Raw genomic sequence first — 56,446 nt, 5'->3', positions numbered from 1 at the left:
TGGGCCGTTTTTCTTCGCGCCGCCCATGTAATAGTTCTTCGAACAGAACTCGTTACTGCCGATCATGTGGGTGAAGCTCAGGTTGGCGTAGACGCGGCCCATGTCGTAGTTGAGCTGGTACTCAAGCCCACGGAAACGCGTGGGGTTGGTGTTGTTGACGTAGGCCATGGTCCCGAGAAAACCACCCGATGTGGTTTCCGGAAGGCTGACGCTGGTGTTGAGAAAGGAGAAGTTTTCGATCTTGGTATCAAAGTAGGCCACCTTGATGCCCAAGCGATCATCACCGAACAACAGCCCTTCCTTGAACACGTTCACGCCTACTTCCCAATCCTTCGACTCCTCTGGCTTGAGATAGGGGTTGGGGAACACGCGCTCACCCGAGCCGCCGCCATGGGGGCGGCCCGTCATGAAGGTTTCGGTCACTGCCGGCGGGCGCCAGCCTTTGCCCCAGCGCGTATAAAGCTGCAGCCAGTCCAGGCCAGGTTTGACGGCGATGCCGAAGGTGGGGGAGAACTGCCCCTCCTCGCGATCGACATCGTAGACTTCCACGACCCGCTTGGCCCCCACCAGGCTGCTGTAGAAGCGATCACGGCGGTACAGCGTCATGCCCGTTTCGCCTTCGAGCCGATAACGGTCGTAACGCAAACCGCCATCCAGGGTCAGCCAATCGCCATACTCGTATTGCAGGTTATTAAACAGGCTCGCGATGGTGCGTTTGCCGCCCGGCGTTCCACCCTCGGCGTAGGGCAGCAAAGCGAGGTCGTTGGTGGCTTCGACTTTGTTGGTGCGTGGTTTGAACTCGTCCTGGTACAGCTCCCCACCGTAGTTCCAGCTCACATGGCCCAACTGACCGAAATCAAAGCGCGAGGTGTTGTCGCCTTGTAGTCCCCAGGTGTCCGTCTGGAAGTGGTCAGTGTAGGTCCCCACGTAGTTTCCGGTGCCTACCGTCGCGCCGTTCGGCGCATTGGTGCGATCAAGCTGGGTGGTGACGTAGTACGCCTTGGCCTTCAGATCGATCAGTGGGTTATCCGGGGTATAGCTGTAGTCCAACGCAAAATTCTTGGCGTTGAGGTTGTTTTTGCTGACTCGTTGGTAAAACACACTCTGGTTATCGTCGCTGGTGTAAGCCCAGGCATCGTTGCTGTCGCTGTCACTTTCCAGGTAGCTCAGTTGCACGCGCTGGTCATTGGGCAAGTTAAGGCCCAGCTTGACGATCTGTGATCGGGTCACGCTGCCCATGTAACCGACTTCGCTGTTCAACCAATCATCGAACGCACCCGGCATGGCCTTGCGGGCGCGCAGGTTGGTGCCCAATTTCTGATCATTGTGGTTACCCGAGCGGTAATCGCCGAAATGCCGTTCGCTGTACCCCACCAACACATCGCCGCGCTCATCACCAAAGGCAAACACACCGCTGCCATTAAAATTGGTGCCATTGCCCAGCTCACCAATGCCGTGGCCTGCGCGGATGCGTCCGCCGTATTCCTTGCCGTCTTTCAAAAACTCACTGGCATCCAACGTCTTGAACGAGGCAATCCCGCCCAACACTGCTGCGCCGCCCTGCCCCGACTGACTGCCCTTGTCGATCTCGATACTGGAGATGAACTCCGGGTCGATCAGCAGGGTGCCGTTGCGTTGCTGGTGGCCGTTGACGTTGAAGTTCTGGCGCATGCCGTCGATGTTCATGTTCACGCGGCCGTAGTCTTGCACCCCGCGAATGTTCACCGACAAACCAGGATCGCGCTGGTTGACGGCGGTGTAGACGCCTGCGGTTTCTTCGAGCATGTCGGCGGCGTGACGGGGCGGGCGTTTATCGATCATGTCACGGCTGATCACCGCCACGGACTTTGGGGTCTGGTACACCCAATCACTGGCCTGGCCATTGGTGTTGGCGGTGATGGTGGTGGTGCCTACGGTCATGGCGCCCGCGTGATCATCGCTGACGCGGTTGAGGGTCACTTGGCGTTCACTGGTGAAGCGATACTCCACCGGCGCAGCGCCGAGCAAACGGCCTAGGCCTTCCTGCACGCTGAAGCTGCCTTTGAGCGCGGTGCTGTTCAAGCCTTGCAGGCGCTGGCTGTCAAACAACACTTGCAAACCGGCCTGGTCGGCGAACGCCAACACGGCACTGCCCAAGGATTGCGCAGGGATATCGAACGTCAGCACGACGGGCTGGGCCGCTCCCGCTTGAGGCTGCGCCGCGTACACGGGAGCCGCTGCGGCGAACAGGCCCAAGTGAATGGCCAAGGCTAACCGGCTACCGGTGATACGCCCCTTGGTGAGTGCTGACATTTCTGGTTTTCCCTGCGCTGATCGTATTTTTGTTTATGCGAATGCTTCTCACCTAGCAAGACGTACGAGGCGCAGGAAGTCAGTAAGACTTTTTAAAAGTTTTTCGTGCGGGGGGTTTTAAGCGGGCGGGAGCAGACCTCCCGCCAGGTCATTAATAGATCAGGCTGAGGCCTGCCAGGTCCAAGCGTTGCACCTGGAGTTCCTGAGTCAGGGTGCCGAGCGCCGTGTCGAGCATGTCTAAGCGGAACACGCCGCTGACTTCACGTTCACCCAGGTCGGAATGGGTCAACACCACCTGACCGGGACGGTAGCGGTTGAGCTGCTCAATCACTTTGGCCAAGGGCTGGCGATCAAAAATCAACACGCCACGCCGCCAACTGGTGGCACGCTCTACATCAAACTGATCCAAGGGCTCTATGCCCTGCGCGGGGCTGTAGCGGGCGGCCTGGCCTTCCTTGAGCACGTGGTCGCTCGGGCCTTTTTTCGGTGTAGCGTGCAGGGAGACTTCGACGCTGTGCTGCAACACGCCGACCCAGCCCTGGCGGTCGTCCTCACGCTGCACCACAAACCGCGTGCCCAGCGCCCGCGTCTGCCCGCCGGCGCTCTGCACCACGAATGGCCGGGTTTCCTTACCCACCATCGGCGCCACGTCAAAAATCGCCGATCCCTGGATCAGGCTGATGCGCCGCTGCACGCCGTCGTAGTCCAGCCGGATGGCGCTGGCGGAATCCAGTTCTACCGTGCTGCCATCGGCCAAGTGCACGGTGCGCACTTCGCCCTTCTGGGTCACGTAATCGGCCTGCATGCGCAGCCAGGCATCCGGCCCGCGCACCCAACCCACGCCGGCGACCACCACCACCAGCGCCACCGCCGCCGCACGTTGCCACGGCCTGCGTCGCGGGGTTCGGCGCACCGGTAGCGTCGCCGCCGCCGGACGCTGACGGTGCACTGGCTCGTCCTTATGCACCTCGCCCAACGCTGCCCAGGTCTGCTCGGCAAAGCGCAGCGCCGCTTCATGGCGGCTGTCGCAGGCAATCCATTGGCGCAGCTCGGCCTGCTCCTGGTCGGTCAGGGCACCGGCGTGCAGGCGCACCGCCCAATCGGCGGCCGCCTCGGTAATGCTGTGCTGTTGTGGACCCTGGCTATTCACGTGTGAATCTCGAATTTTTTCGTTATGTAACGCTGTGACGTCTGAGCGGAGGTTTTTCCGTAACTCACTCGTCGGATGGCGCCACCTGACCGTCCTGCAAGCGCTGCATGACATACGCCAACGCCTTGGCCAGGTGCTTTTGTACGGAGCTGTCTGATATATCCAAGTGCCGCGCAACCTGGGCATGAGTCATGCCCTCTATCCGATTCAGACGGAAGATCTGCTGGGTTCGTTCCGGCAACTCCGCCAATGCCTGCTTCAATGCCTGCCGCTGTTGCTGCGCCATTGCCTGAGCCTCCAACCCGGCCACTTCATCTTCAATCTCGGCCAGCGCCTCATTAGGCACGGAATCGGTCTTGCGCCGTGCTTCCTGGCGGATATGGTCGATCAGCAGATTGCTCGCCGTTCGATAGAGATAGCCCTGGGAATTGTCGATGCGCTCGCCGGGTGGTTTTTCCGCCAGGCGCAGGAAGCTCTCCTGAACCAGGTCGGCCGCCAACTGCGGGTCCCGTACCTTGCGAGCCAGATACCCGCGCAGGGTATCGGCGTGCTTGAGAAACAGGCCCTTGAGATCCACGTCCGACAAACCGACTCCCTGGAATGAAAAGGAAACAGGCGGGCATATTAAGCGTTGTCGAGAATGACTTTCAATTGATATCTAATCCGATTCAGATAGGGGCACACCTGATTAAAAGTTCGGTAATCGAACACATCCGCCGCCATCAATTGACCAAATTAACTAACCAGTACATTTTATCTGCACAACGAACAAGAACTGTGGAGATACCCCCCAATGCCGCCTATCGTGCTGGTGCTCAACGGCCCCAACCTCAACCTGCTCGGCACCCGCGAGCCCGCCACCTACGGCCATGAAACCCTGGCCGACGTCGCCGCCCTGTGCGGGCGCAGTGCCGATAAGCTCGGGCTGAAAATCGAATTTCGCCAGACCAATCACGAAGGCGAACTGCTGGACTGGATCCACGGCGCCCGTGGCCGTTGCGCCGGTATCGTGATCAATCCGGCGGCCTGGACGCACACCTCGGTGGCGATTCGTGACGCTCTGGTGGCCAGTGAAGTGCCGGTGATCGAAGTGCATTTATCCAACGTGCATGCCCGCGAAGCATTTCGTCATCACTCCTTTGTATCGCCCATCGCCAAAGCGGTGCTCGCCGGTTTTGGCAGCCACGGCTACCACCTGGCCCTGGAACACTTCAGCCAATTGCTGAAGGGATCGGTTCAATGAAACAGCGCATCCTCGCCGGCCTGATCGGCGCCGGTATCCAGGCTTCCCGTACCCCCGATCTGCATGAACAGGAAGGCGACGCCCAAGGTTTGCGTTACCTGTATCGCCTGATTGATCTGGAGCCGCTGCACCTGGACACCAACGCCCTGCCCGACCTCCTGCGCGCAGCCGAGCAGATGCACTTCACCGGACTGAACATTACCTACCCGTGCAAACAGGCCATCCTCCCGCTGCTCGATGAACTGTCCGATGAAGCACGGGGTATCGGCGCGGTGAATACGGTGGTGTTCAAGGACGGCAAACGCATCGGCCACAACACCGACTGCCTGGGGTTCGCCGAAGGTTTCCGGCGCAACCTTAATGATGTGCCACGTCAGCGCGTGGTGCAGATGGGCGCCGGTGGTGCGGGCGCGGCGGTGGCCCATGCGCTGTTGGCTGAGGGTGTGGAGCACTTGAGCATTTTCGACGTGGACGCCAGCCGCGCCCGCGACCTTGTGGATAACCTCGCTCAGCGCTTCGGCAGCGGTCGTGCGCAAGTGGGTCTTGATTTAGACAACGCGATGGCCGAGGCCGATGGTCTGGTCAACACCACGCCAATGGGCATGGCCAAACTGCCGGGTATGCCGGTGCCGGCGACTCTGTTGCGGGCGCAATTGTGGGTCGCGGAAATCGTGTATTTCCCGCTGGAAACCGAACTGCTGCGCAACGCCCGCGCCTTGGGTTGCCGCACGTTGGATGGCGGCAATATGGCGGTGTTTCAGGCGGTAAAAGCGTTTGAATTGTTCAGTGGTCAAGTGGCGGATGCGCAGCGGATGTTGGCGCACTTCAAGAGCATGAATACCTGAAAAGTGGAGGGGGCAAGCCCCCTCCCACATTGGTTTAGGCGCTGTATTCAGGCCTGCAGGTAACGCAACACCGACTCGCAGATCATCTCGCGATGCCGCTGTTTAACCACTTCATCCGACAGCTCGATCTGAAAAAGCTCACTGAACGTATGGCGGTTGGACACGCGGTAAAAGCTGAATGAGTTGATCAGCAAGTGCACATCCAGCGGCTCCAGCCCTTCACGGAACACCCCCATCTCGGCGCCTCGGCGCAATGTCGCACCCAACCCTTCAAGGATCTTGCTGTTCATCGCCTTGATCGTGTCGGTGCGTTTCACGTACTCGGCATTGTGGATATTTTCGATGCTGACGATCCGCACAAAATCCACGTTCTGATCGTGGTGATCAAAGGTGAATTCCACCAGCCGCCGAATCGCCTCACGCGGCTCCAGCGCCGTAAGGTTCATGCGTGCTTCGGTGTTGCGGATATCGCCGTAGAGCTTTTCCAAAACCTCAACGTACAACTGCTCTTTACTGCCGAAGTAGTAATAGATCATGCGTTTTGAGGTGTGGATGCGCTCGGCAATGGCGTCCACGCGAGCGCCGGACAGGCCCTGTTGGACAAACTCCACAATGGCTTCCTGGAGGATGTTCTCGCGGGTCTTTTCCGGATTGTTCTTACGACTCTTGCGCGGTGCGTCTGGCACCTCGGGAAGTTCGGGACTTGAGGTCATGGTGCGCTCACGGCCATTTTTATTTTGCAGGCCGCGATTATGGGGCCCGGTGCTCCCCGAAGGAAGCACCCGACACCCTCTTATAAACGTGCCTGACGCACTGCACCGCTGCGGGATTTGGCCATCGCCGCCAGACGCACCGCCACGTTGGCCGCGCCGTAGCCGGCGTAACCGTTCTTGCGCTGGATGATCTCGAAGAAGAACCGCCCTTCAAACGGTTCGGTGTACACATGAAACAACTCACCGCCCTGGGCGTCGCGGTCGTACAACACGTTGTAGTACGCCAACTCGCTGAGGAACTCATCGTCAAAATCAAAGCGTGCAGCCAGGTCGTCGTAATAGTTGAGCGGGATATCCAACAGCGGCACGCCGGCCTCTTTCGCGCGGCGCACCTCGGCGAAAATGTCCGCGCAATCGAAGGCAATGTGGTGCACGCCCGAACCGCGATAGCTCGATAGCGCGTGGGAAATGGCAGTGTTGCGGTTTTCGGAGATGTTCAGCGGCAGGCGAATCGAGCTGCAACGGCTGCGCAATGCGCGGCTTTTCACCAGGCCGTAGGGGTCGGGCAACACCACTTCGTCATCAGCTTCAAAGTCCAGCAAGCTCTTATAGAACAGCACCCAACTGTCGAGGCTGTCGGCCGGCAAGGCCATGGCCATGTGGTCGATACGCAGCAAACCACCGGCGTCGGTCGCAGCGGATTGCAGATTGAAATCGGTGTCGTACAAACCACCCTCGCTCTGGTCCACCAGGTAAATCAAGCTGCCGTCCGGCGCGCGCACGGCCGCCAACTCCAGCTCGTTAGGCCCGACCAGTCCGCGATAGGGTTGGCCTTTATAGGCGACCGCTCGCTCCAGAGCCTTGGCGCTGTCCTTGACCCGGATCGCCGTGGCGCACAACGACGGTCCATGGGCTTCGAAAAAGTTATGGGCGAAGGAATAGGGTTCGCAGTTGAGGATCAGGTTGATATCGCCCTGGCGCAGTAGGCTCACACTCTTGGAGCGGTGCTGCCCGGCCTTGACGAAACCCAGGCGTTCCAGCCAGTTCGTCAGCTTGGCACCGAGGTTTTCATCGACCGCAAACTCAAGGAATTCAATGCCGTCGTATTCGCTGGCCGCCGGGGTTTCAAACAGGATATCGACCGGCGTGGCAGGCGCCTCTTCGGCCAGGCGCTGGCGGGTTTTCTCCTCCAGGTACAGCAGAGAACGCAGGCCATCGGCGGCATTGGCCCGAGTCGGCGCCGCACGGAAACCATCGTTGAAAATTTCCAGGGACAACGGCCCGGTGTAGCCGCTCTTGATGATCGGCGCCAAAAAGCCCGCCAGATCGAATTCGCCCTGACCGGGGAAGCAGCGGAAATGGCGGCTCCACTCCAGCACATCCATGGCCAGGATCGGCGCGTCGGCCATTTGCACAAAGAAGATCTTGTCGCCTGGGATCTCGGCGATGGCAGTTGGGTCGCCCTTGAGCGACAGGGTATGGAAGCTGTCGAGCAGCACGCCGAGACTTGGGTGATCAACCTGACGCACCAGATTCCACACCTGTTGCCAGGTGTTCACGTGCTTGCCCCAGGCCAGCGCTTCATAACCGATGCGCAAGCCGCGGCGCCCGGCATGTTCGGCCAGCAGGCTCAAGTCATCGAGGAGAATATGTTCATCGCCGACGCAATCGGCCGAGGCGTTGCTGCACACCAGCACCAGGTCCGTGCCCAGCTCCTGCATCAGGTCGAATTTGCGCTCGGCCCGTTCCAGGTTGCGTGCCAGACGGTCGCGTCGGCAGCCTTCAAAGTCGCGAAATGGCTGGAACAAGGTAATGGCGATGCCGAGGTCGGCGCACATCTGCCTAACTTCCCGTGGGCTGCCGTCGTAATACAACAGGTCGTTCTCGAAGATCTCAACCCCGTCAAACCCAGCGGCGGCGATGGCTTCAAGCTTTTCCGGCAGGGTGCCGCTCAAGGAAACAGTGGCAATGGAACGTTGCATAGCGCGACTCCCGGCATTTAAGGCTCGTCTTATTTACGGCAAATTATTGGCCGCTAAACTACTCACAGCAATTAAAATGTACGAACCGGTTAGTTTTTGGTGCGATTATCGAACACTAAGCCTCTTTGGCGAATTGACGATTTTTTAGCCGCTGCGCACCATCGATCCCGCACCAACGTTTAGAAAAGACCCAGAACACACCATAAAAATTTCAAAAAACGGGTACAACCACATGCCTTCGCAAAACTCCGCCCTGGCTTCGCGCCCCGGCACCCCGCACGCCGGCATCGGCGACAAGATCCGCGGCGCCATGGCCGTCGGTAAAACTCGCTGGGGCATGTTGGCCCTGGTGTTCTTCGCCACCACCCTCAACTACATCGACCGCGCTGCCTTGGGCGTGATGCAACCGATCCTCGCCAAAGAGATGAGCTGGACGGCGATGGACTACGCCAACATCAACTTCTGGTTCCAGGTGGGCTACGCGATTGGCTTTGTGCTGCAAGGCCGATTGATCGACAAGGTCGGCGTGAAACGCGTGTTCTTCTGCGCGGTGCTGCTGTGGAGCCTGGCCACCGGCGCCCACGGCCTGGCCACCTCGGCCGTCGGCTTTATGGTCTGTCGCTTTATCCTTGGGCTGACCGAAGCCGCCAACTACCCGGCCTGCGTCAAGACCACGCGCCTGTGGTTCCCCGCCGGTGAGCGCGCCGTGGCAACCGGGATTTTCAACGCCGGTACCAACGTTGGCGCGATGATGACGCCAATGCTGCTGCCGCTGATCCTGCATGTGTGGGGCTGGCAGGCTGCCTTCCTGTGCATGGCATCGCTGGGCGCGATCTGGTTGGTGTTCTGGGGGTTGAAGTACTACAACCCGGAAGATCATCCGAACGTTAAACAATCAGAATTGGATTACGTGCAACGGGAAGTCGAGCCGGAACAGCCTGGCGTACCGTTCAGCCGAATCCTGCGTATGCGCGGCACTTGGGCCTTTGCGATTGCCTACGCACTGACCGCGCCGGTGTTCTGGTTTTACCTGTATTGGCTGCCGCCGTTCCTGAACCAGCAATACAACCTGGGCATCAACGTGACCCAGATGGGCATCCCATTGATCATCATCTACCTGACCGCCGACTTCGGCAGCGTGGGTGGGGGCATCCTGTCGTCATTCCTGATCGGCCGTGGGATGAACTCGATCAAGGCGCGGCTGTTGTCGATGCTGCTGTTTGCCTGCTGCATCGTCGGCGTGATCATGGCGGCCGGTTCCAGCCAACTGTGGGTCGCGGTATTTGCCATCTCCCTGGCCATCGGCGCGCATCAGGCCTGGACCGCCAACATCTGGAGCCTGGTGATGGACTACACGCCCAAGCACATGATGAGCACCGTGTTCGGCTTCGGCGGCATGTGCGCAGCCATCGGCGGCATGTTCATGACCCAGATCGTCGGCCATATCCTCACCGTGACCAACAACAACTACACCGTGTTGTTCACCTTGATCCCGGCGATGTACTTCATAGCGCTGACGTGGATGTACTTCATGGCGCCGCGCAAGATTCCTACCGTCGACGCCTGATTTACCGACGCCGCTGCTGCCAGGCAGCGGCCAACCCGCTCATGCAGATCACCCCGATACCCACCACCGTGGTCATATCGGGGGTATGGCTGAACACCAGCCAACCCAACAACCCCGCAAACACAATCTGGCAATAGCCGAACGGCGCCAGCAAGGCCGGCGCCGCAAAGCGGAACGCCTGGGTCAGCATCAAGTGCGCGGTCATCCCGCACGTGCCCAGCGCCAGCATCATCACCCCATGCCACAGCGTGGGGATCTGCCAGAAGAACGGCACCATCGCGCTCATCACCAGGGTATTGCACAGCCCGGCGAAGAAATTGCTCGTGGTAGGCGTGTCGTACTGGCTGAGGATGCGTGTGAGCAACTGGTAGAAGCAGAAGAACAGCGCCGAGCACAGCGGCAGCAACACCGCCGGGGTGAAGAGTTCACCGCCGGGATGGATGATCACCAGCACGCCGACAAACCCGCAGATCACCGCCAGCCATTGGCCACGCGTGACGTGCTCACCCAGCAGCGGCACCGACAGCGCGGTCACCAGGATCGGCGCCAGGAAGTTCACCGCCGTGGCCTCCGCCAGCGGGATGTAATGCAGGGCCGAGGTAAAAAACAGGCTGGTGCCCAACAGGCACAACGCCCGCACCACCTGCATGCCTGGCCGTTTGCTGCGCAGCACGCGCAAGCCTGATTGCGGCAGGAAAATACCGGCCATCAACAAGGTGTGCACCAGGTAGCGCGCCCATACCACCATCACAATCGGGTAAAAACCGGCCAAGTATTTGGACAAGGCGTCGTGGCTGGAGAACAGGAACGTCGCCGCCACAATCAGCAAAATGCCTTTGAAGGGATGGTTGATGCCGGACAACGGGGTACTAAGGGTCATTGAATTCTCTTGCGTGGCGAGCGGAACGCTGAGCGCTGAACGAAGAAGCACTCAACCCGGTAATCTAGCAGCCGGGCCGAAGTCTGCCCAAAGAGCATAACCAAACACCGGGCGAACAGCGCACTAAATCACGGGAACCGAGTCCAACCCTGCACGTTCGCCCCCGTGCTGCACACTTTTTAACCAAGGCCTGCTGCTATGAAAAAAACCCTCTTTGTTCTGTCTACCCTTGCCCTGCTCAGCGCCTGCAACCAGGAGGCCAAGGAAACGCCCAAACCCGCGCCAGCCTCTGTGCAGGCCACCCTGGTGCCCGAGACCCCACCCACCGATAAATGGGTCGGCAAGTGGATCGGCGTCGAAGGCCTGAACCTGACTATCGCCAAGGACGACACCATCGGCCGTGGCCACTACGTTCTCACCATGCAATACGGCCTTGATGCGGACGATTCCGGCACCTTCAAGGGCGAAGCAGCTGAAGACGGTATCGCCTTCACCCGCCCGGACGGCCCGCAATTGCTGCGTGCCGGCGACGGCGAAGCCACTGGGCTGAAATGGCTGGCCGATAAAAAAGACTGCCTGATCGTCGCCACCGGAGAAGGGTATTGCCGCTAAGACCGGCCATACTCAAACCACATTTTTGTAGGACCGTTCATCAAGAGGATTGCCCCCATGCTATGGAAAAAAGGCCGACGCAGCGACAACGTGGTGGATGCCCGCGAGGACAGTGGCGGCGGCGGTGGCGGCATGCGTTTTGGCGGTGGCAAGGGTTTGAGCCTGACGGCGATTGTGCTGATCGTCGGCATTGGCTGGCTGACCGGCCAGGACCCGATGCAGATCCTCGGCCAATTGACCGGCCAAATGGAACAGGCGCCGTCCGTCAGCACGCAGTCGCGCCAAGCGCCGCCGGCAAATGATGAACACGCCGATTTCGTCCGCGCAGTGCTCGGCGATACCGAAGACACCTGGGCTCAGGTGTTTCAGGAAAACGGCCTGACATACAAGAACCCGAAACTGATCCTGTTCCGTGGCCGGGTCAATTCCGCCTGTGGTGGCGCCACCTCGGCCAGCGGTCCGTTCTATTGCCCGGCTGACCAGCAGGTCTACCTGGACCTGGATTTCTTCCGAGAAATGTCCCAACGCTTCCAGGCCTCCGGCGATTTCGCCCAGGCCTACGTGATCGCCCACGAAGTTGGGCACCATGTGCAGACGTTGCTCGGTATTTCCTCGAAGATCCAGAATGCGCGCCAACAGGGTCGGCAGATGCAAGGCGACGGCGGTCTACTGGTACGCCAGGAGCTGCAAGCCGACTGTTTTGCCGGCGTGTGGGCCAACCGTGCGCAAAAACGCCTGAACTGGCTGGAAGCCGGCGACATTGAAGAAGCCCTGAACGCAGCCAACGCCATCGGCGATGATCGCTTGCAGCAACAGGGTCAAGGGCGCGTGGTGCCGGACTCGTTTACCCACGGCACCTCGGCACAGCGGGTTCGCTGGTTCAAGACCGGTTTCGCCCAGGGCCAGATCACCCAATGCGACACCTTCACGGCCAAGAGTCTTTAAATGAATAAGCGATGGGGCTTGCTGCTGGTTTTATTAGTGTCGTGTTCAACCCTGGCGGCTGAACACGGCGTCAAAGTCGTCAGCCCCGATCGTTTTCACCTGGACGCCGGCGACCTCAGCCTCGGCGTGAGCCAGGACTGGCGCCAGCCGCTGCCTAATGTCACCCGCGCCCTGATTCTTGTGCATGGTCGCCTACGCAATGCGCAGACCTACCTGCAAAGCGGTATCGATGCCGCCGAGCACGCAGGCGTTAGCGCGAATACGCTAGTCATCGCGCCGCAGTTTCTGAATGCGTCCGACATCAAGCGCAACCATCTGGACGGCCAAGTACTGCGCTGGAACGGCAACGACTGGATGGCCGGCGAGCCTTCCACCGGCCCAGGCCAGATCAGCTCCTACGGCGCCCTTGACCAGATCATCAAGCACCTGGGCAACCGCACACTGTTTCCAGCTTTAAAGGAAATCGTCGTCGCCGGCCATTCCGGCGGTGGCCAGGTAGTGCAGCGCTTCGCCCTCACCGGCCATGATCACCCAACCCTGAAAAACGAAGGCATCCGCCTGCGCTATGTGGTGGCCAACCCGTCGTCCTATGCCTACTTCAGCCGACAGCGACCGGTGCAGTTCGATACCGCCAGTTGCCCAGGCTTCAACGATTGGAAGTACGGCCTGCAACACCTGCCGGCCTACGCCAAAGGGCAAAGCGCCGAGCAGTTGGAGCAGGCCTACGTGTCACGGGACATCACCTACCTGCTGGGCCAGCAAGACACTGATCCGAACCATCCTGCGTTGGATAAAAGCTGTGAGGCAGAGACACAGGGCGCCTATCGGCTGATGCGTGGGCATAACTATTTTGACTACCTCAAACACCGGCATCCGCAGTTGAGCCAGACGCTGGTTGAGGTGCCAGGGGTGGGGCATAACGGGGATGAGATATTTACTTCGCTCGAAGGGCAGAAGGTGCTGTTCACTCAGTAATACCTGAAGAAACAGTCTCAACATGTGGGAGGGGGCCTGCCCCCGATAGCAGTGTGTCAGTCAGCAATTTTTTAACTGACAGACCGTGATCGGGGGCAAGCCCCCTCCCACATTTGATCTCTATTGCTTGGGTTAAATCATCCGGCGCAATGCAGCACAATCTTCAGCATGCCAATCCGCCAGCTCCGGCCACGGATTCTCCGGCAGGTTGACCAACACCGTCCTGGCACCCGCCGCCCGGCCGCAGTCCAGGTCAAAACGGTAATCGCCGACCATCACCATCTCGCTCGGCGATACATCCCACGCCGCCGCCAATTTCAATAACCCACCCGGATCGGGCTTGGGTGGCGCATCGTCGCGCCCCAGCACATCGTCCACGGCAAAGCAGTCCGCCAGGCCAATCGCCTCCAGGGTGATATGCGCCAGCTCCCGCGCATTGCGAGTCAGGATGCCCAGGCGATAACCGCGCCCGGCCAATTCGCGTACCAATTGCACCGCGCCTTCAGCCGCAACAGAACCGAGTGCCAACTCGCGCTCATGCTCCAACAACCAGGCATGCTTGGCCGCCGCGATGTCCGCCGGCAATGCGCTGAGGTGAGTGAGGATGTCGTCCTCGGGGGGAATGTCCAACGCCACGCGAATCGCCGCGAAGTCATGCACGGCCACCGTGAGGGTGCCGTCCATGTCGAACACCCAGTGCTTAACCTCCCTCAGGCTCATGCCCAATCCTTGCGATGGCGAATCAAGCCTTCCTGGGTGACCGAGGCCACCAGTTGCCCGGCGCGGTTGTACACGCTGCCACGGGAGAACCCACGGGAATTGCCGGCCCACGGGCTGTCCATGGCGTAGAGCAACCAGTCATCGGCACGCAGATCCGCGTGGAACCACAACGCGTGGTCGAGGCTGGCGACCTGCATGTCTTTCTGCCAAACGGTCTTGCCGTGGGGCAGCAACGAGGTGGTCAGCAGGCCAAAGTCCGAAGCGTAGGCCAGCAGGTATTTATGCAGCGCCGGTGTGTCGGCCAACGCGCCGTCGGCACGAAACCACACGTACTTGACCGGGTCGGACGGCTGCGGGTTGAACGGGTCTTTTTCGGTGACCGGTCGCACTTCAATCGGCTTCGGGCACAGCAGCTTGTCACGCATGTGCTCGGGGATCAGGTGCGCGCGCTGCTGGGTCAATTCCAGCTCCGACGGCAGGTTTTCCGGGCCGACCACCACGGGCATGGTGGTCTGGTGCTCGAAGCCTTCTTCGTCGTACTGGAACGACGTGGTGCAGGTGAAGATCGGGTGGCCCTTCTGAATCGCGGTCACGCGGCGCGTGCTGAAACTGCCGCCATCACGCACACGGTCAACCGAATAAACCACCGGCAACGCGGCATCGCCGGGGCGCAGGAAATAACCGTGCAGGGAATGCACGTGGCGCGCTTCTTCAACGGTCTGGCTGGCCGCCGACAGCGACTGGCCGAGCACCTGACCGCCGAACAGTTGGCGAAAACCCAGGTCCTGGCTGCGGCCGCGAAAGAGGTTTTCCTCGATCGGCTCCAGGGTCAGCAGGTCCACCAGATCTTCCAATACTTGGCTCATAGAGCAACTCCTACAATCTATGGGGCATTCCGGGCTGCTATCCGTGCAGCGTGTCCAACCATTGGGCGCGGGTGATGCGGTACAAAACATGTGGGCGCAGCGGGTCATCGGCTGCGACCTTGGGGTGTTCAAAATCTGCCAGGGGATCGTAATGCATACCTATGGCCTGCATGACTTTTTGTGATGGCAGATTGGCTTCGGTGGTGAAGGCAACGATTTCATCCAGCTGCAAACGGTCGAAACCACAACGCAATGCAGTCCACGCCGCCTCGCTGGCATAGCCCAGGCCCCAATGCTCGCGGGCCAGGCGCCAGCCAATTTCTACTGCTGGGGTAAAGTCCGCGTCAAAGCTGACATGCTGCAACCCGGTCAGGCCGATGAACTCACCGCTGTCCTTGCGCTGCAGCGCCCAGAGGCCAAAGCCATATTCAGCGAAGTGGCCGCGTATCCGCCCGATCAGTGCGGCGCTTTCCAGGTGGCTCAGCTTGGCCGGGAAATAACGCATCACGTGTGGGTCGGCGCACATGCTTGCGAAGGCCGTCAGGTCGCTGTCGCGCCATTGGCGCAGCACCAGGCGAGCACTTTCCAATTCGAGTATCGACTCCACGGGTCCCCTCCCCTTGCCATGTGCGTGAGTGTACAGCGCTGGTAAGATCCTTCGCAGGTTCCCGTCAGAAAATCCCATGCCTTTGCCATTGATCTACCACGATGACTACAGCCCCGAGTTCCCGGCGGACCACCGATTCCCCATGGACAAGTTCCGCCTGTTGCGCGACCACTTGGTGGCCACCGGCCTGACCGAAGACAGCCAACTGCTGCGCCCGCAGCTGTGCCCTGCCGACATCCTGGCCCTGGCCCACGAGCCTGGGTATATCGAACGCTACATGAGCGGCGAGTTGTCCCGCGAAGACCAGCGCCGCCTTGGCCTGCCCTGGAGCGAAGCCCTGGCCCGGCGCACCGTGCGCGCGGTCGGCGGCTCGATCCTGGCGGCGGAGCAAGCGCTTGAGCACGGTCTGGCCTGTCACCTGGCGGGCGGCACGCATCACGCGCATTACGATTACCCGGCGGGCTTTTGCATCTTCAATGACCTGGCGGTGATCAGCCATTACCTGCTGGCCAGCGGCCGGGTCAGCCGCGTGTTGATCTTCGACTGTGACGTGCATCAGGGCGATGGCACCGCGCGCATCCTCCACGACACGCCGGATGCCATCACGGTGTCGCTGCACTGCGAAAAGAACTTCCCGGCGCGCAAGGCCCAAAGCGATTGGGACATCCCACTGCCCATGGGCATGGGCGATGCCGATTACCTGCGCGTGGTCGATGACGCCCTCAACTACCTGCTGCCGCTCTACCAACCCGACCTGGTGCTGTACGACGCAGGCGTGGATGTGCATAAAGACGACGCCCTCGGGTACCTCAAGCTGACAGACGAAGGCGTGGCCGCCCGCGATGAGAGCGTCATGCGCCACTGTCTGGGCCGCGACATTCCGGTGATGGGCGTGATTGGCGGCGGCTACAGCAAAGACCGCCCAGCCTTGGCCCGTCGCCACGGCATCCTGCACCACAGTGCGCAACGGGTGTGGACGTCATCAGGTTGTCATTGAGTTGTGCGCTTACCCACAATGGCTGTGGAACGGCCTGTGGATAACTTGAGCGTAAGCGGCTGAAAGCCAGCAGGCATAGGACCTGTAGGAAAGTGTACGTTTTTTGATCAGGCAGCCTGGCTGACGTCGGGTAGAATGCTCGGCCTATTCACGCCACCGTAGCCCTACCCATGCCTCAGACCGCACCTCACCACGTCACTATTATCGGCGGCGGCCCTACCGGGCTGATGGCCGCCGAAGTCTTGAGCCAGGCCGGGGTGCGCGTAGATCTGTATGACGGCATGCCATCAGTGGGGCGAAAATTCCTGCTGGCGGGTGTGGGCGGCATGAACATCACCCACTCCGAGGCTTACCCGGCCTTCCTCTCGCGCTACGCCGAGCGCGCGCCGCAGATGGCGCCGCTGCTGCGTGGGTTTGGTGCCGAAGCGTTGTGCGAATGGATACATGGGTTGGGTATCGAGACCTTTGTCGGCACCTCCGGCCGAGTGTTTCCTACGGACATGAAAGCCGCCCCGCTGCTTCGCGCCTGGCTCAAGCGCCTGCGTGACCAAGGCGTGGTTATCCACACCCGGCATCGTTGGACCGGCTGGAATGCCGAAGGTGATTTACTTATCCACAGCCCTGAAGGCGAGAAAGCCGTGCGCAGCGATGCCGTGCTGCTGGCACTGGGCGGCGGCAGTTGGTCACGACTGGGCTCAGATGGTGCGTGGCTCAAGCTGCTGGAGGACAAAGGCGTGCCTTACGTGGCACTGCAACCGAGCAACTGCGGCTTCGAAGTGTCGGCCTGGAGCGAATTGATGGTGAGCAAATTCGCCGGCGCTCCGTTGAAAAATGTCGCCATCGGTTTGGGTGACGACAAACCTCGGCTCGGCGAATGTGTGGTCACCGCCACCGGTATTGAAGGCAGCCTGATCTATGCGCTGTCGGCACCAATTCGTGAGGCGATCAACCGCGACGGCGCGGCCACCGTGCATATCGACTTGCTGCCGAGCAAGCCGCTGGACAAGGTGCAAGCTGCGCTGGCCAAACCGCGCGGTTCACGCTCGATGAGCAAGCATCTGCACAGTCAGTTAGGGCTGGACGGGGTCAAGGCGGCGTTGTTGCGTGAGTTGGCGCCAGCCGATCACTTCAATGATCCGGCGCAACTGGCGGTGGATATCAAGGCCCTGCCGTTGACGCTGGTGAAGACGCGGCCAATAGACGAGGCGATCAGTACGGCAGGCGGCGTGCCGTTTGAAGCGTTGGATGAGCGCTTGATGCTCAAGCAATTGCCTGGGGTGTTTTGTGCGGGGGAGATGCTGGACTGGGAAGCGCCGACCGGCGGGTATTTGCTGACGGGGTGTTTTGCCAGTGGCAGAGCGGCTGGGCGGGGGGTGTTGGAGTGGTTGAACGCTTGAGATTGCGGTGAGCTCAAGTCCGCTATCGGGAGCAAGCCCCCTCCCACATTTGAATTGTGAACACCTTCAAATGTGGGAGGGGGCTTGCTCCCGATGAGGCCATCAGCCACAGCGCAAAATCACTTCTTCTTACGCGGTCCGGTGTTGAAAACAGGCACCTTGCGCACCGGCTTAATCGACGGTTCCGACGGCGCCACTTCACCACTGTCCACCCACTTACCCAGGTTGCGCTTACCACCGCCACCACCGGACGCCTTAGGCTTCTTCGGCTTTTTCGGCTTCTTCACCACTTGCCCACTGGCATCGGTATCCGGCACGCGGTGCTCCGGCTCGAAGTCCTGCTCCATTTTGCGGGTCAAGGTCTGACGGGTCAGCATCTCGATGGCCGACAGCATGTTCACTTCATCGGCGCACACCAGGGAAATCGCCTCACCGGTGTTGCCCGCACGCCCGGTACGGCCGATACGGTGAATGTAATCTTCGGCCACGATCGGCAGGTCGAAGTTGACGACCATCGGCAGGTCTTCGATATCCAGGCCACGGGCCGCCACGTCGGTGGCCACCAGGATCTGCACTTCGCTGCTCTTGAAGCGATCCAGCGCACGCTGGCGGGTTGCCTGGGGTTTGTCGCCATGGATGCCGTCGGCATTGATGCCCAGGCCCTGCAACTTATCCACCAGCGCGTCCACGCCGTTACGGGTCTTGGCGAACACCAGCACCTGCTTCCAGCGGCCTTTGCGCATCAGGTGCACAAACAGCTCCGCCTTGCGCTTCTTGTCCACCGGCACCACCCATTGCTTAACGGTGTTGGCGGCGACGTTGCGCGGGCTGACTTCGATGCTCAGCGGGTCGTTGAGCATCTGCCCGGCCAGCGTGCGAATCTCATCGGAGAAGGTCGCGGAGAACAGCAGGGTCTGGCGCTTTTTCGGCAGCATGCGATAGATATTCGCCAGCTCCTCGGAGAAGCCCAAGTCGAGCATGCGGTCGGCTTCGTCCAGCACCAGGGTCTGCAGCTGATTAAGCTTCAGCGCGTTCTGGCGGAACAGGTCAATCAGGCGGCCAGGGGTGGCAACCAGGATGTCGACGCCCTTGCGCAGCTTCATCATCTGCGGGTTGATGCTCACGCCGCCATAGACCGCGTAGGTGGTCAGCGGCAGGTTTTGGGCATATTCGGCAACGCTGGTATGAACTTGCTCGGCCAGTTCGCGGGTCGGGCACAGAATCAGCGCGCGCGCCGAGTTGGCGGCGACTTTCGGCCCTTCCATGGTCAGCAGTTGCAGCAACGGCAAGGCAAAACCTGCGGTCTTGCCAGTGCCAGTCTGGGCCGCAGCCATGAGGTCACGACCGGCCAGCACCGCCGGAATGGCTTGCGCCTGCACCGGCGTCGGGGTCTGGTAGCCAAGCGTCTCAAGGGCGCGCAGCAAGGGTTCGATCAGGCCAAGTGTGGCGAAAGTCATGTAGTTACCGTAGGAAAATTCAGCGCAAGGTCGCAATTGCGCGGCAGTTTACCTTATTTCCGGCTTGGGCTTTCGCCACTGGGGCAGACTGATCAACAGCACGGCGCTGATAATCACCAGCATGGCCAAGCCCTCTTCCAGGCCGATGGATTCACCCACGAACACAATCCCCAGCAACACCGCCACCGCCGGGTTCACATAGGCATAGCTGGTGGCCGCCGCCGGGCGTACGTGCTTGAGCAGGTACATATAGGCGTTGAAGGCGATGATTGAGCCGAACACCGTCAGGTAGGCCAACGCCAGCCAACCCTCCAGCGGCGGCATGGCCTGCAGGTGCTCACCGGAAAGCGCGCTGCCGATCAACAATGCCACGCCCGCCACCAGCATCTCCGCAGCGCTGGCCATGGCGCCCTGGGGCAGCGACAACTGCCGACTCCACACGGACCCGAATGCCCACGATGCCGCCGCGAACAACAACAAGGCGGCGCCCACCGGGCTCGATTGCAGCGTGCTGCCCATGTTGAGCATGGCGATGCCGACAATCCCAAGGATCACCCCGGCCCATTCCAGCCGCGTATTGCGCGCGCCCCAGAAATACCCGCACAGCAAGGTGAACAGCGGCACGGTCGCCACCGCCAGTGCAGCGACGCCAGACGACACGCCTGCATGTTCGGCCAACGTGACGCCGCCATTGCCGAAGGTGAGCAGCAAAATGCCGATCATCCCGGCGGCCTTCCATTGTGGCCACGTCGGCGCTGGCACGCCGCGCCATCTGAGGTAGCCATACATCAGCGCACCCGCCGTGCAGAATCGAATCCCCGCCAGCAACAACGGCGGCCAGTAGTCCACGCCGATGCGGATCACCAAGTAGGTAGACCCCCAAATCACATACAAAGCAAAAAAGGCGGCGATCAACGGTAAGGGAAAGCGACGTGTGCCAGGCATTGGGCGGCTCGAAGGCAGATATAAGAGAGGCTTATTCTAAAAAAGCAGGTCGTTAAACATAAGTTACAAAACCTGTTTAAACCGCCCATACACTTTTCAAATCATGGTTATGAAGGCTATAACCCGTGCTTTCGAAAGCCACGTGCAATTGGAGCCTTATCATGGACAAATACGACCGCATGCTCCTCAGCGCCCTGCTCGAAGACGGCCGCGCCTCCTACGCGCAACTGGCCCGCAAGGTAAACCTTTCCGCCCCCGCCGTAGCCGAGCGCGTGGCCAAGCTGGAGGCCAGCGGGGTGATCACCGGATACCAGGCCAAGGTGGATTTTTCGAAGGTGGGCTTGCCGATTCAGTGCGTGATCGAACTGCGGCTGACTAACCATGGCAGCCAGAAGGTTTATGACGCACTCGCCGAAATCCCCGAACTGACTGAATGCCATCGGGTGACAGGGGATCCGTGCGTGATCATGCAAGCGGCGGTAGGGTCGATGCCGGAGTTGGAGCGTTTGATCAATCGGCTGGCGAAGTTCGGGTTCAGCAAGACCTCAATCATCTTGTCGAGCGCGATAGAGCGGCGGGTGCCGTTGGGGCAGTTGGAAACCAATGGCAAAAATGGTGGCTGATCTACCGCCATCGGGAGCAAGCCCCCTCCCACAGTTTGATTTGTGAATACATTCAAAATGTGGGAGGGGGCTTGCTCCCGATGGCGTCAGTGGCCGCACCGCAAATTCGAGCGTTCAACAATCAAATCGACTATCTGCTGGATGGTAGTGATGTGATCCCAATCTTCCTGGGCCGCTTGCAAGTTGAATTGCCACTTGTTCTGCATGAAAAAGCAGGTCAAATCATCATCAATAATCGTGAAGTCATGGATGAAGTCCGTTTGCTCCGTGACCTGGCTTCGGTCGATGAAACCGATGATGTCGACGAAGAGCTGAATCACCTTTTCGCTGATCTCGGTTCTGGTCGCGCTACCTTCCGTTGCTTGTTTCATAGGCGCACTTACCGACACTGACCAGATTAAAGACAGCCACCCCCCCAGCGACGAAAGGAATACCCCGTCCAACAATGCCAAACACCCGGACGGTGCCAAAATTTGCCTTTGCCACTCTGGCCGAGGTGGGTTGCCTGATCAATGTACGAGGGAAAAAGCACATCCCGGTGAGACTCAGCGGGCTAGTCGTTTTGCTGGCGCCGACACGGCCCCAGGTGCCCACGGCAATTTTGCTGACAGCTATGCCCTCAGCACCAGCCAGAACCGTCGCGTCGGTCAAGGCGTGGTGTTGCTGTGTAGGTGTCCAGAGCTCGTCAAACGGGGTGCTCGGCACTGAGGAGTCAGCCTGAATGGGCTTGAGTAACTGGTACCTGGCGCCATGGGTCCAGCCTGGTGAATGAGGCAACACTATGACTGCCGGGCAGCTTGTCATCGCATTACCCAAATGAAACGCCATGCTTGAAGTTGAGCCGAAATCGATGCCGTCCCGTTGGAGTTCAAGCTGGCTTCGCATGATTGCTGTGTGAAGATCGCTTTCCTGCATAACGTAGTCCTTTTACGTAAATGACAGGCGGGATGTTAGGTTGCGGCGAAGAGCGATAGGTGGGAGAAGGAAAATCCAGAACGGTCTGACGAAACACTAGGGCTGAGCCTACTGACCATTCAGAAAGCAGATAAACGCCCTCAAGATGCCCCGCCCTTCATCCTGAACGACAACCTGAGCCTCGAAGATGCCCTCGCCCATGCGGCGGATTTGCTGCATTGCGCGGTGGGCACTGCGCACTCGTCGGGTGAGGCGATGGATGTGCAGCAGCGGGCGGTGATGCATTTGGTGGAGATGGCGAAGGGGTGGTGGATCGGGCGTTGGAGTGTGTGCAGCCTCGATGAACGACCGATAACCAATGTGGGAGGGCCGGTGCGACGGTTCGACTTGCTCCCGATAGCAGTGAATCAGTCAGCTTATGTGTGGCTGACCCGCCGCAATCGGGAACAAGCCCCCTCCCACATATTGAACGGCGTTGTTCTGTCAGAACCCGCGATGCTTCTTCAAATGCTCATTGATCTTCGCCGCCGGCACTTTCTGCAAAGTGCACAGCAGGTCGTGGGACAGTTCGCGCAAGCCGTGGGTACGCCGCAGTTCCTGGGCCAGGTGCGCCGTGAGGTTGGCCGCCATTTCCGCATCCGCCAGCGCTCGGTGAGCCTGGCCGGTGTGGGGCAGTTTCGCGTAGGTGTTGAGGGTACCGAGCTTGTGGTTTGGTGCCGATGGCATCAGACGACGTGCCAGCAACAGCGAGCAGGCGAATTTCTGCAAACGCGTCCGGCGAATCAACCCCAGCTCGTAATCCCAGAACTTCTGGTCGAACGCGGCGTTGTGCGCCATCAAGGGCGTGGTGCCGACGAATTCGTTGACCTCATTCATCACCCGCTCGGCCGGCGGGGCGCTGCGCAGCATGGCGTTGCTGATGCCGGTGAGTTGTTCGATAAAGCTCGGTACGCGCACACCTGCGTTCATCAGGCTCTGGTAGCGGTCCACGATCTGGCCACGTTCGAGGATAACCACCGCGATTTCCGTGGCCCGGCAGTGGCTGCTCGGGGTGATGCCGGTGGTTTCAAAGTCGATGACCGCTATACGTTCCAAACCTGTTCCAACTCCGTCTAACAATTGATTGAGCCGCAGCGCTTATTTGAGCAGCAGCGCGCCTTCGATCGGCACGTAGCGGCTGGCGGCGCGTATCAGTGAGTTGGCCGTCAGCCCGGGCACGCCGTAGGCCACGGCTTCAACCCCATGCTTTTGAATGATGCGTTCGAGCAGCATGTCGAAGTCCCCGTCACCGGAGGCCAGTACCACTTCGTCGACGTGGTCGGCGGCGTCCATGATGTCGAGGGTGATGCCCACGTCCCAGTCGCCCTTGGCCGAGCCGTCACTGCGTTGGATGTACGGTTTGAGTTTTACCGTAAAACCCAGGTTGCGCAGGATCTGCTGAAATTGCTGCTGCTTGCTGTCGCCACGGTCGATGGCATAGGCGTACGCCTCGACGATCTGCCCGCGGGAGCTGATGTCTGCCCACAGGGCGGCGTAGTTGAAGTGGCAGCCATACGCCTGGCGGACGGTGTAGTAGAGGTTTTGTACATCGGCGAACACTGCAATTTTCTTCACCGCACTTCCTCATGACAGCCAGGCGCCTGGGCCCGGAAAGGGTGCCAGTATGCCAGCCGCGAGAAAGTTTCCGGAAAAAATCAGACCGGGACGCCGCAGCGCCCCGGACCGGGAGTGTCAGACGAAGGAGTCGTCGTCGCCAAAGGAGGAGGAATCGTCGGAATAATCGCTGTCGGCGAAGCTGTCCGAGTTATTGCCGCCCCAGTTGTCATTGCCGGCGAACTTCTGGTCGTCATTGCCCCAGTTGCCGTTGTCACTGGCGGGCGCCGGCTCTTCACGGATTATTTCTTCCACGACCTGCGGCTGTTGCGAGTTGTGGTTGAACAGGCTGCTGATGCCTTCTGCCAGCAACACACCACCGGCCACGCCAGCGGCGGTTTTCATCGCGCCACCGAGAAAGCCGCTGCCCATGGGCGCGGCGGCGGGTGGTTGTTGTGGTTGTTGATAGTTTTGCGGCGGCGCGGACTGGCCGCCGAACGAAGGCCGCGCAGGCTCGCGCCAGCCACCGCCCGAATTGCCCGGAGCGCTCGACGCCGGTTGCGCGTCACGGGAACCGCCGCCGCCAAAGATGCTCGACAGGAAACCACCGCTGCTCGCCGGGGCCGGTTGCGCGGACTTGGCCCGCTGTAACTCATCCTGCAATTGCTGGATCTGCTGCGCCTGTTGCTTGTTCTGCGCGTCGAGACTCTTGAGCGCGTGCTCCTGCACCAGGATCGACTGCGTCATGTAGTACCCGGCGGCCGGTTGGCGAGTCATGTGCTCCTTGATCCGCGCTTCGGCCTGGGCGTCGCGGGGGGCTGAGTCCGTTTCGGCTTGCTGCAACCGTGAAAACAGTCCATCGATCAGGGTTTGCTCTTCGCTGTTCATGGCGACCTCGTTAGATTGCCGGTAGAAATTCTGGTCCCGCCTGTGATCAGGTCAGGTGCCTTCCAGTTATGGGGGTGTTACGAGTTGTTTCAATGGTCTTTACTCAAGGTTTACGTTTGTCACCCTCTGACCGTGATCGGTTAAAGTGTCGCCCTTGTTTCCAGGCCTGCGATGAACCTGATGAATCCGTTAGACGTATTGCGCGACTCCCTCCGTTTTACCCGCAGCAACCTGGGCGCGATCGTCCAGTTATGCCTGCCGCTGGTGATTCTCGAAGCCTTGCTGCAACAGATACTGGACCACACGCTGGGCGCGGATGCGTTTCCCGGTTACAGCGTGGTAGTGGGTTTATTGGTGTACCCGCTGTACACCGGCGCCTTGATTCTGTTCCTCGACGCGCGCACCCGTGGTGAGTCGCCGCGCACCAAAGATGTCTGGGCCATGTCGCTGGCTCTGTGGCCGCGCTTCGCCCTGCTGACGGCCATGAGCACCCTGTTGATCCTGCTGGGCCTGTCGCTGTATTTCCTGCCTGGCCTGTGGCTGATGGTGGTGCTGGCGTTTGCCGAGTACCTGCTGGTGCTGCGCGGCATGCCGGCGCTGGAGGCGATGAAGGAAAGTTTCCGTCTGACCCGTGGGCATTTCTGGCGGATCCTGGTGTGCCTGCTGTGCGTCATGACCCCGCTGTGGTTGCTCAAAGGCGCCAGCCTCGCGGCGTATCCCAACCCTGCGCCGCTGCTGGGGCTGTTGATGGACAGTGCCCACAGCTTCCTGCAGTTGTTCACCAGCGTGGTGCTGTTCCGTTTATTCATGCTGATCGGTGGCGATGCCGACGCGCGGTGATATGCTCCGTGCCATTCCTGAAACGCTATAAGCCGAGCCGATGACCCGTTTATTGCGCATCACCTTGCTGGGCCTGCTGATCATCGCAGGCGTGCTCACCGCCCTGATCTACAGCCTGACCTGGCGCCCCGCGCTTAAGGAAACCTTGCCGGTGAGCTGCGTTGCGCCCCGCGCGCCGACGCTGCTGCCAGGGCAGGCGCTCAAGGTTATGACGTGGAACGTGCAATACCTGGCCGGCAAGAACTACGTGTTCTGGTACGACACCCCCGACGGCAGCGGCCCGGACGACCGCCCCACAGTGGAAGACATGGCTGTGAGCCTGGATGAAGTGGCGCGGGTGATTCGCGACGAACAGCCCGACATCCTGCTGTTGCAGGAACTCGACGAAAACGCCAAGCCCTCCCATTACCAGGACCAACTTGCCTTGTTGCAGGAGCGCCTGGTCGACCTCTATCCATGCAGCGCCCAGGCCTTCGACTGGAAGGCCGACTTTGTGCCTGACCTGCATATCTTCGGCAGCGTCGGCCGAAAACTCGCGACCCTCAGCCGCTACCAGATCGAACACGCCGAGCGCCTGCAATTGCCGGTGCCGGACGCCAACTTCATCAGTCGCCAATTCCAGCCCAAGCCAGCGTTGCTGTTGACCTACCTGCCACTGAGCGACGGCGGCCAACTGGCCGTCCTCAACACCCGCCTGGACGGCGACGCGCCGGGGCGCAGTGCCGTACAGGAGCAAGTGCAAGCCACCGTAAAGTTACTGGATAAATTTGAAGGCCGTGGCACGCCCTGGCTGATCGGCGGTGATTTCAACCTGCTGCCACTGGGGCAATTCCTGCGTTTGGATGCGGGTAAGCGCGGGCAGTATTCGCCGGACAGTGAGCTGCATCTGTTGTGGGATAAGTACCCGATGATCCCGAGCAACAGCCAATCCAGCGGGATTGATCGTGAGAAATGGCTGACGCATTTTCCCAATGACCCGAGCATCGATGGCCCGGATCGCACCCTGGATTACCTGTTCTACAGCCCGAGGATCAAGCGAGTGGAGGCCAAGGTGCGGCAGGAGGATACGTTGCGTATTTCCAACCATTTGCCGGTGATTGCGCGCTTCCTGCTGCCCGCTGCGCAATAACAGACACACAAAACTAATGTGGGAGGGGGCTTGCCCCCGATAGCGGCGTGTCAGTCAACTTATCGGTAACTGGCCCACAGTCATCGAGGGCAAGCACCCTCCCACATTTCGATCTCTATCACGCTTACTTTCGGGGTTTGATCCGCGCGGTCGGCTCTGCGATCAACGGATCATCCGGCCAATAGTGCTTGGGATACCTGCCTTTCAAATCCTTCTTCACCTCGGCGTACGTACTGCGCCAGAAGTTCGCCAGATCCTGCGTTACCTGCACCGGCCGCCGCGCCGGGGACAATAGGTGCAACTTCACCACCTGACGCCCGCCCGCAATCCTTGGCGTATCCGCCAGCCCGAACAATTCCTGCAAGCGCACCGCCAGGATCGGCGGTTGTTCGCTGTAATCCAACCGCACCGATGACCCCGATGGCACCTTCACATGCTGCGGCGCCAGCTCGTCCAGGCGCTGGGGCAGCGGCCAGGGTAAGAGGTTGTGCAGGTAGCTGGAGATATCCAGGTTGGCGAAATGGCTCAGGCGCGAGACCTTGCCCAGGTAGGGCATCAGCCAGTGCTCCAGGTCGGCGAGCAAGGCGCTGTCGCTGATGTCGGGCCAGTCGCTGGTTTTGCCGACGTCCAGTTGGCGCAGCAGCATGACGCGGGACTGCCATTGGCGCAGCTCGGGCGTCCACGGCAACAACTCCAGGCCTTTGCGCCGCACCAGATTGACCAGCGCCTGGCTGCGTGCGTTTTCGTCGAGACCGGTGAGAGGTTCGCGGCTGAGCACCAGTTCGCCGACTTTGCGCTGGCGCTCGGCACGCAGCACGCCTTCGCGTTCGTCCCAATCCAACTGGTCGACGTTGCGCACTTGCTCGGCGAGTACCGAGTCGAACAGTGCCGGATCAAAATCCGCCGCCAAGTAGATGTGTTCTTCGCGCTGGCCCTGGCGGCTGCCAAGGTCGGCGATGACCAGCCAGGGTTGCTTCATCAGGCTGTCGGCTTCGGCGAACAGCGCCGCGCGGCCGTTGGCCAGGCGGTATTCGGCACCGCCGGGGCGACGTTGCTGGGCGACACGATCCGGGTAGGCCAGCGCCAGCAACGCAGCGAGCCAGCGCGGGTGATCGGGGTCGGGCACCGGTTGGGTCGCCTGGCCTCTTAAATAGCTGCGATATTGCCGCGCCAATTGCTTGGCCCGCTGCACACCGCCTTGGGTTCCGCGCGCCCGCTCTTCGCCGGACAGCAGGGCCAGACGACTGTGCAAATCCGCGCCGCCACCGCGCAAGATATCGCGCTCACCCAGCAAGGCGGCGACATCACAGGCGGTGGCCGCCAACCCCAAGTCCTGCCCGCGCAACAGCAAGTGGGCAATGCGCGGATGGGCCGGCAGCTCGGCCATTTTCTGGCCGTGGGCGGTGAGTGTGTCTTCGTTTAATGCACCGAGGCGTTGCAACAAATCCTGGGCCTGGGCATACGCGGCGGTCGGCGGCAGATCCAGCCACACCAGTTGCGTGGGCGTGACGCCCCAGCGCGCCAGCTGCAAGGCGAGGCCGGCGAGGTCGGCTGCAAGGATTTCCGCACTGCCATACGCGGCCAGCCCTTCATGCTGGTCTTCGGACCACAACCGATAACACACCCCCGGTTCCAAGCGCCCTGCCCGACCGGCGCGCTGAGTGGCGCTGGCGCGGGAGATACGCTGGGTGTCGAGGCGGGTCATGCCGCTGCCGGGGTCGAAACGCGGTACGCGCGCCAACCCGGCGTCGATCACCACGCGTACGCCGTTGATGGTCAGGCTGGTCTCGGCGATGTTGGTGGCCAGTACGACTTTGCGTTTACCAGCGGGTGCCGGGTCGATGGCGGCGCGTTGGGCATTCAGGTCCAACTCGCCATGCAGGGGGCACAACAGCACATCAGGGCGATCACCCAGCGCGTCGGCCAGTTGCTGGTGGACCCGCCGAATCTCGGCTTGCCCCGGCAGAAACACCAACACGCTGCCGGTCTCGTCATGCACGGCTTCGAGGATAGTCTGCACCACACGCGGCTCGATAAATTCACCGGCCTGGTACGGCCGGCCCCAGCGCATCTGCACCGGGAACATGCGCCCTTCACTGCGCAGTATCGGCGCGTCATCCAACAGGCTGGCCAGGCGCTCGCCTTCAAGGGTCGCAGACATCAGCAGGATTTTCAGCGGTTGCTCGTCGCGAAACAACTCGCGGCCGTTGAGGCTCAAGGCCAGCGCCAGGTCGGCGTCGAGGCTGCGTTCGTGAAACTCGTCAAAGATCAGCAAGCCCACGCCGTCCAGCGCCGGGTCGTCCTGCAAGCGGCGCGTGAGGATGCCTTCGGTGACGACTTCGATGCGGGTGTTGGGGCCGACTTTGCTGTCGAGGCGGATGCGGTAGCCGACGGTTTCACCGACCTTTTCGCCCAGCTCGCTGGCCAGACGTTCGGCGGCGGCGCGAGCGGCCAAACGCCGGGGTTCGAGCATCAGGATGGTCTGCCCGGCCAGCCAGGGTTCATTCAATAGGGCCAAGGGCACACGGGTGGTTTTACCGGCGCCGGGTGGCGCTTCCAGCACGGCTTCATGGCGATTCGCCAAGGCGTCACGCAGGGCGGGTAAAACATCATCGATCGGCAACGAATTCATACTGGCTCCAAAGCAGAGCGGCGAGTATAACGGCGAACTGCCGGATGCCGACGATGGTCTCAATGGCAGTGCTATATAGTCCCCTATCAACCGTGTTCAGGAGAGTCTTCATGCGTATCGCTTCCCGTGTCATCGGCGGTGTCCTCGCCGTCACCCTGCTGAGCCAACTGACGGCCTGCGGTTCGATTTTCTACCCGGACCGTCGTGGCCAGATCGACGGCAAGATCGACCCGGCCATTGCCGTACTCGATGCCGTAGGCCTGTTGTTCTACGTGATCCCTGGCTTGATCGCGTTCGGCGTCGACTTCGCCACGGGCGCGATCTATTTCGAACCCGGCAAGACGGCCCAGGTCGCCCCGGAAAAACTCCAGGAAGCTATCGGCGCCGACGGCAAGGTCGACAACGCCAAGCTGCAAAGCATCATCCAGAAAGAAACCGGCCGCACCCTGCCGCTCGACGACCCACGCATGATCCAGTTCAAGGGCAGCGTGCAACAACTTGCGTCCCTGGGCCTGCAACCCGCCGCCTAAGGAACGTTTATGACCAGCAGTCCCGAACACGCCCGGCTGTTACGCCTGGCCACCCGCGCCTCGGTGGGCGTGGCCTGTGCGCTGATCGTCACAAAGGCCATCGCCTGGTGGCTCAGCGGCTCGGTGAGCATGCTCGCCGGGTTGACTGACTCACTGCTCGATGGCGTGACCTCGCTGCTGAACCTGCTGGCGGTCCATTACGCCCTGCGCCCAGCCGATGACGATCACCGTTACGGCCACGGCAAGGCGGAGTCGCTGGCGGGCATGGCCCAGGCGTTGTTTATCGGTGGCAGTGCGGTGCTGATCGCCTTGCAGGCCTACGAGCGTTTGCAGCATCCAGAACCCGTCGGCGCGCCGTGGCTGAGCATTGGGGTGATCGTGTTTTCCCTGGCGCTGACCGTGGCACTGCTGATGCTGCAACACCGAGTTGTGCGCGAAACCGGCTCCAATGCCGTGCGGGCGGACTCGTTGCACTATCGCTCGGACTTGCTGCTCAACGGCAGCATCCTCGTGGCGCTGGTACTGGCGGGCATGGGTTTTCATCAGTTCGATGCTTGGTTCGGCCTGGGCATCGCCGCCTACATTTTGTGGAGCGCGATCCAGATCGCCAAGGAAAGCTTTGCGGTGTTGATGGACGAGGAACTGCCGCCGGACGTCAGCCAGCACATGCTGGAACTGGCGCGCGGCGTGCCGGGGGTGCTGGGTGCCCATGACTTGCGCACGCGCATCTCTGGCAACCATTGGTTTGTGCAGTTGCACCTGGAGCTGCCAGGGGAGTTGACCCTGTCAGTGGCCCACGGCATCAGCGACCAGGCCGCCGATGCCATTCACGCCGCCTACCCGCGTGCCGAAGTGCTGGTGCACGCCGACCCACGAGAAGTGGTTACGGGCGCCAAGGCCTAGTACTGCACCTGATACCCGCGACTGCTCAGGCAGTTGCCCTGGGCCTGGCGGTAGGTTTGCACCACCGCTGGGTCAGGGGCGTAGGTGGCCGCCTGCGGGTCGAAGCCGCTTTGTTGCACCGCCCAGCGATAACAGTCGTAACCGTCCTGCTGGACTTGCGCCGGTGACTGCCCGTTGGCGGGATAGGCCACCACGTCATAGCCATTGCCTTGCGGTGCTGGCTGCGGCGCCGGCACTTGCGCCGGCGGTTGCACCACCACGTATTGCTGGGTGCTTTGTTCGTAGGCGTAGTAAGCGCCAGCGGCGAGGAACAACAGCGAGCCACCGACCCAGACTTCGCGCGCATAGTCCGGCAAGTAATGCACCCGAATGCCATACGGCGGCGCCACGACTACATAGCGCGGGCCTTGAGGGCGGTACCAGTAGCCGCCGGAGAAGAAGTAATCCTGGCCACGGTACGGCACGCGGTAATTGCGGTCGGGGAAGCGGTCGACGATATAACCGGGACGATATTGCGGGCCAGGCCCCCAGCCGTTGCCATGCCCATCGGGACGGCCTGGCCAACGGTTATCGCCGGGATGGCCGTTGTTGTAACCGCCGCCGTTGTTGCCCGGACGTGAACCGGGACCACCGGCCTCCCAATGCTGGTTGCCGTCGTTACGACGAGGGATGTCACGGTAGTAACCCTGGCGTGGCTCCTGGGTCTGGCGCACGGTATCGGGGCGGCTCTGGATCGGCAGGTTATTCGCAGGCTGCGGTGCTGGCCGAGGCTGTTCGGCACCTTGCGGGCGACCTTGTCCCTGTCCGCCACCGTGCTGTTGTTGCTCGGCGCGATCAAAATGCGGGTTCTGTGGACGCGGCTGATTGTTTTCGGGCCGTGGTTGATTGTTCTGAGGCTGCGGGCGCGGCTGGTTATTTTGCGGGCGCGGCTGTTCGTTACCCTGCCGACCACGCTCCGCCCCTCTTTCATGCTGGCCGCCCGCTTCAGGGCGTTGCTCTTCAGCCATCACTTGCGTGCCGACGGTGACCACCAGCAAACCAACACCTGCCATACGCCAGATGCGCTTCATGCTATTCCTCACTGCGGATTAGGGCTTGAACATGAGACTGGAAAAGCCTCGCCCGGTTCTGAGACAGGTTATCAGTCACGAGAACAATTTTCTTAAGGCAAAAGAAAAGGGGTGACCCGTCGGCCACCCCTTGAGAACTTCGTCCATGCTCAACGCTTTTGACGTTGGCTCACCTCACGCCGTCTTGTGGACAGTGTGCAGCCTAGAGGCCGGCTCAACCCTGCTGGGGTGGCGGCCGCAGCAGGCCTGATTGGGCGTGCTGCTGTGGACTGTTGTCCAGGCGGTGATTCTGTTGATAAAGATACCCGCCAGCGCCCGACAGATGATTGCGAAGATTGCGTCAATAAACAGTGCTTGCGCAATTTTTAACCCTTCATGGATAATTCGCCGCAATAGTTACGACAAAGGCCAACCCAATGAGCAAGCTTGACCGATACGACCTGAGTATTTTGGCGGAATTGCAGCGCGACGCGAGGATCTCCAACCAGGAGCTGGCCGAGCGCATCGGCTTGTCGCCGTCGCCGTGCTCGCGCCGGGTCAAGCAGTTGGAGGACGACGGCTACATCTCCCGCCAGGTCGCTCTGCTCGACCGCAAGATGCTCGGCCTGAGCCTCACCGCCTATGTACTGATCGGTATGGACCGGCATACACCGGAGCGCTTCGAGAATTTCGAAGCAGCCATCCGCACCTTGCCCCAGGTGCTGGAGTGCAGTTTGGTGACGGGGATGGATGCTGACTATCAGTTGAAAGTGGTGGTGCCGGACATGGATCACTACCAGAAGCTGCTGCTGGGCCACCTCACTCGCATTGAAGGCGTGACCAGCGTCCGGTCGAGCTTTGTGCTGAACCAGGTGCTCAACAGCACCGAATTGCCGCTGACCCACCTGCGTACTTAAGATCGGTGAAGGTCAACTGTGGGAGGGGGCTTGCTCCCGATGACGGTGTGTCAGCCACAGATTAGCTGACTGACACACCGCCATCGGGAGCAAGCCCCCTCCCACATTTGGAACGCACTTCGATCCAGGTCAATGTTGCACCTGTGACGCTGCCGTATACTTACCGCCTGCCCCGTCGGAAGCCCCCATGAATAACATCGACCCCGCACTCTTCGAAGAATGGATGATGACCGGCCTGGTCACTGTCCTGATCATTTTCATGGGCTTTATCGTCTGGGACCTGGCGAAGAAATCCAAGGCCGGGCGCTTTGGTTCGTTCATCCTGTTTTTCGTGCTGGGCCTGGGCGTGGCCGCGTTCATCATCAAGAGCGTGGTGATCGGCCTCATCGAGTCCGGCGCTTTATAAACGCGCGGGTACTTCCTTCCATTGGCCTTGGTCCAGGCCGTCGATTGTCCAATCGCCAATACGCACCCGTACCAGACGCAAGGTCGGCAGGCCCACGGCGGCGGTCATGCGTCGCACCTGGCGGTTACGCCCCTCTCGAATCACCAGTTCAAGCCAGTAAGTCGGTAGGTTTTTGCGAAAGCGTACCGGCGGGTTGCGTGGCCATAACTCAGGCTCATCCAAACGCCGGGCCTCGGCGGGCAAGGTTTTGCCGTCGTTGAGTTCTACTCCGTCGCGCAGGCGTTGCAGCAATGCTTCGGTGGGTTCGCCTTCCACCTGCACCCAGTACGTTTTCGCCAGTTTGTGCTTGGGATCGGCAATACGCGCCTGCAACTGACCATCGTTGGTCAGCAGCAAGAGGCCTTCGCTGTCACGGTCCAGGCGGCCTGCCGGGTAAATGCCGGGGATGTCGATAAAGTCCTTGAGCGTCGCGCGCCCGCCTTCGTCGCTGAACTGGGTCAGCACATCGAAGGGTTTATTGAACAGGACCAACTTCGGCTCGGCAGGCGGCGCCTTGGCAACACGGCGCGCAGCAGAATACGGAGGTTTCACGCCAGGGCGGCGCGAATCGGGGCGAGTAGGACGGGACATGGCAAAAGGAACATCTAACGGTCAGGACCGACAATGCTAGTGGCCTGACCGCTAAATGACCATCCCAACCGCTTAGCGGAACGGCGGCTCGTCGAAACTGCGCAGCTTGCGCGAGTGCAGCGAGTTGAGTTCGGTGCGCAACAGGTCCACCGCCTCGATGCCAATCTTCAAGTGCTGGCTGACCGCACGTTCGTAGAACGCGTTGGCCGAACCCGGCAATTTGATCTCACTGTGCAGCGGCTTGTCCGACACACACAACAACGTGCCGTACGGTACGCGCAAGCGGTAGCCCTGGGCGGCGATGGTGCCGCTTTCCATGTCCACCGCCACGGCGCGGGACAAGTTGATCAATGGCCGTTCCTGGGCCCAGCGCAGTTCCCAGTTGCGATCGTCGTAGGTCAGCACGGTGCCGGTGCGCAGGCGCTTTTTCAGCTCTTCGCCTTTTTCGCCGGTGACGTTGGCGGCGGCTTGCTGCAAGGCCATCTGCACTTCGGCCAGGGCCGGGATCGGAATGTTCGGCGGCACCACGCGGTCGAGAATCCCGTCGCGGCGCATATAGGCGTGGGCCAGTACGTAGTCGCCAATGGTCTGGGATTGGCGCAGGCCGCCGCAGTGGCCAATCATCAGCCAGCAATGCGGACGCAGCACGGCCAGGTGGTCAGTGATGTTCTTGGCGTTGGACGGGCCGACGCCGATGTTCACCAGCGTTACGCCGTGACCATCGCTGGCCTGCAGGTGATAGGCCGGCATCTGATAGCGATGCCAGACCACGCCCGCGGCAATGGCCGATGCTTCGCCGTGGTCCATGCTCTTATCGATCACCACGTTGCCCGGCAGCACCATGCGGATAAAGCGCGGATCGCTGCGCAGTTGCTCCAGGCCATGCAGGATGAACTGGTCGACATAACGGTGGTAGTTGGTCAGCAGGATCCACGGCTGCACATGGCGCCAGTCGCTGCCGGTGTAATGCACCAGGCGGCGCAGGGAGAAGTCCACACGCGCCGCATCGAACAGTGCAAGGGGCAGCGGGTCGGTATTTTCCCAGTCGTAGAGGCCGTCGGCGATCCCATCGGTGGCGGCCGACAGATCGGTGCTGGGGAACACACGGGCCAGGGTGGCCGCGGTTACGCCAGAGCCGGCCAGTTCGTCGCCCTGCTCTACCACGTACGGGTACGGAATGTTCTGCTGGCTGACGCCCACTTCCACCGTCACGGTGAAGTCGTGCATCAGCGGCACCAATTGTTCCAGCAAATACTTACGAAACGCCGCCGGATGGGTGACGGTAACGCTGTAGGTCCCTGGTAGCTGGACCTTGGCATACGCCCGGGTAGTCTGTGGGACTTCGCCGTGGCAATGGTAGGTCAGGCGCAATTCTGGATAACGAAACAACGCGCGTTGTGCGGCGTCGGGTTCGACGCGGTCCTTGAGGTATTGCTTGAGGGCTTGATTGAGCGCGCCGGTAGCCCGCTCATGCAGGGCCGCCAGCCGATCCACTGCCTCTTCGGCGGTTTGAACGACAACAAAAGCTTCGGTCACGGTAAGCATCCTGTGTTCTGACTTGCAGGCCTTTATCTTGCCTGTATCCCTGTCAGACGCAAACCTTGAATTGGAGTGCCCTCTCAAGATGGCTGCAATCCATGTGGGAGGGGGCTTGCTCCCGATAGCGGTGGGTCAGTTTATAGATAGGCTGACGGACACTCAGCCATCGGAAGCAAGCCCCCTCCCCCATTTGGACCGTGTCTATTCAGAGACATTGGGGCTTGAGCGCGCGACGATGGCCCCGACATCGACGCCACGCGGCAAGGTGCCGTAGACGCGGCCAGACGACTGGCCCAAACGGCTGGCGATAAACCCATCGCTGACCGCACCATGACCGGCCTCCAGCAATAACTTGGCCTGCAGTGCCACGGCGATGTCCTCAGTCAACTGCCGCGCGCGATACTGAATGTCCTGGGTGTCCATGAACGCCGACTTCAGTTGTTCGATGTGCCGCGCCAGCTGCTTATCGCCATGCCCGTCACCGAGTTCGACAAACAGCGCTTCCAGCACGCCGGGCTCTTTGGACAGAGCGCGCAGCACGTCCAGGCACTGCACATTGCCGGAACCTTCCCACGTCGAATTTACCGGTGCCTCACGGTACAAGCGCGGCAGGATGCTGTCCTCGACATACCCCGCGCCGCCCATGCACTCGGCGGCTTCATTGATCATCGCCGGGGCGCGCTTGCAGATCCAATATTTGCCCACCGCTGTCACCAGCCGGGCGAATTTGGCCTCCCGCTCATCACCCAGATTATCCAGGGCGCAGCCCATGCGCATGCTCAAGGCCAGCGAGGCTTCGCTTTCCAGGGCCAGGTCGGCCAGCACGTTTTGCATCAGCGGTTGCTCACTGAGTACACGGCCACCTACCAAGCGATGGGCGCAATGATGACTGGCCTGGGTCAACGCCTGGCGCATCAAGGCGCTGGAGCCGACCATGCAGTCAAAGCGGGTCATGGCGACCATCTCGATGATGGTCGGCACGCCACGGCCTTCTTCGCCGATCATCCAGGCCAGGGCACCGCGAAACTCCACTTCGCTGGAGGCGTTGGAGCAATTACCGAGCTTGTTTTTAAGGCGCTGGATATAGAACTCGTTGCGCGTGTCATCCGGGCGGTGCCGAGGCAGTAGGAAACAGGTCAGGCCCTTGTCAGTCTGAGCCAGCGTCAGGAACGCATCGCACATCGGCGCCGAGCAGAACCACTTATGCCCGACCAGCTCATAAGCTTGCCCTGGACCGCCGGCCCCTACCGGATACGCGCGAGTGGTATTGGCCCGCACATCGGTGCCGCCCTGTTTTTCGGTCATGGCCATGCCGATGGTGGCGCCGGTCTTATGGGCGATACCGACATTGCGCGGGTCATATTCGGTGCTGAGGATTTTCGGCAACCACGTCTTCGCCAGGTCCGATTGCAGGCGCAGGGCCGGGACGCAGGCGAAGGTCATGGTCAGCGGGCAGCCAGTGCCGGCTTCGGCCTGGCTGTGGAGATAAGTCATCGCGGCCCGCGCCACATGAGCGCCGGACTGCGGGTGTGCCCACGGCAACGACGGCAGGCCGTGTTCGACGGCGATACGCATCAGTTCGTGGTAAGCAGGATGAAATTCCACCAGGTCGATGCGATGACCATAACGGTCATGGCTGTTGAACACGGGCTTGTTCTGGTTCGCCAGGAAACCGGCCGCCATCAACGGCCCACCGGCCAGCGCGCCATAGGCATCGAGGCGCGGTTGCGCCCAGCCGGCACCAAAGCGGCGCGACCACTCTTGCAACGGCAAATCGATGCGGTAAAGGTTGGTGCCATCCAGGGATGGGGGCTGGTTAGTGACGTCGTGGGTTTCGGCGAACGGGTGCAGGTTCATGACGGGGCCTCATGGAAAAAGCCCCGTTGAGTTGAGGCCTGAATTTCAGTTAAGCACCGTCACCCGCCTTAAAAAAGTGACATACCCGCCGAATGCCCGGCGCTTTCACCCTCTTGCGGACACAGCACCCGGCGCTCCAACACGGCCCGCAAGGCCTCAAAGCGCACAGGCTTGGCGAGGCGGTCGGACACACCGATGCCATGACAGTGCTCGCGCTCAGACACATTCAGCGACGTGCTCAAGGCAATCACCGGCAACTCTGCACAGCCCGGCAGTGCACGGATCTGACAGCACAATGAGAAGCCGCCCTCAGGTATATCCAACACCACCGCGTCGAAATTGCCCCTCTGCAAGGCCGCTAATGCGCTCGGGCCGCTGTCCACGTTTTTCACTCGGTAACCGAGTTTGAGCAACATGCCGCGCACCACCAGTTGGCCGATGCTGTTGTCATCCACCAGCAGCACCGCGCAATCCTGAGGCGCGCGCTGCCGATCCGCCGCCGGTTTTGCTTCAGGCGCCACCGGGCTGACTTCCACTTCCAGTTGAAAACGACTGCCCTTACTTGGCTCGGAATGGTGCGTGAGGCGCCCGCCCAACAGCTCGATCAATTGCCGGCAGATAGCCAGGCCGATACCCATGCCGCCGTATTCACGAGTCATGGAGCCATCGAGCTGGAAAAACCGCTGGTACAGGGTGGCCTCGTCGAGGAAGGCGAAGCCAATACCGGTGTCGGTCACAATAAAGCTCAGGCGCAAGCCACCGTCGCTGTGGGGCACACCCACCACCCGCAGGCGCACGGCGCCTTCGTGGGTGAATTTGAATGCGTTGTCCAGCAGGCAATCCAGGCACTGGATAAGTTTGTCTGCGTCGCCCACCACGCGGTCCGGCAGTTCATCGGCCACATCGATGGAAAACGCCAAGCCTTTGGCTTGGGCGCTGGCGCTGAATTGCTGGCGCAAGGTGTCGAGCACGCCGCGCAGGCTGAACACCTGAAGCTGTGCACTGAGGCGCCCGGCCTGCAGTTCGGTGAGGGTCAGAATGCCGTTGACCATGCGCATCATGTCCCGCGCCGAGCCGGCGGCGGTTTGCTGGTATTGCGCGAGGTCGTCGTCCAGTGGCACGGTTTGCATCAACTCAAGGGAGCCGATCACGCCGTTCATAGGGGTGCGCAGTTCGTGGGTCAGGGTGGCGAGGAACTCATCCTTGAGCCGGTTGCTGCGGGCGAGTTGCTGGTTGAGCACTTCGAGCTTCTGGCTGGCGTCGAGCAGAATCTGCGCCTGTTGCTCACGCATGGCATTGATGCGATCAGCCAACGCCAGGGACAACAGCGCCACCTCAATCGCCGAGCCGATCTGGCTGGCGTACATCGTAAGGAACACATTGGGCAGGTAGCCCAGCACCATCAGCGTATTCACCACTCCGCCCAGCAGGAAGGCCGACCAAGCAATGATGAAATAGCGCGCCACCCGCTGCCCGCAGTACCAGGCCTTGATGGCGGCGACAAAGATAGTCACGGTAAACACCAACGCCAAGCCGGTAGCCAGGCGCAGCGCCAGGGCGTAGCTGGTCATCAGCGATAACAACATCACCACGGCACCGCAGGCCACCAACGCCAGCAGTAAGCGGTTGATCCAGCGACTGTGCTGCGCCGTATGCAGGAAGCTGCGCGCGAACAAGCTGCCAAACAACGCGGCCGCACCGATCAGGAACGGCGTCGCGGCATTCGCCCACCAGGGGTTGTTCGGCCAGAAATACTCCACTGCCGCGCCGTTGACCGACAACTGGTACATGCCGAACGAAGCGATATAGAAGATGTAATAGAGGTAGCTGGTGTCGCGCACGCTGAGGTAGATAAACAGGTTGTACACCAGCATCCCCAACAACACGCCGTAGATCAGGCCCAATACATACAAGCGCAGCGGCTGCTGTTCCAGGTAGGCGGTGCTGGACCAAAGGGTCAGCGGGGCCTGGATCGAGCCTTCGCTTTGCAGGCGCAGGTACACGGTTTTCGCCTCGCCGGGGGTGAAATCGATCTTGAACAGGTAGTTGTTCTGGCGAATCTCACGGGCGGAAAACGGCAACGCATCCCCGGTGCGCCCGGCCAGGCGATAGTTGCCGGTGCTATCGGGCAGGTACAGGTCAAGGTGGTCCAGCGGCGGGTAGGCCAACTCCAGCAACCAAGTACGTTGGGCCTCGGGGCTGTGTGGCAGGTAATGCAGGTTGACCTTGAGCCAGAACACCGAGCGTGAATAGCCGGCATTGAGGGTGTCTTTATCGTGGGGTTTGAATTGTCGGGCGGCGGAAGGCGCGCTGACATCGGCAATCGTGAGGGCATCGGTCGGGTCTTCGAGCACTTGCATGGCTCGGCCCAGTGCCAGGCTGCGAGTGTCCTGGTTGAACTCGATGGCGTTGGCGAGCATCGGCAGCCCGCACAACAATAAGATCAGCAAATAGCGCATAGAGCCCCAGCGTGGCCTGTCCGGTTATGTCAAAAGCCCCCATTCCTTTTGAGAAGACGTACACCGGCGATACAGTTAAGTTGTTTGGATCCACTTTAGCATAGCCGCTAAAGGCCATTGGACACCATTGAAATAATTTTCCTGAAGGCTCTAGGACAAGGCTTTCAGCACACTTTTGCGAGAAGAAAAGTGCCAAAAAAGCGTCGCCGCCTGGACAAAATTCAACCATCGGGCGACGGCCACGCCAAAAGCGTTTGGTGGTAAGCTCGCGCACCATGAATATCTACAGCTCTCGCCCTGTTGTCCTCTGTCTCTCCGGCCATGATCCCAGTGGTGGCGCCGGCTTGCAGGCAGATATCGAAGCCCTGCTCGCCCAAGGGTGCCAGGCGGCTCCGGCCGTTACTGCCCTGACCGTGCAGAACACCGTCAATGTCAGCGATTTTCGCGTGCTCGACCGCGAGTGGGTATTGGCCCAGGCCAATGCCGTGCTCGGCGATTCCGAAGTAGCGGCGGTCAAGTTGGGCATGCTCGGTTCCACCGCAATGGTCGACACCGTGGTCGAACTGCTGCAGGCGCATCCGCACCTGCCGGTAGTGTGCGACCCGGTGCTGCGTGCCGGCGGCGGCGGGAGCCTGGGCAAGGACGAAGTGGGCTACGCCATGCGCGAGCGGCTGCTGCCGTTGTCGCTGATTGCCACACCGAACCTGCCCGAAGCGCGCATTCTCGCCGAACTGCCCGAAGGCACCGCGGACGAATGCGCCGAAAAACTGCTGCCATTTATAAAGCATCTGTTGATCACCGGCGGACATGGCGACGAGCATGAAGTGCACAACCGCCTCTACAGCCGCGACGGCACGCACCAGACCTTTACCTGCCAGCGCCTGCCCGGCAGCTATCACGGTTCGGGCTGCACCCTGGCCAGCGCACTGGCCGGGAGGATCGCTCAGGGCGAAGGTCTGGTGAGCGCGGTGCAATCGGCGCTCAACTACACCTGGCGCACCCTGCGTGACGCTGAACAGCTCGGCCAGGGCCAGTTTGTACCGCGCCGGCTGCCGCTGGATTTCTGCTCGTAACTTCCTGCTTGAACATCAAGAGGCCTGCCCGATGAAACTACGTGGCCTTTACGCCATCACCGACAGCCAACTGTTGGCCGGCAAATTCCTCGCCTATGTGGAAGCGGCGTTGGACGGTGGCGTGACCCTGTTGCAGTACCGCGACAAAAGCAGCGACGAAGCTCGGCGCCTGCGTGAAGCCGAAAAGCTGCGTGAACTGTGCTCGCGCTACAAGACCCAACTGATCATCAACGATGACGCCGAGTTGGCCGCGCGCCTGGGCGTCGGCGTGCACCTGGGCCAGACCGACGGCCCACTGACACCGGCCCGTGCGCTGCTGGGCTCCAAAGCCATCATCGGCGCCACCTGCCACAGCCAGATTGAACTGGCCGAACAGGCCGCGCGCGAAGGCGCCAGTTACGTCGCCTTCGGTCGCTTCTTCAATTCCAATACCAAGCCTGGTGCGCCTGCCGCCACCCTTGAAATGCTGGCTGAGGCCCGCAAGCGCCTGCACCTACCGATCTGCGTGATCGGGGGCGTCACCCTGGAAAACGCCGAGCCCTTGGTGGCCCACGGTGCCGACTTACTGGCCGTGGTCCACGGCCTGTTCGGTGCCGACAGCACCCAGGAAGTCACGCGCCGCGCCCGCGCTTTCAACGCCTTAATCAAATCCTGAATTCAGAGAGCCCCACCATGTCTCGTTCCGAAACCCTGTTTGCCAATGCCCAGAAACACATCCCCGGCGGTGTGAACTCCCCCGTGCGTGCGTTCAAGAGCGTGGGCGGCACGCCGTTGTTCTTCAAGCATGCCGAAGGTGCCTACGTCACCGACGAAGATGATAAACGCTATGTAGATTACGTCGGGTCCTGGGGCCCGATGATCCTGGGCCACAGCCACCCGGACGTGCTGGATGCAGTGCGTAAACAGCTGGAGCACGGCTTGTCCTACGGCGCCCCTACCGCCATGGAAACCGAGATGGCTGACCTGGTGTGCTCAATCGTGCCGTCAATGGAAATGGTGCGCATGGTCAGCTCCGGCACCGAAGCCACCATGAGCGCGATTCGTCTGGCCCGTGGTTTCACCGGCCGCGACAGCATCATCAAGTTCGAAGGCTGCTACCACGGCCACTCCGACAGCCTGCTGGTAAAAGCCGGCTCCGGCCTTTTGACCCAAGGCGTGCCCAGCTCGGCCGGTGTGCCAGCGGCATTTGCAAAGCACACTCTGACGCTGCCGTTCAACGACATAGCCGCCGTCGAGCAGATGCTCAACGAAGTCGGCCAAGACGTGGCGTGCATCATTGTTGAGCCGGTGGCCGGCAACATGAACTGCGTACCACCTGCACCGGGTTTCCTCGAAGGCCTGCGCGAGCAGTGCGACAAGCATGGCGTGGTATTGATTTTCGATGAAGTGATGACCGGCTTCCGCGTCGCCCTTGGTGGTGCCCAGGCGCACTATGGCGTCACGCCTGACCTGAGCACCTTCGGCAAGATCATCGGCGGCGGCATGCCGGTAGGCTGCTTCGGCGGCAAACGCGAAATCATGCAGCACATCGCGCCACTGGGTCCAGTCTACCAGGCAGGCACGCTGTCGGGTAACCCGCTGGCTATGGCTGCCGGCCTGACCACGCTGCGTTTGATCAGCCGCCCGGGCTTTCACGCTGAACTGACCGACTACACCACTCGCCTGCTGGACGGCCTGCAACAGCGCGCCGATGCGGCCGGCATCCCGTTTGTCACCACGCAGGCGGGGGGTATGTTCGGCCTGTACTTCAGCGGTGCGGACGATATCGTCACCTTTGATGACGTGATGAGCAGCGACGCCGACCTGTTCAAACGCTTCTTCCACCTGATGCTGGAAGGCGGCGTGTACCTGGCGCCGAGTGCCTTTGAAGCGGGCTTCACATCGATTGCCCATGGCGAAACCGAGTTGCAACTGACCCTGGACGCCGCCGAACGCGCATTCGCAGCCCTGAAATAAACGGTCGCAACATCTGGCGTCGCTGTGGGTGGCGCCAGATTTGCTACTTTGCTTACAGAGATTTCCTTATTTTTTCGAGAATTCACCTGCAATCCGGCAGATAACTTGCCCAAGCAGCAGAAAAACGAGTAAAGACTTTGTAAGCAGAGGCCTGCTTATTTCATAATGCGCGCTTATTGGATCCCGTGAGGGTCCGCGCGCCCCGTCAGAGGTAAGTCGATTCCCATGAAACGCACCGGCCGCACCCTGGTACTGGGCTGCCTGTTGCTCCTTCAGCCGCTGCTGGCAAATGCCCAAGCAGGCGGCAACTCGTTGTTAATCCCAGCGATGGGTCGTTGCACCCTCAATACCCAGCCAGACAGCCAGGCCGAATCCCTGAGCGCGTGCCAGAAACAGGCCGACGAAGGTGATGCGCAGGCGCAATATGAGTTGGGCGAGTACTACCACGACAGCAAAAATCCCGCCCTCGACCTCAACAAAGCCTTGAGCTACTTCGAGAAAGCCTCGTTGCAGGGCCACGCGCAGGCACAATTCCAGCTAGGCACCATGTTCTTCAAAGGCGAAGGCGTGCCGGCCAATAACGTTCAGGCGTATATCGTGCTGAAAATGGCCGCCGTCAACGGCGCCGAAGACGCGCTGGACACGGCCGACGAAGTCGCCGAGCACATGCAGCGCGATGAACTGGAAGTGGCCACCCAGGTCTTGGGCCAGATTTTCCGCAACTACCTGCAGGAACTGCAGAGTGCCGATGGGCGTTCGCCCTTCTCACCCCTGCCCTGACAGCCGTCTTACTTCTCAGGCATTGGCATCGGAAACGGCATGACATTGCTCACGCCCCGTGCCTCGCTGATCTTCGGCGTGCCCAGCCGCTCGACTTCATCGATACGCACAATTGAATGCATCGGCACAAAACTGCGCACCACGCCTTCGAACTGCGCCTTGAGCTTTTCTTCGCCCGGGTCGACGACCAATTGGGTGCGCTCGCCAAAGACGAACTCTTCCACTTCCAGGAAGCCCCACAGATCACTTTGATAGATCTGCTTGGCGTACATTTCGAACACCTGGCCCTGGTTGAGGAAAATCACCTTGTAGATTGGAGCTTCGCGTTTGGTCATGGTGGGCGGATAACACATCGGGGATATAAAAGAGGGCGCGAACTATAGCATGGCACCCGATGCACAACGCTAGGAACCAATGGGCATGCCCCCTATAATGCGCGGTTCTTTACCACCAGTTGACGATTCCCATGGCCAAGAAGCTTTATATCGAAACCCACGGTTGCCAGATGAACGAGTACGACAGCTCGCGCATGGTCGATCTGCTGGGCGAACACCAGGCCCTGGAAGTCACCGCCCGCGCCGAAGATGCCGACGTGATCCTGCTCAATACCTGCTCGATCCGCGAGCGTGCCCAGGACCGTGTGTACTCGCAGTTGGGCCGCTGGCGTGAATTGAAACTGGCCAATCCAGAGATGGTGATCGCCGTCGGCGGTTGCGTGGCCAGCCAGGAAGGCGCCGCGATCCGCGACCGCGCACCCTATGTCGACGTGGTCTTCGGCCCGCAAACCCTGCACCGCTTGCCGGAAATGATCGACGCGGCCCGTATCACCAAGCTGCCTCAGGTAGACGTCTCGTTCCCGGAAATCGAAAAATTCGACCATTTACCTGAGCCGCGTATCGACGGGCCAAGCGCCTATGTATCGGTGATGGAAGGCTGCAGCAAGTACTGCACCTTCTGCGTGGTGCCCTACACCCGTGGCGAAGAGGTCAGCCGGCCCTTTGACGACGTGCTGGCAGAGATCATCCACCTGGCCGAAAACGGCGTGCGCGAAGTGACCCTGTTGGGCCAGAACGTCAACGGCTATCGCGGCTTGACCGAGGACGGTCGCCTGGCGGATTTGGCAGAGTTGATCCGCGTAGTGGCAGCAGTGGACGGTATCGAGCGCATCCGTTACACCACTTCGCACCCGCTGGAGTTCTCCGACAGCCTGATCCAGGCCCACGCCGACGTGCCTGAGCTGGTTAAACACCTGCACTTGCCGGTGCAGTCGGGTTCGGATCGCATCTTGTCGGCAATGAAGCGCAACCACACCGCCCTGGAATACAAATCCAAATTGCGCAAATTGCGTGCAGCAGTGCCGGGCATCTGCATCAGCTCAGACTTTATCGTCGGCTTCCCAGGCGAGACCGAAAAAGACTTCCAGCAGACCATGAAGCTGATTGAAGACGTCGGTTTCGACTTCTCCTATTCGTTCGTCTACAGCCAACGCCCCGGCACACCCGCCGCCGATCTGGTGGACGAAACCCCGGAAGCGCTGAAAAAAGAGCGCTTGAACGCGCTACAACACCGACTTAACCAGCAGGGCTTCGAGATCAGCCGACAAATGGTCGGTTCAGTCCAGCGCATCCTGGTCACCGACTACTCGAAGAAAGATCCCGGCGAATTGCAGGGCCGCACCGAGAACAATCGGATCGTCAACTTCCGTTGCGACAATCCAACCCTGATCGGCCAATTTGCCGATGTGCACATCGATGCGGCGCAACCACACTCGCTGCGCGGCTCTCTGGTGCAATAAATTTGGGAGGGGGGCTTGCCCCTTCCCACATAGGAGCCGTGCAACATTCCAATGACGTAAGTGCTTTCGTACCCGCGTCACTGGCGTTATCCTCTCTTTCACCTAAACAGCCAAAGGGCGGCTAAAAGCGACCTTGAACGCACCCACAGTAGAACCCCATCGTTTTATCCTTGAGCCCTTTGAGGCTCGCCGTTTCGCCAATCTGTGCGGACAGTTCGACGAGCACCTGCGCCTGATCGAACAACGCCTGGGCATCGAGATCCGCAATCGCGGCAATCAGTTCGAGCTTATTGGTGAAGCCCAGCCCACTAAATCTGCAGAAAATCTGCTGCGCCGTCTCTACCGCGAAACCAAGGGTAGCGAGCTGTCGCCAGAAACCGTGCACCTGTATTTGCAGGAGTCGGCTGTGGAAGACTTGGCCAACAACCCCGTCGCTGAAGCCAGCGTGGCACTGCGTACCAAGAAAGGCATGATTCGCCCAAAGGGCTTGAATCAGCAGAAGTACGTCAAGGCAATCCTCGGCAACGATATCAATTTCGGCATCGGCCCCGCCGGTACCGGCAAGACCTACCTCGCCGTGGCCTGTGCAGTGGATGCCCTTGAGCGCGAGCAGGTGCGCCGCATCTTGCTGGTGCGCCCGGCGGTCGAAGCGGGCGAAAAGCTCGGTTTCCTGCCCGGCGACCTCGCACAGAAGATCGACCCGTACCTGCGTCCACTCTACGACGCGCTGTACGAGATGCTTGGCTTTGAATACGTGGCCAAGCTGATCGAACGCCAGGTGATTGAAATCGCCCCGCTGGCCTACATGCGCGGCCGCACCTTGAGCAACAGTTTCATCATCCTCGACGAAAGCCAGAACACTACGGTCGAGCAGATGAAGATGTTCCTGACCCGCATCGGGTTCGGCTCGACGGCCATCATCACCGGCGACATTACCCAGGTTGACCTGCCCAAGGGCACCAAGTCGGGCTTGAGCCATGTGATTGAAGTGCTCAAGGACGTGCCGGGTATCAGTTTCACGCATTTCTCACCCAAGGACGTAGTGCGCCACCCGCTGGTGCAACGCATCGTCGAAGCCTACGAGCGCTTCGAACACCGCGACGACGGACTGTCAAAGGACGTTCGCCGCGATGCTTGAGCTTGACCTGCAACTGGCCACCGAGGCGCCCGCCCCCAGCGAAGAACAATTCCGCCAATGGTGCGCACTGGCCCTGCGCCAGCGCACTGCCGACTCGGAATTGACCATCCGTCTGGTGGACGAGCCCGAAGGCCGCGAGTTGAACCACACCTGGCGCCAGAAAGACTACGCGACCAACGTGCTGTCGTTCCCCGCCGACGTACCCGATGAGCTGCTGGATATCCCGTTGCTGGGCGATCTGGTGATCTGCGTCGAAGTGGTGGAGCGCGAGGCGAAGGAACAAGGCAAGACGCTGGAAGCCCATTGGGCTCATCTAGTCATCCACGGCTGCTTGCATCTCTTGGGTTACGACCATATAGACGATGACGAAGCCGAGGAAATGGAAACACTGGAACAAACGTTGCTTGCCGAACTGGGTCACCCTGATCCGTATGCAGACGACGAAACATAACTGACACAACAAAGGATTTAGAGTAATCGCTATGAGCGAAGACCGATCGAGCAACGGGCAAAAGTCATGGCTGGGTAAACTGACCCAGGCTTTTGCCCACGAGCCGAAAAACCGCCAGGAGCTGCTGGAGCTGCTGCGCGAGGCCCACCAGAACAAGTTGCTGGACAGCGAAGCGCTGGCCATCGTCGAAGGCGCCATCCAGGTCGCTGACCTGCAAGTACGGGACATCATGGTCCCGCGCTCGCAGATGATCAGCATCAAGGCGACCCAGACCCCGCGGGAATTCCTCCCGGCCGTGATCGACTCCGCGCACTCGCGCTACCCGGTGATCGGTGAAAGCCATGACGACGTCATGGGCGTCCTGCTGGCCAAGGACTTGCTGCCGCTGATCCTCAAGGAGAACGGCGACAGCTTCAACATCAAGGACCTGCTGCGTCCCGCCACCTTCGTACCCGAATCCAAGCGCCTGAATGTGCTGCTGCGCGAATTCCGCGCCAACCACAATCACATGGCCATTGTGATCGACGAATACGGCGGCGTGGCCGGCCTCGTGACCATCGAAGACGTGCTGGAACAGATCGTCGGCGACATCGAAGATGAGCACGACGTCGAAGAAGACAGCTACATCAAGCCGCTGCCGAGCGGTGACTTCCTGGTCAAGGCGCTGACGCCGATCGAGAACTTCAACGAGTTTTTCGACAGCGAATTCTCCGACGACGAGTTCGACACCGTTGGCGGCCTGGTAATGAGTGCGTTCGGGCATCTGCCCAAGCGTAACGAAACCACCGAGATCGGCGCGTATCGCTTCCGCATCCTGAATGCCGATAGCCGTCGTATCCACTTGATCCGCTTGACCCCTATTGCCCGTTAAGGACTGAAATGCGCCGCATGATCGCACCCGGCTGGCCCGGTAACTTGCTGGCCGTGGTGGCCGGCGCCATCACTACCCTGGCGCTGGCGCCGTTCGATCTGTGGCCGTTTGCACTGATCGCGGTCGGAGTGTTCTATGTCGGCCTGCGACAGCTGACACCCCGTCAGGCCCTGGGCCGTGGCTGGTGTTTCGGTTTCGGCCTGTTTGGTGCTGGCACCAGCTGGATTTACTACAGCATCCACCACTTCGGCGGCGCTTCGGTGCTGCTGGCGGGGTTCCTGATGCTGTTGTTCACCGCCGCCATTGCCTGGTTCTTCGCCCTGCCTGCCTGGCTGTGGGCGCGCTGGTTGCGTCGCAATGAAGCACCGTTGGCAGATGCGCTGACGTTTGCCGCATTGTGGGTCGGCCAGGAAGCCTTTCGCGGCTGGTTCCTCACCGGATTCCCGTGGCTGTACTCCGGTTATAGCCAGCTCGACGGCCCCCTCACCGGCCTGGCGCCAGTGGGTGGCATGTGGCTGATTTCCTTTGCCCTGGCACTGACGGCGGCCCTGCTGTGCAACCTGCCGCGCCTGCTGGCCAGTAAACGCAATGGGTTTATCGGCGCAGGTCTGGTGTTGCTGGTCGCCCCCTGGGCCATCGGCCTGGCGCTCAAGCATCACGCTTGGACGTCCCCGTCCGGCGCTCCGCTGACCGTAGCGGCCATCCAGGGCAACGTCGAACAAAGCATGAAGTGGGACCCCGAGCAGCTCAATGCGCAGCTCGCGCTGTACCGCGACATGAGTTTCAGCTCCAAGCCTGTCGACCTGCTGGTGTGGCCGGAAACGGCGGTGCCGGTGCTCAAGGAGTCCGTCGAGGGCTACCTGGGGATGATGGGCAAGTTTGCCGCCGACCGACACACCGCGCTGATCACCGGCGTGCCAATACGCCAGGAAGTGCACCACCAGAAGCGCTACTTCAATGGCATCACCGTGGTAGGCGAAGGCGACGGCACTTACCTGAAGCAGAAGCTCGTGCCGTTTGGCGAATACGTGCCGCTGCAGGACATGCTGCGCGGACTGATTGCCTTCTTCGACCTGCCGATGTCGGACTTCGCCCGCGGCCCCGCCGACCAGGCGATGTTGCAGGCGAAGGGCTATCAGATCGCGCCTTTCATTTGCTACGAAGTGGTCTACCCGGAATTCGCCGCCGGACTGTCGGCCCAGAGCGACCTGCTGCTGACCATCAGCAATGACACCTGGTTCGGCCGCTCCATCGGCCCGCTGCAGCACCTGCAAATGGCGCAGATGCGTGCGTTGGAGGCTGGGCGCTGGATGATCCGTGCGACCAATAATGGCGTGACTGGGTTGATCAACCCGTTTGGCCAGATCACTGCGCAGATCCCGCAATTCGAGCGCGGAATCCTCTATGGCGAAGTGGTGCCGATGCATAACCTGACGCCATACCTGCAATGGCGCTCGTGGCCGCTGATCATCGTGTGCCTGGGGTTGTTTGGTTGGGCGCTGCTGGCAGGCCGGATGTCAAAAACCGTCTAACAGCCAACGCGAATCAAAATGTGGGAGAGGACTTGCCCCCTCCTACATCTTGATCTGCATTTTAATCAGCAGGGTTATCGATAGAACAACCGATACCCCACCTGCCCTACCGCCTCGTTGATCAACTGCCCGCTCTGCCACACCGACTTGAACTCGGGCATCCATCCACCCAGCGGCCGTGCATTGTCCACGCCTAGAAACCCCACCGGCGCCGGCACTACGGTGAAGCCGGCCTTTTCAAAACTCCACACCGAACGCGGCATGTGCCAGGCCTGGGTCACGACCACCACACGCTTGATGCCCTCGGGCAATAGAATCTCGGCACTCATCTGTGCGTTTTCCCAGGTGGTACGGCTGCGCTCTTCCTTCCAGCGCACCGTAACGCCGAAATCGTCCTGCATCGACACCGCCATCAGCTCAGCTTCGCTGGGCGGCGTGCCGTAGTGCAATCCCCCGGTGGTAAGCACCGGCAGGCCGGACGCCTTGGCCAGTCGGGCGGCATACCGCTGGCGCTCCAGGCCAATACCGGTAGGCTGATCAGAACCCCATGCCGGGTCGCCGCGCTCACGTCCCGAGCCCAGCACCACAATGGCGTCGGCGCGCTGGGCCAGGGTCGACCAGTCTTCACGCGCCAACGGAGGCTCGGTCTCCAGGGCCCGCGCGCCCCACTCCACGGCCACCGGCAAGCTGATCAACCACATGCCGCCAAACCCCAGGGCAAAGCAGCAGCCGGCCAAACGTGGGCGAGTGCGTCTAAACCACCAGGCAAGGGCCAGCAGCAGCAAGAGAATGCCGGGCGGCAGGAGCAGTTGTTTAATGAAATAACGAATAGGCATCGGGCATCTCCAAAGATGCCCGAAGCCTAAGGTGTAACGGGGTTTAGCGACAATCTCTACAGTGAAATAGCGCAATGGTGTTGTTCAGCGGGGGTCAACTACTTGTAGCGGGCGGACCGGAATGTTTCCGGGCCACGACCGGCCGGCAAGTCCTTGAGCCACACCACCTTGGCAGAGTGCGTAGGCTCTTGGGCTGGCGGGGTTGCCACCCAAGGGGGCGCACTGCGCTTGTTGCGTTCCAGGTAAGCCTTGATCAGTTCCAACTCCGCGCGACTCAATCCACGCAGTTCCAACTCGACAGGCCGTTCATCACGCAATCGGCCCGCTGTCCTCGCTGCATCCAATGCACGACCCAATCGGTCGATCAGTCCCTCGTAGACGTCCGGTTTAGTTGCGATTCGCTGCGATTCAACCATCCCCTCACCTCATTGAAGAAAGACTTGCTCCCCACTGAACAGCGTAGCCCTCGTTGCTGCGCCTGCCCGGCGCCGCGACAGACGGCCTCGGCTACGCAATCAGGGTTTCCCTCGATAGAGTGGGGTCATGTATGCTACGGCGCTTCCTGTAACTCCACTTCCCGCAGGGTTTGGGCACGGACGCGCCGCTTTTTGGTGTCGAACAACCTGAACGTTGCACCGAAGAGGATTAGGCCACCCCTATCCAGTTCAAAAGTAGCCATGCACGAACAATATCAGCCCCGTGAAATAGAAAATGCCGCCCAAACCTTCTGGGACGAGCAAAAGTCCTTTGAAGTCAGTGAACAGCCAGGCAAGGAGACTTTCTATTGCCTATCGATGTTCCCTTACCCCAGCGGCAAGCTACACATGGGGCACGTGCGTAACTACACCATCGGCGACGTGATTTCCCGCTACCAGCGCATGCAAGGCAAGAACGTCCTGCAACCCATGGGTTGGGACGCCTTCGGCATGCCGGCGGAAAACGCTGCGATGAAAAACAACGTGGCTCCCGCCAAGTGGACCTACGAAAACATCGCCTACATGAAGACCCAGCTGCGCAGCCTGGGCCTGGCGGTGGACTGGTCCCGCGAAGTGACCACCTGCAAGCCGGATTACTACCGCTGGGAACAATGGCTGTTCACTCGTCTGTTCGAAAAAGGCGTGATCTACAAAAAAAGCGGCACCGTGAACTGGGACCCGATCGACCAGACCGTGCTGGCCAACGAGCAGGTGATCGACGGGCGCGGCTGGCGTTCCGGCGCGCTGATCGAAAAGCGCGAAATCCCGATGTACTACTTCAAGATCACCGCCTACGCGGATGAACTCTTGTCGAGCCTCGACGATTTGCCAGGCTGGCCTGAACAGGTCAAGACCATGCAGCGCAACTGGATCGGCAAGTCCAAGGGCATGGAAGTGCAGTTCCCGTACAACGTCGACTCCATCGGCGAAGCGGGCGCACTCAAAGTCTTCACCACCCGTCCCGACACCCTGATGGGCGCGACCTACGTCGCCGTGGCCGCCGAGCACCCGCTGGCCACCCAGGCCGCACAGAACAACCCCGAGCTGCAGGCGTTCATCGCCGAATGCAAAGGCGGCAGCGTGGCTGAAGCCGACGTCGCCACCCAAGAGAAAAAAGGCCTGCCGACCGGCCTGTTCGTCGAGCACCCACTGACCGGCGAGAAGTTGCCGGTTTGGGTCGCCAATTACGTGTTGATGCACTACGGCGATGGCGCAGTAATGGCTGTACCGGCCCACGACGAGCGTGATTTCGAATTCGCCACCAAATACAACCTGCCGATCAAGTCGGTGGTGCGCACCAGTTCGGGCGACACCAACCCGGCCCCATGGCAAGACGCCTACGGCGAGCACGGCACCCTGATCAATTCCGGAGAGTTCGACGGTCTGGACTTCGCCGGCGCCTTCGACGCCATCGAAGTCGCGCTGATCAAGAAGAACCTCGGCGCCTCGCGCACCCAGTTCCGCCTGCGCGACTGGGGCATCAGCCGCCAGCGCTACTGGGGCTGCCCGATCCCGATTATCCACTGCGAAACCTGCGGTGACGTGCCGGTACCGGAAGACCAACTGCCGGTCGTGCTCCCGGAAGACGTGGTGCCGGACGGCGCCGGTTCGCCATTGGCACGCATGCCTGAGTTCTACGAGTGCAGTTGCCCTAAATGCGGCCAGCCTGCCAAGCGTGAAACCGACACCATGGACACCTTCGTGGAGTCCTCGTGGTACTACGCCCGCTACGCCTCGCCTCACTACGAGGGTGGCCTGGTGGAAAAATCCGCGGCTGACCATTGGTTGCCGGTGGATCAGTACATTGGCGGCATCGAACACGCCATTCTTCACCTGCTGTACGCGCGTTTCTTCCATAAGCTGATGCGCGACGAAGGCCTGGTGAGCTCCAACGAGCCGTTCAAGAACCTGCTGACCCAAGGCATGGTGATCGCCGAGACCTACTATCGCCGCGAAGCCAATGGCGCCTACACCTGGTTAAACCCGGCGGACGTCGAACTTGAGCGCGACAGCAAAGCCAAGGTCATCAGCGCCAAGCTGATCGCCGACGGCCTGCCGGTGGAGATCGGCGGTACCGAGAAAATGGCAAAGTCGAAGAACAATGGCGTCGATCCACAGTCGATGATCGACCAGTTCGGTGCCGACACCTGCCGTCTGTTCATGATGTTCGCCTCGCCACCTGACATGAGCGCCGAATGGTCCGACTCCGGCGTCGAAGGCTCGCACCGCTTCCTCAAGCGCGTCTGGCGCCTGGCTCACGCCCATGTCAGCCAGGGCCTGCCGGCCAAGCTGGACGTGGCGTCCCTGAGCGACGAGCAGAAACTTATTCGCCGCAGCACCCACCTGGCCATCAAGCAAGCCAGCCAGGATGTAGGCCAAAACCACAAGTTCAACACCGCCATCGCCCAGGTGATGACATTGATGAACGTGCTGGAAAAAGCCCCGCAAGCGACCGAACAGGACCGCGCACTGGTACAGGAAGGCCTGGAAACGGTCACCCTGCTGCTGGCACCGATTACGCCGCACATCAGTCACGACCTGTGGAGCCGTCTGGGCCATAGCGACGCAGTCATCGATGCGCGCTGGCCGGTGCAGGATGACAGCGCCCTGGTACAGGACACGCTGCAACTGGTGATCCAGGTCAACGGTAAGCTGCGTGGCCAGATCGACATGCCGGCCAGTGCCAGCCGTGAAGAAGTCGAAGCGGCCGCACGCGTCAACGAGAACGTGCTGCGCTTTACCGAAGGCCTGACGATCCGCAAAGTGATCGTGGTGCCTGGCAAACTGGTCAATATCGTCGCTAGCTAATCGCATCGGGCGCAGGGCTTGAGCCCTGTGCCGAACAAAGCCTTCAAGGCCTCGATAAGGCCCACATGGTTTCAAGGGGAGCAACAAAATGATCAAACGCAATCTGCTGGTTATGGGCCTTGCCGTGCTACTGAGCGCTTGCGGCTTCCAGCTGCGCGGCACCGGCACCAATGACCTGACGATCAAGGAACTGGATGTCAGCGCGCGCGACGCCTACAGCGAAACCGTGACCCAGTTGCGCCAGGTCCTGGAAAACAACGGGGTACACGTCTACACCGGCGCAACCTACAAGCTGTTCCTGGCGAACGAAAAAGAAACCCAGCGCAACCTGAGCTACGCCAGCGCAGGGCGCGCCTCGGATATCGAACTGAGCACTGTGCTCAGCTTTGAAATCCAGGGCCGCGACCACCTGCCATTGATGGGTGACAACATCCAGGTGCAGAAAATCGTCAGCCACGATGGCAACAACCTGGTGGGCTCGGATGCCGAAATCATCCAGGTCCGCAAGGAAATGCGTCGTGATCTGGTGCAACGCGTAGTCTTGCGCCTGTCGATGCTGACCCCGGAGAAGCTGGAAACCTTGCAGCAAGCCGCAGACAACAAGGCCAAGGCTGACGCCGATGCGCTGAAAGCTGCGAAAGAGTACGAAGACAACACGCCGAAACAATCGCCTGTTGAAGTACCTGTCGAGTAAGCCAGACGGGGCGCCCCAGGCGCCCCGCTCTACCTGCCTATGAAACTCGCCCCCGCCCAACTCGCCAAACACCTGCAAGGTGGCCTCGCGCCTGTCTACATCGTCAGCGGTGATGACCCGCTGCTGTGCCAGGAAGCCGCCGACGCCATCCGTACCGCCGCACGCCAGCAGGGCTTCGATGAACGCCAGGTATTCAGCGCCGACGCCAGTTTCGACTGGGGCACGCTGCTGCAAGCCGGCGCGAGCATGTCGCTATTCGCCGAAAAACGCCTGCTTGAGCTGCGTCTGCCATCGGGCAAGCCTGGTGATAAAGGCGCGGCGGCACTGATGGAATACTGCTCACGTCCCGCTGAAGATACGGTCTTGCTGATCAGCCTGCCCAAACTCGACGGCAGCGCGCAGAAGACCAAGTGGGGCAAGGCCCTGGTGGAAGGGGCGCAGACCCAGTTCATCCAGATATGGCCGGTGGACAGCAATCAGCTGCCGCAGTGGATTCGCCAGCGCCTGTCACAATCGGGGCTGGCCGCAACGCAAGACGCCGTTGAGCTGATCGCCGCCCGGGTCGAGGGCAACTTGCTTGCCGCCGCTCAGGAGATCGAAAAGCTCAAGCTGATGGCCGAAGACGGGCAGATTACCGTCGAAACGGTACAAGGCGCCGTGGCGGACAGTGCACGTTTTGACGTATTCGGGCTGGTGGATGCAATCCTCAACGGCGAACCCGCCCACGCCCTGCGCATGCTCGAAGGCCTGCGTGGCGAAGGGGTCGAGCCACCTGTGATTCTCTGGGCCCTGGCCCGAGAGCTTCGGGTATTGGCCAATATTGCCCTGCAGTACAGCCAAGGCACGCCGCTGGACAAGTGCTTCAGCCAGGCTCGGCCACCGGTGTGGGACAAGCGTAAACCCCTGATGAGCAAAGCCCTTCAACGGCACTCGGCGCAACGCTGGGCACAACTGTTGCTGGAGGCACAGCGCATTGATGCACAGATCAAGGGCCAGGCGGCGGGTTCACCGTGGATGAGCCTCAGCCGTTTGTCGTTGTTGATGGCCGGTCAGCGCCTGACACTTCCAGCCGAATAATCCTAGTTTCCAAACACCACAGAACCAATGTGGGAGGGGGCTTGCTCCCGATGGCGGCGCTGAAGTCGACACATGTATTGACTGAAACACCACCATCGAGGGCAAGCCCCCTCCCACACGTCCTATCGCGTACGCAATGAAATCTCCTACCCGCCGCCGGGCTTTACAGCTGTCCAACTTCGGCAGATGATTTGCACCGCTGCATCACATCTTAGGAGAGCATCGACCATGAGCAAAAAGCCATCCAAGCATGGCCCCAACAAGGCCAAATCCATCATCGCCCAGCCACTGTTCCGCAGCCGTCAGGAACGCGCCGGCAAGGGCAAGGGCAGCTACCGCCGCGAAGCCTTCCAGTCTAATAGCTGGGAGGCTTCTTACTTTCTGGCTGCCTGAAGGCAAGCGCCCCTCTGGCATGATAAGGTCAGCGTCTGATTTGTAATCCCTGGACCTGTGCATGCCCTCTCGTCTTTCCCGTCATTGGCACCTTCGCCAACTGATCGCTGCCTCCAGCCTCATTCTGCTTGTCGCCTGTGCGGAAAAACCTACCGCCGCCGACGCCCAACCGTTGCCAAAGCTCCAAACCGCACCCGTTGTAGCGCCCGCCGTCGTGGCCCCGCTGGCCGTGGACAATCTCGATATCCAACCGACCCAAACCTTCGCCGAATGGCAGGCGGGTTTCCGCGCGCAAGCCCTGCAGGCCGGCATTACCGCCGCCGTGTTCGACAATGCCTTCGCCAATGTCACCCCCGACATGGCGGTGATCCGCGCCGACCGCAGCCAGCCGGAGTTTTCCCGCCCGGTGTGGGAATACCTCGACGGTGCCCTATCGCCGTTGCGTGTGCGTAATGGCCAGGCACTGCTAATCAAATATGCCGACATCCTGCAAAGCATCGAGCAACGTTATGGCGTCGACCGCCAAGCGTTGGTGTCGGTGTGGGGCATGGAGAGTAACTTCGGCCAGTTCCAGGGCAACAATTCGGTAATCCGCTCCCTGGCGACCCTGGCCTATGAAGGCCGACGCCCAGCCTTTGCACAGGCGCAATTGCTGGCGGCACTGCAGATCATCCAACACGGCGATATCCAGGCCGACCAGATGAAAGGCTCCTGGGCAGGCGCTATGGGCCAGACCCAATTTATCCCGACCACCTACAACACCCACGCAGTGGACTTCGACGGCGACGGTCGCCGCGATATCTGGAATAGCCCGGCCGACGCCCTCGCCTCCACTGCGCACTACCTGCAAAGCTCCGGCTGGCAGAAAGGCCAGCCTTGGGGGTTCGAGGTGAAACAACTGCCAGCGAACTTCGATTACGCCCTGGCCGATGGCGGCACCCGCAAAACCGTCGCTGAGTGGCTGAAACTGGGCGTGCAGCTGCCGCCGGGCGCCAGCATGCCAAGCAATGTCGACCAACTCTCCGCCGCCCTGCTGCTGCCTGCGGGCTATCGCGGCCCGGCGTTCCTGGTGCTGGATAACTTCCGCGCCATCCTCAAGTACAACAACTCATCGTCCTACGCGCTGGCGGTTGGCCTGTTGTCGGAGCGGTTTGGTGGCGGTGGCGTGATTCGTGGCGAGTGGCCGAAAGATGAGCTGCCACTGAGCCGATCCCAGCGCATTGATTTGCAGACGGCGTTGAGTGCCAATGGCTATGACGCGGGCAACCCGGATGGGATTATCGGCGCCAACACCCGTAAGGCGATTCGTGCGGCGCAGCAGGCGCTGGGCTGGCCGGCGGATGGGTATCCGACGGTGAAATTGCTGGAGTCGCTGCAGAACCGTTAGATCTGCTTATGGCGACTATCGCTATCGGGGGCAAGCCCCCTCCCACATTTTGATTTGTGAATACATTCAAGTGTGG

Annotated in this window: 54 protein-coding genes and 1 pseudogene (1 of these 55 running past the window's edge); 30 read left to right on the top strand and 25 right to left on the bottom strand. The window is 60.8% G+C overall.

Translation table 11 applies throughout. The annotated features are described in order from the left end of the window. From CKW32_RS24765 to CKW32_RS24755, 3 genes are all read right to left on the bottom strand, one after another. A protein-coding gene (locus CKW32_RS24765) for a TonB-dependent receptor (protein ID WP_095186232.1) crosses the window boundary here: on the bottom strand, window positions 1-2,292 show its 5' portion. It extends 459 nt beyond the left edge of the window; only the first 2,292 of its 2,751 coding nucleotides appear in the window; it begins with the start codon at window positions 2,290-2,292; its stop codon lies beyond the left edge, outside the window. Window positions 2,293-2,443: 151 nt separating this feature from the next. After that, the gene (locus CKW32_RS24760; protein WP_095186231.1) at window positions 2,444-3,442 is read right to left on the bottom strand and encodes a FecR family protein; all 999 of its coding nucleotides are present in this window, start codon (window positions 3,440-3,442) and stop codon (window positions 2,444-2,446) included. A gap of 64 nt (window positions 3,443-3,506) precedes the next feature. Then, the gene (locus CKW32_RS24755; protein WP_095186230.1) at window positions 3,507-4,028 is read right to left on the bottom strand and encodes an RNA polymerase sigma factor; all 522 of its coding nucleotides are present in this window, start codon (window positions 4,026-4,028) and stop codon (window positions 3,507-3,509) included. A 207-nt stretch (window positions 4,029-4,235) separates the two neighbouring features. Here CKW32_RS24755 and aroQ point away from each other — a divergent pair, with 207 nt between their 5' ends. After that, complete coding sequence (gene aroQ / locus CKW32_RS24750) at window positions 4,236-4,685, top strand: type II 3-dehydroquinate dehydratase (protein WP_095186229.1); 450 nt, start codon at window positions 4,236-4,238, stop codon at window positions 4,683-4,685. Next, complete coding sequence (locus CKW32_RS24745) at window positions 4,682-5,530, top strand: shikimate dehydrogenase (RefSeq protein ID WP_095186228.1); 849 nt, start codon at window positions 4,682-4,684, stop codon at window positions 5,528-5,530. The genes aroQ and CKW32_RS24745 overlap by 4 nt, the downstream gene beginning before the upstream one ends. Before the next feature lie 47 nt (window positions 5,531-5,577). On the opposite strand, the gene CKW32_RS24740 is transcribed toward CKW32_RS24745, so the two are convergent. Together CKW32_RS24740 and quiC are read right to left on the bottom strand one after the other, a co-directional pair. Beyond that, the gene (locus CKW32_RS24740; RefSeq protein WP_032884643.1) at window positions 5,578-6,243 is read right to left on the bottom strand and encodes a TetR/AcrR family transcriptional regulator; all 666 of its coding nucleotides are present in this window, start codon (window positions 6,241-6,243) and stop codon (window positions 5,578-5,580) included. An 80-nt stretch (window positions 6,244-6,323) separates the two neighbouring features. Beyond that, a complete protein-coding gene (gene quiC, locus CKW32_RS24735; protein ID WP_095186227.1) occupies window positions 6,324-8,225 on the bottom strand; it encodes a 3-dehydroshikimate dehydratase QuiC in 1,902 nt (633 codons plus the stop codon). Between the two features lie 232 nt (window positions 8,226-8,457). On the opposite strand from quiC, the gene CKW32_RS24730 reads away from it, so the two are divergent. Next, window positions 8,458-9,792, top strand: a complete 1,335-nt coding sequence (locus tag CKW32_RS24730) for an MFS transporter (RefSeq protein ID WP_032884641.1) — start codon at window positions 8,458-8,460, stop codon at window positions 9,790-9,792. A 1-nt stretch (window position 9,793) separates the two neighbouring features. On the opposite strand, the gene CKW32_RS24725 is transcribed toward CKW32_RS24730, so the two are convergent. Further along, window positions 9,794-10,672, bottom strand: coding sequence for a DMT family transporter (locus CKW32_RS24725; protein ID WP_032884640.1), 879 nt, complete (start codon window positions 10,670-10,672; stop codon window positions 9,794-9,796). A gap of 198 nt (window positions 10,673-10,870) precedes the next feature. Between CKW32_RS24725 and CKW32_RS24720 the strand changes: the two genes are divergently transcribed. From CKW32_RS24720 to CKW32_RS24710, 3 genes are read left to right on the top strand one after another with little or no spacing between them, the layout of a single operon-like run. Further along, window positions 10,871-11,284, top strand: coding sequence for a membrane lipoprotein lipid attachment site-containing protein (locus tag CKW32_RS24720; protein ID WP_095186226.1), 414 nt, complete (start codon window positions 10,871-10,873; stop codon window positions 11,282-11,284). Window positions 11,285-11,341: 57 nt separating this feature from the next. Then, on the top strand, window positions 11,342-12,229 hold the full coding sequence (locus CKW32_RS24715; RefSeq protein WP_032884638.1) for a neutral zinc metallopeptidase: 888 nt from the start codon (window positions 11,342-11,344) through the stop codon (window positions 12,227-12,229). Further along, window positions 12,230-13,204, top strand: a complete 975-nt coding sequence (locus CKW32_RS24710; protein WP_095186225.1) for an alpha/beta hydrolase — start codon at window positions 12,230-12,232, stop codon at window positions 13,202-13,204. Window positions 13,205-13,336: 132 nt separating this feature from the next. Here the strand turns inward: CKW32_RS24710 and CKW32_RS24705 are convergent, their stop codons facing one another. Genes CKW32_RS24705 through CKW32_RS24695 form a run of 3 tightly spaced genes read right to left on the bottom strand, consistent with a single transcriptional unit; the run spans window position 13,337 to window position 15,397 of the window. Beyond that, window positions 13,337-13,924 (bottom strand): HAD family hydrolase, encoded by a 588-nt coding sequence (locus CKW32_RS24705; protein WP_032884636.1) that lies wholly within the window; start codon window positions 13,922-13,924, stop codon window positions 13,337-13,339. Beyond that, window positions 13,921-14,790 (bottom strand): acyl-CoA thioesterase II, encoded by an 870-nt coding sequence (tesB, locus tag CKW32_RS24700; RefSeq protein ID WP_032884635.1) that lies wholly within the window; start codon window positions 14,788-14,790, stop codon window positions 13,921-13,923. The genes CKW32_RS24705 and tesB overlap by 4 nt, the downstream gene beginning before the upstream one ends. A 37-nt stretch (window positions 14,791-14,827) precedes the next feature. Beyond that, window positions 14,828-15,397, bottom strand: coding sequence for a GNAT family N-acetyltransferase (locus tag CKW32_RS24695; protein ID WP_032884634.1), 570 nt, complete (start codon window positions 15,395-15,397; stop codon window positions 14,828-14,830). Between the two features lie 76 nt (window positions 15,398-15,473). On the opposite strand from CKW32_RS24695, the gene CKW32_RS24690 reads away from it, so the two are divergent. Next, window positions 15,474-16,394, top strand: a complete 921-nt coding sequence (locus CKW32_RS24690; protein WP_032884633.1) for a histone deacetylase — start codon at window positions 15,474-15,476, stop codon at window positions 16,392-16,394. 170 nt (window positions 16,395-16,564) lie between these two features. Continuing rightward, window positions 16,565-17,791, top strand: coding sequence for a TIGR03862 family flavoprotein (locus tag CKW32_RS24685; RefSeq protein ID WP_032884632.1), 1,227 nt, complete (start codon window positions 16,565-16,567; stop codon window positions 17,789-17,791). A 119-nt stretch (window positions 17,792-17,910) separates the two neighbouring features. On the opposite strand, the gene CKW32_RS24680 is transcribed toward CKW32_RS24685, so the two are convergent. Beyond that, entirely contained in the window at window positions 17,911-19,248 is a 1,338-nt protein-coding gene (locus tag CKW32_RS24680) for a DEAD/DEAH box helicase (RefSeq protein WP_032884631.1), read from the bottom strand. A gap of 48 nt (window positions 19,249-19,296) precedes the next feature. After that, complete coding sequence (yedA, locus tag CKW32_RS24675; protein ID WP_032884630.1) at window positions 19,297-20,193, bottom strand: drug/metabolite exporter YedA; 897 nt, start codon at window positions 20,191-20,193, stop codon at window positions 19,297-19,299. A 161-nt stretch (window positions 20,194-20,354) separates the two neighbouring features. Here yedA and CKW32_RS24670 point away from each other — a divergent pair, with 161 nt between their 5' ends. After that, window positions 20,355-20,816, top strand: coding sequence for an Lrp/AsnC family transcriptional regulator (locus tag CKW32_RS24670; RefSeq protein ID WP_095186224.1), 462 nt, complete (start codon window positions 20,355-20,357; stop codon window positions 20,814-20,816). 86 nt (window positions 20,817-20,902) lie between these two features. Here CKW32_RS24670 and CKW32_RS24665 read toward each other — a convergent pair whose 3' ends face one another. Both CKW32_RS24665 and CKW32_RS24660 read right to left on the bottom strand, forming a co-directional pair. Further along, window positions 20,903-21,187 (bottom strand): acyl carrier protein, encoded by a 285-nt coding sequence (locus CKW32_RS24665; protein WP_095186223.1) that lies wholly within the window; start codon window positions 21,185-21,187, stop codon window positions 20,903-20,905. Beyond that, window positions 21,165-21,731 (bottom strand): hypothetical protein, encoded by a 567-nt coding sequence (locus CKW32_RS24660; protein WP_095186222.1) that lies wholly within the window; start codon window positions 21,729-21,731, stop codon window positions 21,165-21,167. The genes CKW32_RS24665 and CKW32_RS24660 overlap by 23 nt, the downstream gene beginning before the upstream one ends. A 102-nt stretch (window positions 21,732-21,833) precedes the next feature. Here CKW32_RS24660 and CKW32_RS24655 point away from each other — a divergent pair. Continuing rightward, a pseudogene (locus tag CKW32_RS24655) lies at window positions 21,834-22,075 on the top strand (DUF6124 family protein). Between the two features lie 139 nt (window positions 22,076-22,214). Here CKW32_RS24655 and CKW32_RS24650 read toward each other — a convergent pair. The 3 genes from CKW32_RS24650 to CKW32_RS24640 form a co-directional block, all read right to left on the bottom strand. Further along, window positions 22,215-22,826, bottom strand: coding sequence for a PolC-type DNA polymerase III (locus tag CKW32_RS24650; RefSeq protein ID WP_095186221.1), 612 nt, complete (start codon window positions 22,824-22,826; stop codon window positions 22,215-22,217). 42 nt (window positions 22,827-22,868) lie between these two features. Then, complete coding sequence (locus tag CKW32_RS24645; protein WP_032884625.1) at window positions 22,869-23,345, bottom strand: NYN domain-containing protein; 477 nt, start codon at window positions 23,343-23,345, stop codon at window positions 22,869-22,871. 117 nt (window positions 23,346-23,462) lie between these two features. Continuing rightward, window positions 23,463-24,212, bottom strand: coding sequence for a DUF2076 domain-containing protein (locus CKW32_RS24640; RefSeq protein WP_095186220.1), 750 nt, complete (start codon window positions 24,210-24,212; stop codon window positions 23,463-23,465). A 180-nt stretch (window positions 24,213-24,392) separates the two neighbouring features. On the opposite strand from CKW32_RS24640, the gene CKW32_RS24635 reads away from it, so the two are divergent. Both CKW32_RS24635 and CKW32_RS24630 read left to right on the top strand, forming a co-directional pair. Beyond that, window positions 24,393-25,052, top strand: a complete 660-nt coding sequence (locus tag CKW32_RS24635; RefSeq protein ID WP_032884770.1) for a YciC family protein — start codon at window positions 24,393-24,395, stop codon at window positions 25,050-25,052. Between the two features lie 40 nt (window positions 25,053-25,092). Continuing rightward, window positions 25,093-26,181, top strand: coding sequence for an endonuclease/exonuclease/phosphatase family protein (locus CKW32_RS24630; protein ID WP_095186219.1), 1,089 nt, complete (start codon window positions 25,093-25,095; stop codon window positions 26,179-26,181). 124 nt (window positions 26,182-26,305) lie between these two features. Here CKW32_RS24630 and hrpB read toward each other — a convergent pair whose 3' ends face one another. After that, window positions 26,306-28,813 carry an ATP-dependent helicase HrpB gene (gene hrpB / locus CKW32_RS24625; RefSeq protein WP_095186218.1) on the bottom strand — a complete coding sequence of 836 codons (2,508 nt, stop codon included), beginning with the start codon at window positions 28,811-28,813 and terminating at the stop codon, window positions 26,306-26,308. A 110-nt stretch (window positions 28,814-28,923) separates the two neighbouring features. Between hrpB and CKW32_RS24620 the strand changes: the two genes are divergently transcribed. Continuing rightward, complete coding sequence (locus CKW32_RS24620; RefSeq protein WP_032884621.1) at window positions 28,924-29,343, top strand: hypothetical protein; 420 nt, start codon at window positions 28,924-28,926, stop codon at window positions 29,341-29,343. Between the two features lie 9 nt (window positions 29,344-29,352). Next, a complete protein-coding gene (locus CKW32_RS24615) occupies window positions 29,353-30,246 on the top strand; it encodes a cation diffusion facilitator family transporter (protein WP_032884620.1) in 894 nt (297 codons plus the stop codon). Here CKW32_RS24615 and CKW32_RS24610 read toward each other — a convergent pair. Next, window positions 30,243-31,316: a DUF6515 family protein gene (locus CKW32_RS24610; protein WP_095186217.1), complete on the bottom strand. Its 1,074-nt coding sequence runs from the start codon at window positions 31,314-31,316 to the stop codon at window positions 30,243-30,245. The two genes, CKW32_RS24615 and CKW32_RS24610, sit on opposite strands and share 4 nt — an antisense overlap. Window positions 31,317-31,732: 416 nt before the next feature. On the opposite strand from CKW32_RS24610, the gene CKW32_RS24605 reads away from it, so the two are divergent. After that, a complete protein-coding gene (locus tag CKW32_RS24605; RefSeq protein ID WP_003176264.1) occupies window positions 31,733-32,212 on the top strand; it encodes an Lrp/AsnC family transcriptional regulator in 480 nt (159 codons plus the stop codon). 196 nt (window positions 32,213-32,408) lie between these two features. Beyond that, window positions 32,409-32,618 carry a DUF2788 domain-containing protein gene (locus CKW32_RS24600; protein WP_032884769.1) on the top strand — a complete coding sequence of 70 codons (210 nt, stop codon included), beginning with the start codon at window positions 32,409-32,411 and terminating at the stop codon, window positions 32,616-32,618. Here CKW32_RS24600 and CKW32_RS24595 read toward each other — a convergent pair. The 4 genes from CKW32_RS24595 to CKW32_RS24580 form a co-directional block, all read right to left on the bottom strand. Beyond that, window positions 32,613-33,248 carry a pseudouridine synthase gene (locus CKW32_RS24595; protein WP_095186216.1) on the bottom strand — a complete coding sequence of 212 codons (636 nt, stop codon included), beginning with the start codon at window positions 33,246-33,248 and terminating at the stop codon, window positions 32,613-32,615. The two genes, CKW32_RS24600 and CKW32_RS24595, sit on opposite strands and share 6 nt — an antisense overlap. A gap of 72 nt (window positions 33,249-33,320) precedes the next feature. After that, window positions 33,321-34,793 (bottom strand): AMP nucleosidase, encoded by a 1,473-nt coding sequence (gene amn / locus CKW32_RS24590; RefSeq protein ID WP_163033266.1) that lies wholly within the window; start codon window positions 34,791-34,793, stop codon window positions 33,321-33,323. Between the two features lie 195 nt (window positions 34,794-34,988). Continuing rightward, window positions 34,989-36,644, bottom strand: coding sequence for an acyl-CoA dehydrogenase family protein (locus tag CKW32_RS24585; RefSeq protein ID WP_095186215.1), 1,656 nt, complete (start codon window positions 36,642-36,644; stop codon window positions 34,989-34,991). A gap of 68 nt (window positions 36,645-36,712) precedes the next feature. Further along, entirely contained in the window at window positions 36,713-39,103 is a 2,391-nt protein-coding gene (locus CKW32_RS24580; protein ID WP_095186214.1) for a hybrid sensor histidine kinase/response regulator, read from the bottom strand. 275 nt (window positions 39,104-39,378) lie between these two features. Here CKW32_RS24580 and CKW32_RS24575 point away from each other — a divergent pair, with 275 nt between their 5' ends. The 4 genes from CKW32_RS24575 (at window position 39,379) to CKW32_RS24560 (ending at window position 42,912) form a co-directional block, all read left to right on the top strand. Then, window positions 39,379-40,176 carry a hydroxymethylpyrimidine/phosphomethylpyrimidine kinase gene (locus CKW32_RS24575; RefSeq protein WP_095186213.1) on the top strand — a complete coding sequence of 266 codons (798 nt, stop codon included), beginning with the start codon at window positions 39,379-39,381 and terminating at the stop codon, window positions 40,174-40,176. Between the two features lie 31 nt (window positions 40,177-40,207). Next, complete coding sequence (gene thiE / locus CKW32_RS24570; RefSeq protein WP_032884613.1) at window positions 40,208-40,831, top strand: thiamine phosphate synthase; 624 nt, start codon at window positions 40,208-40,210, stop codon at window positions 40,829-40,831. A gap of 17 nt (window positions 40,832-40,848) precedes the next feature. Next, on the top strand, window positions 40,849-42,132 hold the full coding sequence (gene hemL, locus CKW32_RS24565) for a glutamate-1-semialdehyde 2,1-aminomutase (protein WP_095186212.1): 1,284 nt from the start codon (window positions 40,849-40,851) through the stop codon (window positions 42,130-42,132). Between the two features lie 225 nt (window positions 42,133-42,357). After that, complete coding sequence (locus CKW32_RS24560; protein WP_032884611.1) at window positions 42,358-42,912, top strand: tetratricopeptide repeat protein; 555 nt, start codon at window positions 42,358-42,360, stop codon at window positions 42,910-42,912. A gap of 8 nt (window positions 42,913-42,920) precedes the next feature. Here the strand turns inward: CKW32_RS24560 and CKW32_RS24555 are convergent, their stop codons facing one another. Beyond that, window positions 42,921-43,247, bottom strand: coding sequence for a DUF1820 family protein (locus tag CKW32_RS24555; protein WP_003236992.1), 327 nt, complete (start codon window positions 43,245-43,247; stop codon window positions 42,921-42,923). Window positions 43,248-43,378: 131 nt separating this feature from the next. Between CKW32_RS24555 and miaB the strand changes: the two genes are divergently transcribed. The 5 genes from miaB (at window position 43,379) to lnt (ending at window position 48,699) form a co-directional block, all read left to right on the top strand. Further along, window positions 43,379-44,707 (top strand): tRNA (N6-isopentenyl adenosine(37)-C2)-methylthiotransferase MiaB, encoded by a 1,329-nt coding sequence (gene miaB, locus CKW32_RS24550; protein WP_032884610.1) that lies wholly within the window; start codon window positions 43,379-43,381, stop codon window positions 44,705-44,707. A 133-nt stretch (window positions 44,708-44,840) separates the two neighbouring features. Beyond that, window positions 44,841-45,845: a PhoH family protein gene (locus CKW32_RS24545; protein WP_032884609.1), complete on the top strand. Its 1,005-nt coding sequence runs from the start codon at window positions 44,841-44,843 to the stop codon at window positions 45,843-45,845. Continuing rightward, window positions 45,838-46,296, top strand: a complete 459-nt coding sequence (gene ybeY / locus CKW32_RS24540; RefSeq protein ID WP_032884608.1) for an rRNA maturation RNase YbeY — start codon at window positions 45,838-45,840, stop codon at window positions 46,294-46,296. The genes CKW32_RS24545 and ybeY overlap by 8 nt, the downstream gene beginning before the upstream one ends. 31 nt (window positions 46,297-46,327) lie before the next feature. Beyond that, window positions 46,328-47,167: an HlyC/CorC family transporter gene (locus CKW32_RS24535; RefSeq protein WP_005791724.1), complete on the top strand. Its 840-nt coding sequence runs from the start codon at window positions 46,328-46,330 to the stop codon at window positions 47,165-47,167. Between the two features lie 8 nt (window positions 47,168-47,175). After that, window positions 47,176-48,699 (top strand): apolipoprotein N-acyltransferase, encoded by a 1,524-nt coding sequence (gene lnt / locus CKW32_RS24530; RefSeq protein ID WP_095186211.1) that lies wholly within the window; start codon window positions 47,176-47,178, stop codon window positions 48,697-48,699. 74 nt (window positions 48,700-48,773) lie between these two features. Here the strand turns inward: lnt and CKW32_RS24525 are convergent, their stop codons facing one another. Further along, on the bottom strand, window positions 48,774-49,535 hold the full coding sequence (locus tag CKW32_RS24525; RefSeq protein ID WP_095186210.1) for a YdcF family protein: 762 nt from the start codon (window positions 49,533-49,535) through the stop codon (window positions 48,774-48,776). 98 nt (window positions 49,536-49,633) lie between these two features. Further along, window positions 49,634-49,951 carry a hypothetical protein gene (locus tag CKW32_RS24520; RefSeq protein ID WP_095186209.1) on the bottom strand — a complete coding sequence of 106 codons (318 nt, stop codon included), beginning with the start codon at window positions 49,949-49,951 and terminating at the stop codon, window positions 49,634-49,636. Between the two features lie 261 nt (window positions 49,952-50,212). On the opposite strand from CKW32_RS24520, the gene leuS reads away from it, so the two are divergent. From leuS to CKW32_RS24495, 5 genes are all read left to right on the top strand, one after another. After that, window positions 50,213-52,819 (top strand): leucine--tRNA ligase, encoded by a 2,607-nt coding sequence (gene leuS / locus CKW32_RS24515; RefSeq protein WP_095186208.1) that lies wholly within the window; start codon window positions 50,213-50,215, stop codon window positions 52,817-52,819. An 88-nt stretch (window positions 52,820-52,907) separates the two neighbouring features. Continuing rightward, a complete protein-coding gene (gene lptE / locus CKW32_RS24510) occupies window positions 52,908-53,513 on the top strand; it encodes an LPS assembly lipoprotein LptE (RefSeq protein ID WP_032884603.1) in 606 nt (201 codons plus the stop codon). Window positions 53,514-53,552: 39 nt separating this feature from the next. After that, entirely contained in the window at window positions 53,553-54,590 is a 1,038-nt protein-coding gene (holA, locus tag CKW32_RS24505) for a DNA polymerase III subunit delta (protein ID WP_005791737.1), read from the top strand. 228 nt (window positions 54,591-54,818) lie between these two features. After that, entirely contained in the window at window positions 54,819-54,983 is a 165-nt protein-coding gene (gene arfA, locus CKW32_RS24500) for an alternative ribosome rescue factor ArfA (RefSeq protein WP_003176285.1), read from the top strand. A gap of 61 nt (window positions 54,984-55,044) precedes the next feature. Continuing rightward, complete coding sequence (locus tag CKW32_RS24495; RefSeq protein ID WP_095186207.1) at window positions 55,045-56,370, top strand: lytic murein transglycosylase; 1,326 nt, start codon at window positions 55,045-55,047, stop codon at window positions 56,368-56,370. The last annotated feature ends 76 nt before the right edge of the window (window positions 56,371-56,446 follow it).

It is taken from the genome of Pseudomonas sp. Irchel 3H9 (genome assembly GCF_900187495.1).
Classification (GTDB): domain Bacteria; phylum Pseudomonadota; class Gammaproteobacteria; order Pseudomonadales; family Pseudomonadaceae; genus Aquipseudomonas; species Aquipseudomonas sivasensis.
The sequence above is the reverse complement of the archived record's forward strand: the minus strand, read 5'-3'. Positions and strand labels throughout refer to the sequence as shown.

Excerpts from the sequence above, each read along its gene's own strand:
- CKW32_RS24615 (WP_032884620.1), top strand. The coding sequence starts at position 29,353 with ATGACCAGCAGTCCCGAACACGCCCGGCTGTTACGCCTGGCCACCCGC.
- CKW32_RS24745 (WP_095186228.1), top strand. The coding sequence starts at position 4,682 with ATGAAACAGCGCATCCTCGCCGGCCTGATCGGCGCCGGTATCCAGGCT.
- CKW32_RS24630 (WP_095186219.1), top strand. The coding sequence starts at position 25,093 with ATGACCCGTTTATTGCGCATCACCTTGCTGGGCCTGCTGATCATCGCA.
- CKW32_RS24560 (WP_032884611.1), top strand. The coding sequence starts at position 42,358 with ATGAAACGCACCGGCCGCACCCTGGTACTGGGCTGCCTGTTGCTCCTT.
- CKW32_RS24520 (WP_095186209.1), bottom strand. The coding sequence starts at position 49,951 with ATGGTTGAATCGCAGCGAATCGCAACTAAACCGGACGTCTACGAGGGA.
- CKW32_RS24640 (WP_095186220.1), bottom strand. The coding sequence starts at position 24,212 with ATGAACAGCGAAGAGCAAACCCTGATCGATGGACTGTTTTCACGGTTG.
- CKW32_RS24740 (WP_032884643.1), bottom strand. The coding sequence starts at position 6,243 with ATGACCTCAAGTCCCGAACTTCCCGAGGTGCCAGACGCACCGCGCAAG.
- ybeY (WP_032884608.1), top strand. The coding sequence starts at position 45,838 with ATGCTTGAGCTTGACCTGCAACTGGCCACCGAGGCGCCCGCCCCCAGC.
- quiC (WP_095186227.1), bottom strand. The coding sequence starts at position 8,225 with ATGCAACGTTCCATTGCCACTGTTTCCTTGAGCGGCACCCTGCCGGAA.
- CKW32_RS24580 (WP_095186214.1), bottom strand. The coding sequence starts at position 39,103 with ATGCGCTATTTGCTGATCTTATTGTTGTGCGGGCTGCCGATGCTCGCC.
- hrpB (WP_095186218.1), bottom strand. The coding sequence starts at position 28,813 with ATGAATTCGTTGCCGATCGATGATGTTTTACCCGCCCTGCGTGACGCC.
- CKW32_RS24680 (WP_032884631.1), bottom strand. The coding sequence starts at position 19,248 with ATGACTTTCGCCACACTTGGCCTGATCGAACCCTTGCTGCGCGCCCTT.
- miaB (WP_032884610.1), top strand. The coding sequence starts at position 43,379 with ATGGCCAAGAAGCTTTATATCGAAACCCACGGTTGCCAGATGAACGAG.
- CKW32_RS24575 (WP_095186213.1), top strand. The coding sequence starts at position 39,379 with ATGAATATCTACAGCTCTCGCCCTGTTGTCCTCTGTCTCTCCGGCCAT.
- CKW32_RS24690 (WP_032884633.1), top strand. The coding sequence starts at position 15,474 with ATGCCTTTGCCATTGATCTACCACGATGACTACAGCCCCGAGTTCCCG.
- holA (WP_005791737.1), top strand. The coding sequence starts at position 53,553 with ATGAAACTCGCCCCCGCCCAACTCGCCAAACACCTGCAAGGTGGCCTC.
- arfA (WP_003176285.1), top strand. The coding sequence starts at position 54,819 with ATGAGCAAAAAGCCATCCAAGCATGGCCCCAACAAGGCCAAATCCATC.
- tesB (WP_032884635.1), bottom strand. The coding sequence starts at position 14,790 with ATGAGCCAAGTATTGGAAGATCTGGTGGACCTGCTGACCCTGGAGCCG.
- CKW32_RS24670 (WP_095186224.1), top strand. The coding sequence starts at position 20,355 with ATGGACAAATACGACCGCATGCTCCTCAGCGCCCTGCTCGAAGACGGC.
- CKW32_RS24555 (WP_003236992.1), bottom strand. The coding sequence starts at position 43,247 with ATGACCAAACGCGAAGCTCCAATCTACAAGGTGATTTTCCTCAACCAG.
- CKW32_RS24585 (WP_095186215.1), bottom strand. The coding sequence starts at position 36,644 with ATGAACCTGCACCCGTTCGCCGAAACCCACGACGTCACTAACCAGCCC.
- CKW32_RS24705 (WP_032884636.1), bottom strand. The coding sequence starts at position 13,924 with ATGAGCCTGAGGGAGGTTAAGCACTGGGTGTTCGACATGGACGGCACC.
- amn (WP_163033266.1), bottom strand. The coding sequence starts at position 34,793 with ATGCTTACCGTGACCGAAGCTTTTGTTGTCGTTCAAACCGCCGAAGAG.
- hemL (WP_095186212.1), top strand. The coding sequence starts at position 40,849 with ATGTCTCGTTCCGAAACCCTGTTTGCCAATGCCCAGAAACACATCCCC.
- CKW32_RS24730 (WP_032884641.1), top strand. The coding sequence starts at position 8,458 with ATGCCTTCGCAAAACTCCGCCCTGGCTTCGCGCCCCGGCACCCCGCAC.
- CKW32_RS24495 (WP_095186207.1), top strand. The coding sequence starts at position 55,045 with ATGCCCTCTCGTCTTTCCCGTCATTGGCACCTTCGCCAACTGATCGCT.
- CKW32_RS24660 (WP_095186222.1), bottom strand. The coding sequence starts at position 21,731 with ATGCAGGAAAGCGATCTTCACACAGCAATCATGCGAAGCCAGCTTGAA.
- CKW32_RS24710 (WP_095186225.1), top strand. The coding sequence starts at position 12,230 with ATGAATAAGCGATGGGGCTTGCTGCTGGTTTTATTAGTGTCGTGTTCA.
- CKW32_RS24725 (WP_032884640.1), bottom strand. The coding sequence starts at position 10,672 with ATGACCCTTAGTACCCCGTTGTCCGGCATCAACCATCCCTTCAAAGGC.
- CKW32_RS24605 (WP_003176264.1), top strand. The coding sequence starts at position 31,733 with ATGAGCAAGCTTGACCGATACGACCTGAGTATTTTGGCGGAATTGCAG.
- CKW32_RS24535 (WP_005791724.1), top strand. The coding sequence starts at position 46,328 with ATGAGCGAAGACCGATCGAGCAACGGGCAAAAGTCATGGCTGGGTAAA.
- yedA (WP_032884630.1), bottom strand. The coding sequence starts at position 20,193 with ATGCCTGGCACACGTCGCTTTCCCTTACCGTTGATCGCCGCCTTTTTT.
- leuS (WP_095186208.1), top strand. The coding sequence starts at position 50,213 with ATGCACGAACAATATCAGCCCCGTGAAATAGAAAATGCCGCCCAAACC.
- CKW32_RS24620 (WP_032884621.1), top strand. The coding sequence starts at position 28,924 with ATGCGTATCGCTTCCCGTGTCATCGGCGGTGTCCTCGCCGTCACCCTG.
- CKW32_RS24665 (WP_095186223.1), bottom strand. The coding sequence starts at position 21,187 with ATGAAACAAGCAACGGAAGGTAGCGCGACCAGAACCGAGATCAGCGAA.
- thiE (WP_032884613.1), top strand. The coding sequence starts at position 40,208 with ATGAAACTACGTGGCCTTTACGCCATCACCGACAGCCAACTGTTGGCC.
- CKW32_RS24525 (WP_095186210.1), bottom strand. The coding sequence starts at position 49,535 with ATGCCTATTCGTTATTTCATTAAACAACTGCTCCTGCCGCCCGGCATT.
- lnt (WP_095186211.1), top strand. The coding sequence starts at position 47,176 with ATGCGCCGCATGATCGCACCCGGCTGGCCCGGTAACTTGCTGGCCGTG.
- CKW32_RS24720 (WP_095186226.1), top strand. The coding sequence starts at position 10,871 with ATGAAAAAAACCCTCTTTGTTCTGTCTACCCTTGCCCTGCTCAGCGCC.
- aroQ (WP_095186229.1), top strand. The coding sequence starts at position 4,236 with ATGCCGCCTATCGTGCTGGTGCTCAACGGCCCCAACCTCAACCTGCTC.
- CKW32_RS24635 (WP_032884770.1), top strand. The coding sequence starts at position 24,393 with ATGAATCCGTTAGACGTATTGCGCGACTCCCTCCGTTTTACCCGCAGC.
- CKW32_RS24685 (WP_032884632.1), top strand. The coding sequence starts at position 16,565 with ATGCCTCAGACCGCACCTCACCACGTCACTATTATCGGCGGCGGCCCT.
- CKW32_RS24610 (WP_095186217.1), bottom strand. The coding sequence starts at position 31,316 with ATGAAGCGCATCTGGCGTATGGCAGGTGTTGGTTTGCTGGTGGTCACC.
- CKW32_RS24595 (WP_095186216.1), bottom strand. The coding sequence starts at position 33,248 with ATGTCCCGTCCTACTCGCCCCGATTCGCGCCGCCCTGGCGTGAAACCT.
- CKW32_RS24715 (WP_032884638.1), top strand. The coding sequence starts at position 11,342 with ATGCTATGGAAAAAAGGCCGACGCAGCGACAACGTGGTGGATGCCCGC.
- lptE (WP_032884603.1), top strand. The coding sequence starts at position 52,908 with ATGATCAAACGCAATCTGCTGGTTATGGGCCTTGCCGTGCTACTGAGC.